The 57,671-nt window shown below is 70.1% G+C and carries 49 protein-coding genes and 1 riboswitch (2 of these 50 cut by a window edge); of the genes, 11 read left to right on the forward strand and 38 right to left on the reverse strand.

Annotated features, from left to right (window positions below):
- From ABZS61_RS03120 to ABZS61_RS03145, 6 genes are all read right to left on the reverse strand, one after another.
- Window positions 1-738: the 5' portion of an alcohol dehydrogenase catalytic domain-containing protein gene (locus ABZS61_RS03120; protein WP_356415283.1), read on the reverse strand. Its footprint begins 270 nt before the window's first position; the window shows 738 of its 1,008 coding nt (coding positions 1-738); it begins with the start codon at window positions 736-738; its stop codon lies off the left edge, out of view.
- 294 nt (window positions 739-1,032) lie between these two features.
- On the reverse strand, window positions 1,033-2,151 hold the full coding sequence (locus ABZS61_RS03125) for an aldose epimerase family protein (RefSeq protein ID WP_356415286.1): 1,119 nt from the start codon (window positions 2,149-2,151) through the stop codon (window positions 1,033-1,035).
- A 117-nt stretch (window positions 2,152-2,268) separates the two neighbouring features.
- On the reverse strand, window positions 2,269-3,294 hold the full coding sequence (gene yjfF, locus ABZS61_RS03130; protein ID WP_356415289.1) for a galactofuranose ABC transporter, permease protein YjfF: 1,026 nt from the start codon (window positions 3,292-3,294) through the stop codon (window positions 2,269-2,271).
- Window positions 3,291-4,394, reverse strand: a complete 1,104-nt coding sequence (locus ABZS61_RS03135; RefSeq protein WP_356415291.1) for an ABC transporter permease — start codon at window positions 4,392-4,394, stop codon at window positions 3,291-3,293. The genes yjfF and ABZS61_RS03135 overlap by 4 nt, the downstream gene beginning before the upstream one ends.
- Entirely contained in the window at window positions 4,391-5,950 is a 1,560-nt protein-coding gene (locus ABZS61_RS03140) for a sugar ABC transporter ATP-binding protein (RefSeq protein WP_356415294.1), read from the reverse strand. Before ABZS61_RS03140 ends, ABZS61_RS03135 begins: the two co-directional genes overlap by 4 nt.
- 76 nt (window positions 5,951-6,026) lie before the next feature.
- Window positions 6,027-7,025, reverse strand: a complete 999-nt coding sequence (locus ABZS61_RS03145; RefSeq protein WP_356415297.1) for an ABC transporter substrate-binding protein — start codon at window positions 7,023-7,025, stop codon at window positions 6,027-6,029.
- A gap of 588 nt (window positions 7,026-7,613) precedes the next feature.
- Here ABZS61_RS03145 and araB point away from each other — a divergent pair.
- The 3 genes from araB (at window position 7,614) to ABZS61_RS03160 (ending at window position 12,837) form a co-directional block, all read left to right on the forward strand.
- Window positions 7,614-9,248 (forward strand): ribulokinase, encoded by a 1,635-nt coding sequence (gene araB / locus ABZS61_RS03150; protein WP_356415300.1) that lies wholly within the window; start codon window positions 7,614-7,616, stop codon window positions 9,246-9,248.
- Between the two features lie 71 nt (window positions 9,249-9,319).
- Window positions 9,320-10,831, forward strand: a complete 1,512-nt coding sequence (gene araA / locus ABZS61_RS03155; RefSeq protein ID WP_356415303.1) for an L-arabinose isomerase — start codon at window positions 9,320-9,322, stop codon at window positions 10,829-10,831.
- A 605-nt stretch (window positions 10,832-11,436) separates the two neighbouring features.
- Entirely contained in the window at window positions 11,437-12,837 is a 1,401-nt protein-coding gene (locus tag ABZS61_RS03160) for a glycoside hydrolase family 43 protein (RefSeq protein ID WP_356415306.1), read from the forward strand.
- 304 nt (window positions 12,838-13,141) lie between these two features.
- Here the strand turns inward: ABZS61_RS03160 and ABZS61_RS03165 are convergent, their stop codons facing one another.
- Window positions 13,142-14,101 (reverse strand): DUF429 domain-containing protein, encoded by a 960-nt coding sequence (locus ABZS61_RS03165; RefSeq protein ID WP_356415309.1) that lies wholly within the window; start codon window positions 14,099-14,101, stop codon window positions 13,142-13,144.
- Window positions 14,102-14,414: 313 nt separating this feature from the next.
- Window positions 14,415-15,770, reverse strand: coding sequence for a peptidase C39 family protein (locus ABZS61_RS03170; protein WP_356415312.1), 1,356 nt, complete (start codon window positions 15,768-15,770; stop codon window positions 14,415-14,417).
- Between the two features lie 185 nt (window positions 15,771-15,955).
- On the opposite strand from ABZS61_RS03170, the gene ABZS61_RS03175 reads away from it, so the two are divergent.
- Window positions 15,956-16,570 (forward strand): hypothetical protein, encoded by a 615-nt coding sequence (locus ABZS61_RS03175; RefSeq protein WP_356415315.1) that lies wholly within the window; start codon window positions 15,956-15,958, stop codon window positions 16,568-16,570.
- A gap of 375 nt (window positions 16,571-16,945) precedes the next feature.
- Complete coding sequence (locus ABZS61_RS03180) at window positions 16,946-18,847, forward strand: AAA family ATPase (protein ID WP_356415319.1); 1,902 nt, start codon at window positions 16,946-16,948, stop codon at window positions 18,845-18,847.
- 69 nt (window positions 18,848-18,916) lie between these two features.
- On the opposite strand, the gene ABZS61_RS03185 is transcribed toward ABZS61_RS03180, so the two are convergent.
- From ABZS61_RS03185 to ABZS61_RS03235, 11 genes are all read right to left on the reverse strand, one after another.
- On the reverse strand, window positions 18,917-20,011 hold the full coding sequence (locus ABZS61_RS03185) for a hemolysin family protein (RefSeq protein WP_356415322.1): 1,095 nt from the start codon (window positions 20,009-20,011) through the stop codon (window positions 18,917-18,919).
- On the reverse strand, window positions 20,008-21,375 hold the full coding sequence (locus tag ABZS61_RS03190) for a hemolysin family protein (protein WP_356415325.1): 1,368 nt from the start codon (window positions 21,373-21,375) through the stop codon (window positions 20,008-20,010). Before ABZS61_RS03190 ends, ABZS61_RS03185 begins: the two co-directional genes overlap by 4 nt.
- 183 nt (window positions 21,376-21,558) lie before the next feature.
- The gene (locus ABZS61_RS03195) at window positions 21,559-22,035 is read right to left on the reverse strand and encodes a PH domain-containing protein (RefSeq protein WP_356415327.1); all 477 of its coding nucleotides are present in this window, start codon (window positions 22,033-22,035) and stop codon (window positions 21,559-21,561) included.
- Between the two features lie 41 nt (window positions 22,036-22,076).
- Window positions 22,077-22,925 (reverse strand): ATP phosphoribosyltransferase, encoded by an 849-nt coding sequence (hisG, locus tag ABZS61_RS03200; RefSeq protein WP_356415330.1) that lies wholly within the window; start codon window positions 22,923-22,925, stop codon window positions 22,077-22,079.
- Window positions 22,926-22,978: 53 nt separating this feature from the next.
- Window positions 22,979-23,251, reverse strand: coding sequence for a phosphoribosyl-ATP diphosphatase (locus ABZS61_RS03205; protein ID WP_056787177.1), 273 nt, complete (start codon window positions 23,249-23,251; stop codon window positions 22,979-22,981).
- Window positions 23,252-23,286: 35 nt separating this feature from the next.
- Complete coding sequence (gene ribH, locus ABZS61_RS03210; protein WP_307128077.1) at window positions 23,287-23,772, reverse strand: 6,7-dimethyl-8-ribityllumazine synthase; 486 nt, start codon at window positions 23,770-23,772, stop codon at window positions 23,287-23,289.
- 24 nt (window positions 23,773-23,796) lie between these two features.
- Window positions 23,797-25,086 (reverse strand): bifunctional 3,4-dihydroxy-2-butanone-4-phosphate synthase/GTP cyclohydrolase II, encoded by a 1,290-nt coding sequence (locus tag ABZS61_RS03215; protein WP_356415334.1) that lies wholly within the window; start codon window positions 25,084-25,086, stop codon window positions 23,797-23,799.
- Entirely contained in the window at window positions 25,083-25,727 is a 645-nt protein-coding gene (locus ABZS61_RS03220; RefSeq protein ID WP_351176146.1) for a nicotinamide mononucleotide transporter family protein, read from the reverse strand. Before ABZS61_RS03220 ends, ABZS61_RS03215 begins: the two co-directional genes overlap by 4 nt.
- A complete protein-coding gene (locus ABZS61_RS03225; RefSeq protein WP_356415337.1) occupies window positions 25,724-26,341 on the reverse strand; it encodes a riboflavin synthase in 618 nt (205 codons plus the stop codon). Before ABZS61_RS03225 ends, ABZS61_RS03220 begins: the two co-directional genes overlap by 4 nt.
- Entirely contained in the window at window positions 26,342-27,442 is a 1,101-nt protein-coding gene (gene ribD, locus ABZS61_RS03230) for a bifunctional diaminohydroxyphosphoribosylaminopyrimidine deaminase/5-amino-6-(5-phosphoribosylamino)uracil reductase RibD (protein WP_356415339.1), read from the reverse strand.
- A 160-nt stretch (window positions 27,443-27,602) separates the two neighbouring features.
- Window positions 27,603-27,733, reverse strand: a riboswitch (FMN riboswitch).
- Between the two features lie 77 nt (window positions 27,734-27,810).
- Window positions 27,811-29,016, reverse strand: coding sequence for an ROK family transcriptional regulator (locus ABZS61_RS03235; protein ID WP_356415342.1), 1,206 nt, complete (start codon window positions 29,014-29,016; stop codon window positions 27,811-27,813).
- A 137-nt stretch (window positions 29,017-29,153) separates the two neighbouring features.
- Between ABZS61_RS03235 and ABZS61_RS03240 the strand changes: the two genes are divergently transcribed.
- Entirely contained in the window at window positions 29,154-30,395 is a 1,242-nt protein-coding gene (locus ABZS61_RS03240) for an MFS transporter (RefSeq protein ID WP_356415344.1), read from the forward strand.
- 52 nt (window positions 30,396-30,447) lie between these two features.
- Here the strand turns inward: ABZS61_RS03240 and ABZS61_RS03245 are convergent, their stop codons facing one another.
- Window positions 30,448-31,743 (reverse strand): alginate lyase family protein, encoded by a 1,296-nt coding sequence (locus ABZS61_RS03245; RefSeq protein ID WP_356415347.1) that lies wholly within the window; start codon window positions 31,741-31,743, stop codon window positions 30,448-30,450.
- 236 nt (window positions 31,744-31,979) lie between these two features.
- Between ABZS61_RS03245 and ABZS61_RS03250 the strand changes: the two genes are divergently transcribed.
- Window positions 31,980-33,365: a solute carrier family 23 protein gene (locus ABZS61_RS03250; RefSeq protein WP_356415349.1), complete on the forward strand. Its 1,386-nt coding sequence runs from the start codon at window positions 31,980-31,982 to the stop codon at window positions 33,363-33,365.
- A gap of 3 nt (window positions 33,366-33,368) precedes the next feature.
- Here the strand turns inward: ABZS61_RS03250 and ABZS61_RS03255 are convergent, their stop codons facing one another.
- Entirely contained in the window at window positions 33,369-34,484 is a 1,116-nt protein-coding gene (locus ABZS61_RS03255; protein WP_356415352.1) for a glycoside hydrolase family 6 protein, read from the reverse strand.
- A gap of 166 nt (window positions 34,485-34,650) precedes the next feature.
- Between ABZS61_RS03255 and ABZS61_RS03260 the strand changes: the two genes are divergently transcribed.
- Both ABZS61_RS03260 and ABZS61_RS03265 read left to right on the forward strand, forming a co-directional pair.
- Window positions 34,651-35,376: a DUF5995 family protein gene (locus ABZS61_RS03260; RefSeq protein WP_356415355.1), complete on the forward strand. Its 726-nt coding sequence runs from the start codon at window positions 34,651-34,653 to the stop codon at window positions 35,374-35,376.
- Window positions 35,377-35,439: 63 nt separating this feature from the next.
- A complete protein-coding gene (locus ABZS61_RS03265) occupies window positions 35,440-36,453 on the forward strand; it encodes a hydroxyacid dehydrogenase (RefSeq protein ID WP_356415358.1) in 1,014 nt (337 codons plus the stop codon).
- A 73-nt stretch (window positions 36,454-36,526) separates the two neighbouring features.
- On the opposite strand, the gene ABZS61_RS03270 is transcribed toward ABZS61_RS03265, so the two are convergent.
- From ABZS61_RS03270 to ABZS61_RS03290, 5 genes are all read right to left on the reverse strand, one after another.
- The gene (locus tag ABZS61_RS03270) at window positions 36,527-38,218 is read right to left on the reverse strand and encodes an NAD(P)/FAD-dependent oxidoreductase (protein WP_356415360.1); all 1,692 of its coding nucleotides are present in this window, start codon (window positions 38,216-38,218) and stop codon (window positions 36,527-36,529) included.
- Between the two features lie 54 nt (window positions 38,219-38,272).
- Window positions 38,273-39,070, reverse strand: a complete 798-nt coding sequence (locus ABZS61_RS03275; protein ID WP_356415363.1) for a carbon-nitrogen hydrolase family protein — start codon at window positions 39,068-39,070, stop codon at window positions 38,273-38,275.
- A 211-nt stretch (window positions 39,071-39,281) separates the two neighbouring features.
- Window positions 39,282-39,737 (reverse strand): Lrp/AsnC family transcriptional regulator, encoded by a 456-nt coding sequence (locus ABZS61_RS03280; RefSeq protein WP_329212983.1) that lies wholly within the window; start codon window positions 39,735-39,737, stop codon window positions 39,282-39,284.
- Window positions 39,738-39,848: 111 nt separating this feature from the next.
- Window positions 39,849-41,306, reverse strand: coding sequence for an aldehyde dehydrogenase family protein (locus ABZS61_RS03285; RefSeq protein WP_356415366.1), 1,458 nt, complete (start codon window positions 41,304-41,306; stop codon window positions 39,849-39,851).
- Window positions 41,307-41,505: 199 nt separating this feature from the next.
- Window positions 41,506-42,972 (reverse strand): GuaB1 family IMP dehydrogenase-related protein, encoded by a 1,467-nt coding sequence (locus ABZS61_RS03290; protein WP_356415369.1) that lies wholly within the window; start codon window positions 42,970-42,972, stop codon window positions 41,506-41,508.
- A 297-nt stretch (window positions 42,973-43,269) separates the two neighbouring features.
- Here ABZS61_RS03290 and ABZS61_RS03295 point away from each other — a divergent pair, with 297 nt between their 5' ends.
- Window positions 43,270-44,331 carry a terpene cyclase gene (locus ABZS61_RS03295; RefSeq protein ID WP_356415372.1) on the forward strand — a complete coding sequence of 354 codons (1,062 nt, stop codon included), beginning with the start codon at window positions 43,270-43,272 and terminating at the stop codon, window positions 44,329-44,331.
- A 55-nt stretch (window positions 44,332-44,386) separates the two neighbouring features.
- Here the strand turns inward: ABZS61_RS03295 and ABZS61_RS03300 are convergent, their stop codons facing one another.
- From ABZS61_RS03300 to fmt, 4 genes are all read right to left on the reverse strand, one after another.
- The gene (locus ABZS61_RS03300) at window positions 44,387-45,373 is read right to left on the reverse strand and encodes a sugar-binding domain-containing protein (RefSeq protein WP_356416379.1); all 987 of its coding nucleotides are present in this window, start codon (window positions 45,371-45,373) and stop codon (window positions 44,387-44,389) included.
- 138 nt (window positions 45,374-45,511) lie between these two features.
- Window positions 45,512-46,195 (reverse strand): ribulose-phosphate 3-epimerase, encoded by a 684-nt coding sequence (gene rpe / locus ABZS61_RS03305; protein WP_356415374.1) that lies wholly within the window; start codon window positions 46,193-46,195, stop codon window positions 45,512-45,514.
- Window positions 46,196-46,309: 114 nt separating this feature from the next.
- Window positions 46,310-47,743 (reverse strand): transcription antitermination factor NusB, encoded by a 1,434-nt coding sequence (locus ABZS61_RS03310; RefSeq protein WP_356415376.1) that lies wholly within the window; start codon window positions 47,741-47,743, stop codon window positions 46,310-46,312.
- A 129-nt stretch (window positions 47,744-47,872) separates the two neighbouring features.
- Window positions 47,873-48,805, reverse strand: a complete 933-nt coding sequence (gene fmt, locus ABZS61_RS03315; RefSeq protein ID WP_356415379.1) for a methionyl-tRNA formyltransferase — start codon at window positions 48,803-48,805, stop codon at window positions 47,873-47,875.
- Window positions 48,806-49,089: 284 nt separating this feature from the next.
- Between fmt and ABZS61_RS03320 the strand changes: the two genes are divergently transcribed.
- Window positions 49,090-49,629: a hypothetical protein gene (locus ABZS61_RS03320; RefSeq protein ID WP_356415381.1), complete on the forward strand. Its 540-nt coding sequence runs from the start codon at window positions 49,090-49,092 to the stop codon at window positions 49,627-49,629.
- A gap of 76 nt (window positions 49,630-49,705) precedes the next feature.
- On the opposite strand, the gene ABZS61_RS03325 is transcribed toward ABZS61_RS03320, so the two are convergent.
- From ABZS61_RS03325 to ABZS61_RS03360, 8 genes are all read right to left on the reverse strand, one after another.
- A complete protein-coding gene (locus ABZS61_RS03325) occupies window positions 49,706-51,850 on the reverse strand; it encodes a primosomal protein N' (RefSeq protein ID WP_356415384.1) in 2,145 nt (714 codons plus the stop codon).
- Window positions 51,851-51,968: 118 nt separating this feature from the next.
- Window positions 51,969-53,177, reverse strand: coding sequence for a methionine adenosyltransferase (gene metK / locus ABZS61_RS03330; RefSeq protein ID WP_356415388.1), 1,209 nt, complete (start codon window positions 53,175-53,177; stop codon window positions 51,969-51,971).
- Window positions 53,178-53,418: 241 nt separating this feature from the next.
- Complete coding sequence (coaBC, locus tag ABZS61_RS03335) at window positions 53,419-54,621, reverse strand: bifunctional phosphopantothenoylcysteine decarboxylase/phosphopantothenate--cysteine ligase CoaBC (protein ID WP_356415391.1); 1,203 nt, start codon at window positions 54,619-54,621, stop codon at window positions 53,419-53,421.
- Window positions 54,622-54,803: 182 nt separating this feature from the next.
- Window positions 54,804-55,076, reverse strand: coding sequence for a DNA-directed RNA polymerase subunit omega (gene rpoZ / locus ABZS61_RS03340; protein WP_003970369.1), 273 nt, complete (start codon window positions 55,074-55,076; stop codon window positions 54,804-54,806).
- Window positions 55,077-55,169: 93 nt separating this feature from the next.
- Window positions 55,170-55,787: a guanylate kinase gene (gmk, locus tag ABZS61_RS03345; RefSeq protein ID WP_356415394.1), complete on the reverse strand. Its 618-nt coding sequence runs from the start codon at window positions 55,785-55,787 to the stop codon at window positions 55,170-55,172.
- Between the two features lie 38 nt (window positions 55,788-55,825).
- Entirely contained in the window at window positions 55,826-56,149 is a 324-nt protein-coding gene (locus ABZS61_RS03350) for an integration host factor (RefSeq protein ID WP_356415396.1), read from the reverse strand.
- A gap of 244 nt (window positions 56,150-56,393) precedes the next feature.
- On the reverse strand, window positions 56,394-57,233 hold the full coding sequence (gene pyrF / locus ABZS61_RS03355; protein ID WP_356415400.1) for an orotidine-5'-phosphate decarboxylase: 840 nt from the start codon (window positions 57,231-57,233) through the stop codon (window positions 56,394-56,396).
- On the reverse strand, window positions 57,230-57,671 hold the end of the coding sequence (locus ABZS61_RS03360) for a quinone-dependent dihydroorotate dehydrogenase (RefSeq protein ID WP_356415402.1). Its footprint extends 668 nt past the window's final position; only the last 442 of its 1,110 coding nucleotides appear in the window; the start codon falls outside the window, past its right edge; the stop codon is at window positions 57,230-57,232. The genes pyrF and ABZS61_RS03360 overlap by 4 nt, the downstream gene beginning before the upstream one ends.

Raw genomic sequence — 57,671 nt, forward strand, 5'->3', positions numbered from 1 at the left:
CTTCCGAAGTGTTCCGACTGCCTGCTGCGAGGTGGTGTGCGCATCGACGGTGTGGATGGCAACGTCGAATTCCCGCGGCAGAGACTCACCGAGAGCGATGTAGGCGTGTGCGCCGAGCGCCAGGGCCAGGCCCTCACGGCCCGCGCCGGAACCCACCACGGTCACCCGCTTCGCGCCGGTGGCCACGAGGAATTGGACGACCAGGAGACCGAATACCCCGTCGCCCAGCACTGCGATGCTCTCCAGAGGCAGGGGACGCGCCTTGAGCACGGCGGCCACCGCGCAGGCGGCCGGCTCGAGCAGGGCGGCTGCGGCAAGATCTGCGTCGTCGGGAAGCACATGCAGGTGCCGCGCGGGGATCACGAGCGTTTCGGCCATGCCACCGGGCTGGGTGAACCCCGTCTCCTCGTAACCCGATTCGCACAGCGTGCTCTCACCCAGGTGGCACCGCTCGCAGATCTGACATCCCCGGGCACTTTCGCCGACGACCTTCCGGCCGAGAAGCCCTGCAGGCACCCCACTGCCCACCCGCTCCACGGTTCCGGACCACTCATGGCCGGGCGTGAGTGGATACCGCACATAGCCGTCGGGTCTAGCGCCGCGGAGTATGTCGGTGTCGCTTCGGCAGATCCCGTTGCTGTGTACGCGGACCAGCGCTTCGGCCGGGCCGGGTGACGTGACCGGCTGCGATATCAGCTGGTGCGCTCCCGGCCCGGTCACCAGGATCGCGGCACTCATCGTTCACCGTCCAGGAAGTGGTGGTGCCGCAGAGCCTCTTCCGGTCGGCGCGGACTGCTGCCGTGCCGGAGTCCTTGTCTTGCGACGATCATCACCATGGCCCGATCTGTTCGGTATATCGAATGACGTTCGAGATGTTGGCGGTACGTTAGAGGCGGCGCCGAAACGAAGTCAATGGGCGTGCGCGCCGCTGCCCGGATCCGCGAGGACCGGGCCTTCGCCCTCGACTGCTCCCGTGAGGGGCGTGCCGACGACCCGGCCCTCATTCAGGGCCGGGCACAGCACGTTCTCCCGTCAGTCCGTCGTGAAGCTCAATACCGTGGTGGACCGGTACACCTCGCCGGGCCGCAACAGGGTGGTCGGATCACTCGCCCGATTGGGCGAATCCGGGAAGTGCTGGGTCTCCAGGGCAATTCCCGCATAGGCGCGGTACGGCCTGCCGCCCTTACCGGTGACTTCTCCGGAGAAGCCGTTTCCGGTGTACACCTGCATGCCTGGTTCCGTGGTCCGGACTTCGAGGCGCCGTCCCGATACCGGAGCGTGGAGAACGGCCGCCCTACGGAGCTGGGAAGGCCGCGCCGGGTAGAGGACCCAGTTGTGATCGAACCCGCCGCCCGCGGTGACGAGCTGTGCGTCGGTGTGGGTGAGCACGTCGGACAACCGCCGGGGACGGCGCAGGTCGAACGGAGTGTCGCTGACCGGCCGGTGAGGGCCTTCGGGGATGAGCTCGGCGTCGACCGGCGTGAACAGGGGTGCGTCGATCTGGAGATGGTGCGCCAGGATGTTGCCGCGGTCCTCTCCCTCGAGGTTCCAGAAGGCGTGGTTGCTGAGGTTGACGACTGTCGGGGCTTCGGCCTCGGCCCGGTAGGACATGGTCAGGTTGTCCTCCCGGTCAAGCGTGTAACTCACGCGGATGTTCACGGCGCCCGGGAACCCCTGGTCCCCGTCCGGGCTGTGCAGGAAGAGCCGGACGCCGGTGCGGTTGGCGGAGTGAAAGGGTTCGCAGCGCCAGGACCGCTGATCGAACCCGTCGGGCCCGCCGTGCAGGCTGTGACCGGTTTCCTGCGTGTCGAGGCGATGGGTGACCCCGTCGACGGTGAGCCGGCCGTGAGCGATGCGGTTCGCGTAACGGCCCACCGTCGCACCGAAGTAGCGGGCCCCGCCCTGGAGCGCCCCTGCGTCCCGGGGTGAGAGGACGACATCCGCGAGGCGGCCCCACCGGTCGGGCACGACGAGGGAGTGCAAGCGGGCGCCGCGCGTGTGGACTTCTGCGCGTGCCCGGCCGGGGAATCCGAAGACCCACCGGTCACCCGTCCCGGTGTCCGCCGATCGGAAGGGTCTACGGACCCGCCCGGAGGGCTCGCACGTCTTCGGCCGGGGCAGTCCGCCCACTGATTCCTGTGGATGTCCCATGGTCTGTGTTCCCTTGGACGTGTGGCGTACCCGGGTGCGGTACCGGGCAGAGGGCGGGCGGCCGCGGCGCGGGGTGCACGGGCGGGCCGACCGGTGGGAGGCGAGGCGTTCGAGGCGTCAGTCGGCGGCGGGGCGACGACCACTCATCAGGCGCTGCAGCACGATGAAGACGAGCAGCAGGGCCCCGATGACGATGCGGGTCCACCAGGAGCTGAGCGTGCCCTGGAAGTTGATGACCGTCTGGATCATGCCCAGGACGAGAACGCCCATGGCCGTGCCCAGGACGAACCCCGAACCTCCCGTCAGGAGGGTGCCGCCGATGACGGTGGCGGCTATGGCATCGAGCTCCAGACCCATGGCGTGCAGGGCGTAGCCGGAGAGCATGTAGAAGGTCAGCAGCACACCGCCGAGTGCGGAGCACAGACCGCTGATCGCATAGACGGCGACCTTTGTCGTGCCGACCGGCAGACCCATCAGACGGGCGGAGTTCTCGTTGCCGCCCAGGGCGTAGACGTTGCGGCCGAACCGGGTGTGGTGGAGGGTCACGAAGGCGACCACCACCACCACCAGCGCGATGACCACGGAGATGGAGACGAAGAGTCCCCCTGGTGCGTAGAGACGCGTCTGCGCGATCTGCACCGTCGTGGGGTCGCTGATCGAGATGGACTCGGTGCTGATGGTGTAGCACAGGCCCCGGGCGAGGAACATGCCGGCGAGGGTGACGATGAACGGCTGGATCTCGAATGTGTGGATGATCCAGCCCATCAGGGAGCCCCCTGCGCCTCCCACCAGCAGCACCAGAGGGATGACGGAGACCAGCGGCCACTGGTGCTGCTCGACCAGCCAGGCGGTGAGCATCGTCGACAGGGCGACCACCGAACCGACGGAGAGGTCGATGCCACCGGTGAGGATGACGAAGGTGACGCCGACGGCGACGACCAGGAGGAAGCCGTTGTCGATCAGGAGGTTGAGCACGACCTGGGTGGAGAAGAACCCGTCGTAGCGCACCGAGCCCACGGCGAACATCGCCACCAGCAGGACAGCGGTGACCATCAGGGGGATTCGGGCGCGACTGCGCGGTGAGGCAGTCGCGCGGAAGGGCCGGGTGAGGGTCGCGGCGGCGCCCGCGATGCCGGTGCTCATGCACGTACCTCCTGCTGCCGCGGGGCCTCGCCCGCCGTGGTGTGTGATCCGGGGGGCGCCGTTTTCCTACGGCGGTGCAGTGCCTTGGCCCGGAATACCGGGGACTGCACGAGGCAGACGACGATGACGACGACTGCCTTGAAGACGAGGGTGACCTCGGGGGGAACGCCCAGGGTGTACACGGTGGTCGACAGCGTCTGGATGATCAGTGCACCCAGGACGGTGCCGCCGATGGAGAAGCGCCCACCGGTGAGGGCCGTGCCTCCGACGACGACGGCGAGGATCGCGTCGAGTTCGATCCACAGTCCGGCGTTGTTGCCGTCGGCGCTGGAGACGTTGGAGCTGATCATCAGACCGGCGATGGCGGCGCACAGGGCGCTGAAGACGTAGACCACGGTGAGGACGCCGGCTGCGCGGATGCCCACCAGGCGGCTGGCTGTGGGATTGCCGCCCACCGACTCGATCAGCAGGCCCAGTGCGCTGCGCCGCGTGATGGCCGAGGTGAGCGCGACGACGGCCGCCGCGAGCAGCACGGCGAAGGGGAACATGAGCCAGTAGCCCCCGCCGATCATCTTGTAGGGGCTGCTGCTCACCGTGATGATCTGTCCGTCGGTGATCAGCTGGGCGACGCCGCGGCCGGCCACCATCAGGATGAGGGTGGCCACGATGGGCTGGACGCCGAGTCGTGAGACGAGCAGCCCGTTCGCCAGGCCGAGTACCGACGCCACACACAGCGCGATGACGACTGCCGTGGCCATGGTGCCGACGCTGCCGGGGTCCGCGGAGGTTGCTATGTGCTGGCAGGCGAGCGCGCCGGCGATGGCGACGGTGGAGCCGACGGAGAGGTCGATACCGCGAGTGGCGATGACGAGCGTCATGCCGAGCGACACCAGGATGAGTGGAGCGCCGAACTGCACGATGTCGATGAGGCTGCCGTAGAGGTGGTCGTTGCGTACGCGCACGGCGAGGAAGTCGTGCGTGAAGGCGAGGTTGCCGAGCAACAGGGCAAGCAGGATGAGCGAGGGCCACAGGAGTCGGTGGCCGGCCAGCCGCTTCCGGAGGCCGTCGGCCGCTGTGGCCTTGGCAGGCTGCGGGGTCATGAATGCGCTCCGGTGGCGATGGTGGCCAGAATGCGTTCGGGTGTGACGCTGTCGTCGTTCGTGAGGGTGGCGACCATGCGGTGGTCCCGCAGCACCGCGATGCGGTGGCTGAGGCGCAGGACCTCTTCGAGTTCCGCGGAGATGAACAGCACGGCGGTGCCCTCCGCCGCGAGCCGGGCCACGAGCTTCTGGATCTCGGCCTTGGCCCCGATGTCGATGCCCCGGGTGGGCTCGTCGAGGATCAGCAGTTTGGGGTCCGTCAGCAGCCAGCGAGCCAGCAGGACCTTCTGCTGGTTGCCTCCGCTGAGGTGGCGCACCTGGGCCTCGGGGGCGGCGGGCCGGATGTCCAGGGCGTCGATCCAGTGCCGCGCCAACTCGTCCTGCTTGGCCCGGGACAGAGGCTTGGTCCAGCCACGGGCGGCCTGCAGTGCGAGCACGATGTTCTCGCGGACGGTCAGTTCACCCACGAGCCCCTCGGACTTGCGGTTCTCCGAGCAGAACGCGATCCGGCGGGCGATGGCGTTGCGCGGAGTGCGGAACGAGACCGTCTCGCCTTCCACACTCAGCTCGCCTGCATCTGCGCTGTCCGCGCCGAACAGCAGGCGGGCGGCCTCGGTGCGACCGGAGCCGAGGAGCCCGGCCAGCCCGATGACCTCTCCGGGACGGATGTCCAGGTCGTACGGTTCGATGAATCCGGTGCGCGTCAACTGCCGCGCCCGGAGGAACGGCTCGCCACTGGCGCGTTCGGACGCTTCGCGGTGGGCTTCGTCCGAGAGCTGGTCGAGTGTGGCCAGCGCGCCGCCGATCATGCGCTGTACCAGGGAGACAGGGGTGAGTTCGGCTATGGGGTACTCACCCTCCAGTCGGCCGTTGCGCAGGATCGTGACGCGGTCGCAGATCTCGAAGACCTGATCGAGGAAGTGGGTGACGAACAGAATGGCCACGCCGCGGTCCCGCAGGCGGCCTACCAGCGTGAACAGTTGCGCGACTTCCTCGCGGTCAAGACTGGAGGTGGGTTCGTCCAGCACGAGGACCTTGGCCGATACGTCCACGGCCCGGACGATGGCGACCAGTTGCTGCACGGCGAGGGAGTGTGTGCTCAGCGGGCTGGTGACATCCAGGTCGAGGTCCAGTTCCGTCAGGAGTTCCCTCGCCCGCAGCCGCAGCGCCGACCAGTGGATGAGACCGAACCTGCGGGGTTCCCGGCCGATGAGGATGTTCTCCGCGACGGAGATGTTCGAGCAGAGGTTGACTTCCTGGTAGACGGTGCTGATGCCCGCACGCTGGGCCTGGAGGGGGTCGCCGAACTCCTGCGGCCGTCCGTCGACGAGAATGGTGCCGTCGTCGGCCGGGTGCACGCCGGTGAGAACCTTGATCAGAGTGGACTTCCCCGCGCCGTTCTCGCCCATCAAGGCGTGAACCTCACCGGGGTAGAGCCGCAGGGCTACCCCGTCCAGGGCGAGCACACCCGGGAACTGCTTGCGGATTCCGTGGGCTTCCAGTACCGGCCGTCGCTGGTCGGCTGTCTCTGCCTGGGGGGTGGGTGGGGCTGCCATCCGCCCTCCTCTCCTGAGGTGTGGCCGAAGGAGGCGCACCGAGTCGGGGCCTCCTCCGGTGCCGGTCGGACGTGCGTCAGTACTTACGGGTCGGCAGTGCGGCCTCTGCCTTGTCCTGCGGGAAGACTCCCTCTTCGGTCTCCACGCGGGCCGGCACGCTCTCCCCCGCTGCGACCTTCTTGGTCAGCTCCATCAGCTGGTCGCCGAGCAACGGGTTGCACTCGACGACGACGTTGATCTTGCCTGCAGCCATCGCGACGAAGGCGTCCTTGATCCCGTCCACAGAGATGATCTTGATGTCGGTGCCCGGCTTCTTGCCCGCTTCCTCGATCGCCTGGATCGCGCCGAGTGCCATGTCGTCGTTGTGGGCGTAGAGGACGTCGATGTCCTTCTGGGACTTCAGGAAGGCCTGCATGACCTCCTTGCCCTTGGCGCGGGTGAAGTCGCCGGTCTGCGAGGCGGTGATCTTGAACTTGTCGTCACCCTTGATGACATCGGCGAATCCGGCCTTGCGGTCGTTGGCCGGGGCCGAACCGGTGGTGCCCTGGAGTTCGACGATGTTGACCGGCGCGTCCTTGCCCTCGTACTCCGCCGTCAGCCACTCACCGGCGGACTTGCCCTCCTTGACGAAGTCCGAGCCCAGGAAGGACTTGTAGAGCGAAGTGTCCTCGCTGTCCACCGCACGGTCGGTGAGGATCACCGGGATGCCGGCGTCCTTGGCTTCCTTCAGGACGGTGTCCCAGCCGGACTCCACCACCGGCGAGAAGGCGATGACGTCGACCTTCTGCTGGATGAAGGTGCGGATCGCCTTGATCTGGTTCTCCTGCTTCTGCTGCGCGTCGGAGAACTTGAGGGTGATGCCGGCCTTCTTCGCCGCCTCCTGGACGGACTTGGTGTTGGCGGTACGCCACCCGCTCTCGGCGCCGACCTGGGCGAAGCCGAGCACGATCTTGCCGTCGGAGTCGCCCCCACCGGCGCCCGCGGATCCGGATGCGGGGTTCTCCGTGGAGCAGGCGGTCAGCGCCGAGGACGCGATGAGGGCGATGCTGACGGCCAAGGCAGCTCTGCGAGCCATGATGGGTGTCCTTTCGGGATACACGAGATTCACGTCGACGCGACCACGAGGCGGTCTCCGCAGGCGAGTTGAGCCCTGTTCGAGCGATGGAGCCGGCAGCGGGAACGAGCACTGACAGGCCCGCCGCGAAGGGTGGGTGCCGCAGCATTGTGAGCGCTAACAGCCCAACATCTCAATCCCTTGACGCGCGTTACTTTTCCGTTATCTTGCTACCTGCCTCAGGTCGGCCGACCCCTCTTCCGCCGGCAACCGCACCGCCACAGGGGTCGCCGTGACGCAAACGGGACGTGAAACGGGCGAATGGATCAGCATCAATTGCCCGCAACCAGACAAAATTCGATCCACGCATCAACCGGCGGCACACACGGTCACCTCTCACGCGAGGGGTGCAGACACGGCGCGACTCTTGATTTCGCGATTGTTAGCGCTCACACTCCGAGTGTCGAGCAAGCCCGCTCCCTGGGCCCACGCAAGCCGCCGCCCTCCTGCCGGCCGCTTGCTGTTGAACAACTTCCTCGAAAGGCACACCTGGTGACGTCACCCCCTCCCCCCGCGCCCCCCGTCCCTACGCGTTCCGAGCAGTACACCGTGGGAGTCGACTTCGGCACCCTGTCGGGCCGCGCCGTGGTGGTGCGCGTACGGGACGGGGCGGAGCTGGCCACCGCGGTACACGACTACCCGCACGGAGTGATCGAGCGGAATCTGCCCGGCACCGGCGCACCACTGCCGCCCGACTGGGCCCTGCAACACCCCCAGGACTGGGTCGGCGTGTTGCGCCACGCCGTTCCGGCGGCTGTCGCGACGGCAGGCATCGATCCCGTCTCGGTCATCGGCATCGCCACCGACTTCACTGCCTGCACCGTGCTTCCCACGCGTGCGGACGGGACCCCGTTGGCCGAGACGGAACTCGCCGACCGCCCTCACGCCTGGCCGAAGCTGTGGAAGCACCACGCCGCGCAGGGTCAGGCCGATCGCATCAACGCTCTCGCTCACGCACGGGGCGAGAAGTGGATCTCGCGGTACGGCGGCAAGATCTCGGCCGAATGGCAGTTCGCCAAGGCCCTGCAGGTCCTGGAAGAGGACCCGCAGGTGTACGACTCCTGTGCCCGCTGGATCGAAGCGGCGGACTGGATCGTGTGGCAGCTCACCGGTGCGGAGTCGCGGAACGCCTGCACCGCCGGGTACAAGGGCATCTACCAGGACGGCTCCTATCCCAGCGAGCAGTACCTGGCCGGCCTGGACCCACGCTTCTCGGACTTCGCCCGGACCCGGCTCGAGTTCCCTCTGTCCGCACTCGGCTCCCGCGTGGGATCGCTGTCCGCCCGGGCCGCCGACTGGACCGGCCTTCCTGCCGGTATCGCCGTCGCGGCCGGCAACGTCGACGCCCATGTGACCGCTGCGGCCGCCCAAGCCGTGGAGGACGGGCGTCTGCTGGCCATCATGGGCACCTCCACCTGCCATGTCATCAGTGCTCCTGTGCTGGCCGACGTCCCCGGGATCTGCGGTGTCGTCGCCGGAGGCATCGTGGAGGGCACCTACGGTTACGAGGCGGGGCAGAGCGCTGTCGGCGACATCTTCGCCTGGGCCCTGCGCCAGGGCGTCCCGGTGGAGTACCTCGAAGAGGCGGCGTCCTCGGGCGAGGATCTGCACACCCTGCTGACCCGCAAAGCGGCGCAGCAGCCTGTCGGGGGGCACGGGCTGGTCGCCCTGGACTGGATGAACGGCAACCGTTCCGTTCTGGTCGACCACCACCTCTCCGGTGTCATCGTGGGACTGACCCTGGCCACCCGGCCCGAGGACGTCTACCGCGCGCTCCTGGAAGCCACCGCCTTCGGCACCCGTGTCATCGTGGAGACGCTGGAGAGCGGCGGCGTCCCGGTGAACGAGTTCATCGTGGCCGGCGGCCTGGCCAAGAACCAGTTGCTCATGCAGATCTACTCCGACGTACTGCGCCGTCCTGTCTCCCTCGCGGCCTCGCAGCAGGGACCGGCACTCGGCTCGGCCATCCACGCCGCCGTCGCTGCGGGAGCGCACCCTGACGTGCGTACCGCGACGGCCGCCATGGGCAGCCTGAAACGCGACGCCTTCACGCCCGACTCCGCGCGCGCCGACGCCTACGACGCGCTCTTCGCCGAATACCGGCTGCTGCACGACCACTTCGGCACCGGCGACCTTCTGCACCGCCTGAGGAACGTACGCAACAACGCGATCGCTTCCCTCTGACACCGGCCACCACGCCCGCAATGCTCTGCGCGCGGCCCCACCACGTACATGACTACCCTTCAGGAGCGCCCGTGCCCAGCCCCGCATCATCCGTCCACGAGATCTGGTTCCTCACCGGAAGCCAGGGCCTCTACGGCGAGGAGACCCTGCACCAGGTGGCCGAGCAGTCCGGGCGGATCGCCGCTGCTCTCGCCGAGGCGAGCGACCTCCCGGCTCGCATCGTGTGGAAACCCGTTCTGACAGAGGCCTCCTCGATCCGGCGCATGTGTCTCGAGGCCAACAGTGACGATCGCTGCGTAGGCCTCATCGCCTGGATGCACACCTTCTCCCCCGCGAAGATGTGGATCTCCGGCCTGGACGCCCTGCGCAAGCCCCTGCTCCACCTCCACACCCAGTCGAACGTCGCCCTGCCCTGGGCCACCATCGACATGGACTTCATGAACCTCAACCAAGCCGCGCACGGCGACCGCGAGTTCGGGCACATCCAGTCCCGCCTCGGGGTGGCCCGCAAAACCGTGGCCGGCCATGTCACCGACCCCATGACGGTTGCCCGGGTCACCACCTGGGCCCGCGCCGCAGCCGCCCGCTCCGAACTCGCCATGCTCAAGGTCGCCCGCTTCGGTGACAACATGCGCGACGTGGCCGTCACCGAGGGCGACAAGGTCGAGGCGCAGCTCCGCTTCGGGGTGTCCGTCAACACCTACGGCGTCAACGACCTCGTCGCCGCGGTCGACAGCGCGGACGAGGCAGTGGTCAGCGCCCTGGTCAAGGAGTACGACGACACCTATCGCCTGGCACCGGAGCTGCGGGCCGGGGGCGAACGGCACGAGTCGCTCCGCTACGCGGCGCGGATCGAAGTGGGTCTGAACACCTTCCTCGACGACGGCGGGTTCAAAGCCTTCACCACCAACTTCGAGGACCTCGGCGGGTTGCGCCAGCTCCCCGGTCTCGCCGTGCAACGTCTCATGTCCCGGGGCTACGGCTTCGGAGGCGAGGGCGACTGGAAGACCGCCGTCCTGCTGCGCGCTCTCAAGGTCGCCGCCGCGGGCCTCCCCGGCGGGACCTCCTTCATGGAGGACTACACGTACGACCTCACGCCCGGCAACGAAGTCATCCTGGGCGCGCACATGCTCGAGGTCTGTCCCACGATCGCGACCGGCACTCCCAGTTGTGAGATCCATCCGCTGGGCATCGGCGGCCGCGAGGACCCTGTACGGCTGGTGTTCGACGCCGCCCCGGGCCCCGCCGTCGTTGTCGGCCTGGCCGACCTCGGGGACCGCTTCCGCCTGGTCGCCAACGACATCGACGTCGTGTCCCCGACTGAGCCCTTGCCCGCCCTTCCCGTGGCCCGCGCCGTCTGGCGGCCCCGCCCCGACCTGCGAACCTCCACCGAGTCATGGCTCACGGCAGGCGGCCCGCACCACACCGTGCTGAGCACCGCGCTGACCACGGAGCACCTGGACGATCTGGCCGAGATGCTCCGCATGGAACTCGCCGTCATCGACGGGGCGACGAACGTACGGCAGTTCACGCGCGAACTCCGCTGGAACCAGGCGTATCACCGCCTCGCTCTGGGGTTGTGACGCTGCCGGAGCCGCACTCCCGAGCAGGGACGACCTGATCAGGGCGTACATGGTGAACTGTTCGGTCAGGAGAGGGGCCTGGGCGGGTTCTGGACCCGTCCGGGCCCCCTCCTGCGTGCGCGTGCGCCTCCGTGCCCCGGTCGGCGTTCACGTTCCACTGCATACGCTCAAGACTTTCGGAACAACGCGGCCCTGTCTTGAACATCTCCTCACACGCGGGCCCGAATCAGAATACAGAAACGCCCGTTCCTACCTCTGTCCATTTCGTTCATCTGCCCGGGCAGATGAAGAGGGGCACGCGAGGTTCGGAATATCGAACGCGTGCCACGGTGTCGCCGGAACCATAATTTCCGGGCAATGCCGAGTCAACGCCCAGGACGCCTTTCGACGACTTGATGACCGAGCAGGCGCGGCGGGCTGTGGCAGGCGCAGGGAATTACGTCACAGGCATTGACGCCGCATCGGCAGACCTCTAATTTCTGACCGCCCCACCGAACTTGGTTCGAGATTACGAACGTAGGAACGACAATTCACCGCACACGTCGCACCTCCATGCCATCAGTCCGCCCCAGCGCCCGACCCCCAGCGAGAAACCCGGAGTTACGATGAGTTTTCCATCCCTCCCCCGAGCCCTGTCGCGCCGTTCATTCCTCGGCGCCGCCGCAGCCACTTCCGTGGCTCTGGCCACCGATATGTCCCTAGGGGCTCGAACAGCTCACGCCGCCGATTCGGCATACGTCATGGGCTATTTCACCGAGTCACCACTGAACAACGGCAACGACTACGGCCTCCACCTGGCCGTCAGCACGGACTCCCTGAATTGGATGCCTCTGAACCAGAACGCGCCGGTGGTCACTCCCACCGCGGGCGCCGAGGGCTTGCGCGACCCGTTCATTCTGCGTAAGCAGGACGGCACCTTCGTGGTTATCGCCACCGATCTGAAGGGAACGGACTGGGGCTACAACAGCCAGTACATCCATGTCTGGGACTCCGCCGACCTGCGCACCTTCACCAACTACCGTCGCCCCAAGCTGCACGACATGGCCACCCACAGCTGGGCCCCAGAAGCCTTCTGGGACGCCTCCCGGGGCCAGTACGCCCTCATCTACTCGTCGGTGAACTCGACCGGGCACAGCGTCATCATGGTCAACTACACGACGGATTTCCTGACGGTCTCCGCACCACAGGTCTTCTTCGACCCGGGATACGACGTCATCGACGGGGACATGGCGGTGGGAGTGAACGGCGTCAACTACCTGTTCTTCAAGAACAGCGCCACCGGCAGTCTGATCGGGGCCCGGTCCACATCACTGAACCCGGGAAGCTTCGTTCCCTTCGGCACCTCACTGGCCCACGGTGGCACCGAAGCACCCACTCTGGTGAAGTCCCTGACCTCGAACACCTGGTACCTGTGGGGCGACACGTACACGCCGAACGGCGTCCTCTACGCCTGGCAGACGAACGATCTCGCCGCCGGCAACTGGTCCCCCGTCGACCAGCGGCTCTACACCCACCCCCTCAACGCCAAACACTGCACCATCGCCGCCATCACCGCCGGCCAGCACAGCAATCTCGTGACGCGGTGGGGAGCACCCACCTGGAACCGGCTCAAGTCCTACAACTTCCCGGACCGGTACGTACGCCACGCCAACCTGATCGCACGGATCGACGCCTACCCGTTCGACCCGTACCCCGACTCGCAGTGGAAGCTGGTACCCGGCCTCGCCGACGCTTCCGGAGTGTCCTTCCAGTCGGTCAACTACCCCACCCGCTACCTGCGTCACTTCAACTACGCGCTGCGCCTGGACGAGGGTGACGGCACAGCCGGATTCGCCGCAGACGCGACCTTCCACCGGGTCGCCGGGCTCGCCGACGCGTCCTGGGCGTCCTTCCGCTCACACAACAACCCGACCCGATACATCCGGCACGCCGGCTACGCCCTGCGGATAGACCCTGTCGCGACAGCCACCGACAGGGCGGACGCCACTTTCTCGGTCGGCTACTGACCGAAGTCGGCACCCGACAGGCCGGTCGCCTCTCGCCGTAGAGCAGCGCGGAGCGGTTGCTTCGCCTGTACCGGGCTGAATCGCTTCTCGCGATGTGCCGTCGACGAGCCATGCGAACGTGCACCGAATTGCATCGGCTCGGGACACCGCTCGGTCGACGTCACGGTGGACCCGTACGGCCACCTCGCTCAGGACGGCCAGGAGCACTGCCGTCAGGTCGTCGAGGCGGCCGTAACGGGCGGCTCGGGAAGTCGTCGGGCCGGGTCGCCTGCAGACGGATCCCCGCCGGATGGGCGACGAAGGATCAGAGAGCCACTCCGTCCCTCACAGCGGTGAGCGGAACGTCCCGTCGAGGGAGGTGCATCCAGCCCTCGACCGCGGCCATGGCTTGCTCCTCGTCAGAGGTCGGCGAATGAGTCATTCCACACGCTGCGGCCCGCGCGACGACCGCCGAGATCAGGCCGTCCAGGTCGTGGTCGCTGCGCGTGCATCGGCCGCGCACGCGTTCGCTGATGTCGAGGCTCAAGCCGTCCGCGAGGCCGGCAAGGATCTCGGCCCTCGCGGTCGGGGCAGCGGGCTTGGCACCCTTGTAGCTGTCCTTGCCCGCAAGCCCCCACTGAATCAGCGCGAACGCCGGATAGACCTCGACGACCGAGCCTGAGCCGTCTCGGGGGACAGCGGTGCCTGCCTCGGCCAGACGTTCAAGGAGATCCACCGCGCGCATGGCCACGATGCCCAGCTTGTCGGCAGCGACCGAGAGAGGGCGCTGCTTCCCCGCCCCCGTGCGCTTCCATGCCACGTCGTCGGTCAGCCGATGGGTGAACCTGACCAGCCCGTCGCGACCACCCGAGTGCGGCACGTAGCGGGACCGTACGGGCAGCTTCGTGCCGGCCTGGTGGGCGGCAAGCAGGGACGTGAACGCCACCGGCCAGCCGATGGGCGAGTCCAGGCCCGTCTTGTCGGCGGTCCGCATGGCCGCCAGCAGGTCGTCGTCGCTCCTGGCATCGAGGACTTCGACGACCGGTCGCTCCGCCCAGGTGACGCGGCAGGCCCCGGTCGTGCCGGAGTAGCCGGCCAGGTCGATGCCGACCGTCACCATGGGCGGGTCCGCCACGGCGGTCTCAGCCCGCTCGTCCTCGGTCATGTCCTGCACCTGCCTCCTGGGGACCGTCTTCACCGGCCACCCGTCCACGTCGAAGTCCAGGCCCACGACCTGATCCACGAGGCCGCCCATCAGCGGATCAACAACGCTCTGGCCACGCACGACGTGACGCCGCCGACGTCGACGGCGCTCGCTCCCGTTTTACCGAAAGCCGGGCTCGGCTCCAGGATGAACGGCAGCCATGAAGAGCTCCAGGCCACCAACGTCCTGACCCTCATGAAGAAGCTGACCGAAGCAACGGGCGAGGACAGATTCCCGAACCCCACACGCGGCAGCCGTGCCTGCCCCTGCGGCCGCGGCAAGTGGTCCGCCTGCGGTTTTCGATCAGGGTCACGGTGGACCTGTACGGCCACCTCGCTCAGGACGGCCAGGAGCGCTGCCGTCAGGTCGTCGAGGCGGCCGTAGGGTTTCCCGCTCAGGCCAGGCCCAGCGACCTCAGAACCCGCCGCTGACTGGGTGTCGGGTCCGTCGGCCAGTAGACGTAGCAGACACCGCCCGTGCCGCTCCTGACCGCGCCGTTCGCGTCGTAGCGCTTCGTCCTCAGCCAGATGTTCTCCCACTCGCGCCGCAGGTAGACGCGCCGCACGGCCCCGTTGTCCGGCGAGGCGGGGTCATTGGCGATCACATCGCCGTCGGCCGTGAAGCCGATGACGGTCATCAGGTGGCCGGAGGTGCCGTAGCCCGCCCCGGTCAGCTCCGTCTTGAGGAACGACTGGGACGTTATGACCGGCACGCCCGCACCGACCAGCTTCTCCAGATCCTTCAGCGACCCGAGCCGGGTGACGACCGCGTTCATGTCGCTGTACGTGGCCGCGTAGGCGGCGTTGAAGGGCCAGTTGCCGCAGCCCTCGTACTGGTAGTCGAAGGTGTGGCGGGCTGCGTGGCAGACCTGGGGGTCGGCGAGGCCCGGCTTGACCCAGGACAGGTCGTCCGCGGTGGGCTTGCGCCCCCAGTACTCGATGATCATCTGTGAGGAGGTGGGGCTGCACCAGGCCTCACCACCGTTGTCGTACTCGGGGTACTGCCCCACGTGGACGTTCTGCGAGTAGCGGGGCACCGGCAGCTCGCGGGCGAGCCCCGGCGCGGCGGCGGGGACGGTGAAGCGGTCCGGGACGTCCGAGGCCATCGCGCCGACGCGGTGGACCGTGGGCGTGAGACGGCTGCCCGGGGTCCGGTGGAGGGTGAGCCGCAGCCGGTACGAGACCAGCCGCAGCCCGCTCGCGGCGTCGTCCACCGAGAAGGTGTCGGTCCAGACCGTGCTCCTGTCGTCGGTCTGGTCGTCGACGGAGGTCCGGCGGATGTCGGCGTCGCCGGAGGCCCAACGGCCCATCACGTACCAGGGGGTGTCGGTCCCGTCGGAGTAGCGGCCGCGCAGCTCGATCTGGATCCACGTACCGGCCGGGGTGCGGGCGTTCCAGGAGGCGATCACCTCGGTGGCCGGCACCGTGGAGCGGTGGACGGGCGAGGTCCAGGTCGCGTACTCCCAGGTGGTGGTCCTGCCGGTGTGCGGGTCGGCGTAGTCGGTGGTTCCGACGGGGGCCGAGATCACCAGACCCGGCCTGCGGCCGGCGACGGCGCGTGTGCCCTCGGAGGAACCGAAGCGCCAGTCGGTGTAGGTGTTCCAGAAACGGTTGTCGACGAGCGAGGTGACCGCCGGGGTGGGAGAGGTGCGGGCGGGAGCGGCTGCCGCGGAACCTGCGGCGGACACCGCACCTGCCCCGGCCGCGAGCGCGGCGGTCAGCACGGTTCTGCGTGAAGTCGGTCTGGTCATGGGCGAGACCCCCTGTCGTGAGCGGATATGGGGCTGCGGATGCCGATCGGTGCGCCAACTATCGCGGGTCCGGACCGGATCCGGCCAGCGATTCGCACCGCGTCGCATGATCAATATTGGTCTGGTCCACTGGCGTGACCTGCGAGGGCTCCGGCCGGATGCGCGGCGTCGCCTAGGCTGGAGACATGAACGACCTGGCGGACCACGCCCGCCGCCTGCGCTCCCTGGCCCCTTCCTGCGGGCCGGTGCGGCTGATCGCGGTCGACGGGCACGCGGGCTCGGGCAAGACGACCTTCGCGGGCCGGCTGGCCGCAGCTCTGGACGACGCCCCCGTGCTGCATCTGGACGACCTGGCCACCCATGACGAGCTCTTCGCCTGGACCGGCCGGCTGCGGGCGCAGGTCCTCGGCCCGCTCTCACGCGGAGAGACGGCACACTACGCCCCGTACGACTGGACGGGCCGGTGCTTCGGGCCGCCGCGGGCGCTGCCTCCCGCCCCGGTGATGCTGATCGAGGGGGTGGGCGCGGGCCGGAGCGCGGTGCGTCCGTTCCTTGCGGAGCTGCTGTGGCTCGAAGGGGACAGCGACAGGTCCTGGGATCGGGGCCGCCGTCGCGACGGCCCTGCGCTCTCGGAGTTCTGGGACGGATGGACCGTCGCGGAACTCGAGCATTTCGCCCACGATCCTTCGCACCCCTTCGCGGATGCGGTGATACGGCAGTTGCCCATGGGGTACGCGTGGCTGGAAGCGCCTCACGCGGCAGCGGGAACGAGTCACGCCATCACGCAGAGTGAAGGTTGAGGGTCGCCGTACCGAGCAGTCGGAATTCGCTTCTGACGTGCCCCAACTCGGCTTGACCGAGGGCCCGTACAGGTCTTACGTTCTCAATGTGCGGCTTTTCGGAGCCCTCGCAGACGCGGAGCCCCCGGTTGTTCCCCCGTGATCGGGGGCTTCGTTCTGCCCTCGGGCACCCTTTCCGGCCGCCCGGTGACGCGTTCCGCTCACGCTCGGTCACGACTGCGATGCGCCGGTAACGCCCTTCGCCGCTCACTCCCTGTACAGGTACGATGCACCTCGGTGCGGTCAATTCCCGTCCCCGACACAGTGATTCGGCACGCTCCGATGGGCATGCTGTGCGGGCGGGACATTCTGGGGGCACGGTTTGTGGGGGACCTGATGGACATCGGCACGCAGGGCTCACAAGCCCCCGCCGACCTTGCGTGGCTGCGCGGCGTGGACGCCTACACGATGGGCGCGTACCCGCAGGCCGAAGAGGAATTCAGAAGTGCGGTGCGCTTCGATCCCGGTATGGCGGACGGCTGGCTCGGCCTCCATGCGCTGCGGATCGACACCACCACCGCGCTCTTACGCATGTACCGCCATCGAGAACGGTTCGGTGAGCAACGGGCGCGCCATCGTCGCACGCTCAACTCCTGGTACTGGCTGGGCTGGTGGGTGCAACCGGTGCTGGAGAGCCCGCGCGACCTGCTTCTCGCGCACGCCTCGCACTGGCTGGACGGCCGTCATGTACCGGAGCTGGACCGGGCGTTGGCGGGCCTCCCCCCGATCGACACGGATGCGCATGTGCGGTTCCTCCACGCGTGCCGCGCCTACCTGGTCAAGGACTGGGAGCAGCTCGTACGCACCACGGAGCAGCTGGTCGACGATCCGCTGCTCGGCATCGAGGCCGGGCTCTTCGGCGGCATGGCTCGGGTACGCCTGGAGATGTACGGGCATGCGGAGCCACTGCTGTCCGCCGCCCTGATGCGCTGCCGCAGCGAGCAGCCGCAGCGCAAGGAGTTGCGCTACTGGCTGGCGAGGGCCCATGAGGGCACCGGGCGCAGCGCGGCGGCGCTTCCGCTGTACCGGGCGGTGCATCGCGTGGACCCGGCTTTCATGGACACCTCGGCCCGGCTCGCGGCGATCTCCGAGGGAGACGGGTACGACGAGGCGGCTGATCTGGCCGCGGTGTCGATGGCCGGCTTCGGACCGGACGGAACGGGCACGGAGGCCCAGGCCGACGGGGACTCCCTGCTGGGCACCGATCTGGTGGACGGGCGCGAACCCTGGCTCGGCGGGGACCCGCAGGACCTCCCCGGAACCGTTACGGCTCCGCGTGCCGACGGGGTGAGGGAGAAGTCTGCGGGACAGCCCGCGCCCGCCGCCTTCCCGTCGGGGCCGAGCGATCCGGCGCTGCTCGCCGAGGCCTTGGCGGAGCTGGAGCGCATGGTGGGGCTCGAACCCGTGAAGCGCCAGGTCAAGGCTCTGTCCGCGCAGCTCAACATGGCGCGGCTCCGCGCCGAGCAGGGTCTTCCGGTGCAGCCGCCCAAGCGTCACTTCGTCTTCTCCGGCCCGTCCGGGACGGGCAAGACCACGGTCGCCCGCATTCTCGGCCGGGTATTCTACGCGCTCGGGCTCCTGGGCGGGGACCACCTGGTGGAGGCCCAGCGGTCCGATCTCGTCGGTGAGTTCCTCGGCCAGACGGCCGTGAAGGCCAACGAGCTGATCGATTCGGCGCTCGGCGGCGTGCTCTTCGTGGATGAGGCGTACAGCCTCTCCAACTCCGGTTACAGCAAGGGTGACGCGTACGGCGACGAGGCCCTCCAGGTCCTGCTCAAGCGGGCCGAGGACAACAGGGACCATCTCGTGGTCATCCTCGCGGGCTATCCGGAGGGCATGGACCGGCTGCTCTCCACCAATCCGGGCCTCTCCTCACGATTCACGACCCGAGTGGACTTCCCCAGCTACCGCCCCCTGGAACTCACCGCGATCGGCGGGGTGCTGGCCGCCGAGAACGGCGACGTGTGGGACGAGGAGTCGCTGGACGAGCTGCGCAGCATCAGCGGGCATGTGGTCGACCAGGGCTGGATCGACGAGCTGGGCAACGGCCGCTTCCTCCGCACGCTGTACGAGAAGAGCTGCGCCTACCGCGATCTGCGGCTCTCCGGCTACGCGGTCGCCCCGACCCGGGACGATCTGGCCACACTCCGGCTGCCGGACCTGATGCAGGCGTACGGCGAAGTGCTCTCCGGGCGGGGTCCGGTGGACCGAGGGAAGCCGGAGCCCGGGGCGCTGTGAGAAGCCGGGCGCCGGGGGGTGTGTGCCCGCCCGGCGCCGAGCCGATCGTGTGCGGTGGTGAGTGACCCGTCAGCCCAGTGGGGCCATGGCCTTGTGCTCCGCCGGCACCTTCACCGTGCGGCGGGGCACCGAGACGCGGTGTGCCGGGTCCCGGACCTCGCCGACGAGCTTCTCCAGGACGTCCTCCATGGCGACCAGGCCGAGCACCTTGCCCGTGGCGTCGGCGACCTGGGCCAGATGCGTCGCTGCGCGGCGCATCACGGTCAGGGCGTCGTCCAGCGGGAGTTCCGCCCGCACGGTCGCCATGGGACGCCAGATGTGCTGCGGGACGGCCCGTTCGCCGTCCTCCAGCTCGAGGACGTCCTTGACGTGCAGATAGCCCATGAAGGGGCCGCCGCCCTCCGCACGGACAGGGAAGCGCGAGAAGCCGGTCCGTACGGTCAGCTCCTCCACCTGGCGCGGGGTGACGGACGGATCCACCGTCACCAGGGACGCCCGGTCGAGCAGCACGTCGGTGACGGGCCGGCTGCCCAGCTCCAGTGCGTCCCCGAGCCGTTCCTGCGCCTCGGGTTCGAGCAGTCCGGCCTGTCCGGAGTCCTCCACCAGGCGGTTGAGCTGTTCGCTGGTGAATACGGACTCGACCTCGTCCTTCGGCTCGACGTCGAAGAGCCGGAGCACGAGCCGGGCACACGCTCCGAGCGCCGAGGTGACGGGCCGGCAGAGCCGGGCGAAGCCGACCAGTCCGGGGCTGAGCCACATCGCGGTCTTCTCGGGAGCGGCCATCGCCAGGTTCTTCGGGACCATTTCGCCGATGACGAGGTGGAGGAAGATGACGGAGACGAGGGCCACGGCGTAGCCGAGGGGGTGGATGAGTCCCTCGGGCATGTGCGCCGCGTGGAAGACCGGCTCCAGGAGATGGGCGACGGTCGGCTCGGCGACGGCGCCGAGGGTGAGCGAGCAGACCGTGATGCCGAACTGCGCGGCGGCCATCATCTGCGGCAGGTTCTCCAGGCCGTACAGCACCTTCCCCGCCCTGCTCGACCCGTCGGCGGCCAGGGGTTCGATCTGACTGCGACGCACGGACACCAGGGCGAATTCGGCGCCGACGAAGAAGCCGTTCGCCAGCACCAGGAGCCCTGCGAAGATCAGGTGGAGGAGACTCATCGCACAGCCTCCGCCAGTGCACGAACGGGCTCATGCGCCGCCGGTTCCGCCACGCCCGTCAGCCGCACGAAGCGCACCTGCTCGGCGCGGTAGTGGCCGACCTGGCGGACGGAGATCCGCCAGCCGGGCAGCTCGGCCCGGTCACCGGGAGCGGGGATGCGTCCCAGCAGGTCGGCGACCAGTCCTGCCACGGTCTCGTACGGCCCTTCGGGCACGTCGAGGCCTATCCGCAGCAGGGTCAGTACCCGGCAGCTTCCCTCCACGTCCCAGCCGGGACGTCCGTCGTCGGTGACGACGGACGTCAGCTCGGGGCGGTCGGCGCCTTCGGCGTCGTGCTCGTCCCTCACCTCGCCGACGAGTTCCTCGATGATGTCCTCGAGGGTGACGACACCGGCGGTGCCCCCGTACTCGTCGACCACGACGGCGATCGGCTGCTCGTTGCGCAGCTGGCGGAGCAGCTGCTCGACGGGAAGCGTCTCCGGTACCAGGAGCGGCGGTACGGCGATCCGGCCCGCCGGGGTCCGGAGCCGGTCCTGGGCGGGAACGGCGAGGGCGTCCTTGAGGTGCACCATTCCCACGACCTCGTCGATGCGGTCCCGGTAGACGGGAAAGCGGGAGAGACCGGTGGCCCGGGTGAGGTTGAGAACGTCCGCGGCGGTCGCCGACGACTGCAGGGCGCTGACCTTCACCCGCGGGGTCATCACGTGCTGGGCGGTGAGACCGGCGAGTGACAGGGTCCGCACGAAGAGATCGGCGGTGTCCTGCTCCAGGGTGCCGGCCTGGGCCGAGTGACGGGCGAGTGAGACCAGTTCGCCGGGGGTGCGCGCGGAAGCCAGTTCGTCGGTGGGTTCGACGCCCAGCAGCCGCACCAGCCGGTTGGCGACGGTGTTCAGCACGGTGATCACCGGCCGCAGGAGGGTGGCGAACCTGTGCTGGGGACCGGCGACGAACCGGGCGACCTGGAGCGGCCGGGAGACCGCCCAGTTCTTCGGTACGAGCTCGCCGATGACCATCTGGATGGCGGAGGCGAGCAGCATGCCGATCACGACGCTCACTCCGGGGACGGCCCCTGCGGGCAGTCCGGTGGCGGTGAGCGGTCCGGCGAGGAGCTGGGCGAGTGCCGGTTCGGCGAGCATGCCGACGACCAGCGAGGTGATGGTGATGCCGAGCTGGGTGCCGGAGAGCTGGAAGGAGAGTTCGCGCAGGGCCGCGACGACGGTGCGGGCCCGGCGGTCGCCTTCGGCGGCGGCGCGTTCGGCGTCCGGCCGGTCCACCGTGACGAGCCCGAATTCGGCTGCCACGAAGAATCCGTTGGCGAGGATGAGAAGGAATGCCGCGCTGAGAAGCAGCAGGGGGGTTGTCATGCCGCCGCCTCCGGGGAGAGGGCGGCGCAGGTACTACCGGACGATCCGTCCATTGCTGGAGGGAGTCACTCCTTGGGTCGCAGGAATGCCCCGCAAGCCTGTGGGCCTCTGGTGCGGGGCGGGGCGCACAGGGCGCCGCCGTCCTCCAGAGTAATCAAGATGCGGCTCTTCGGGGCAGGGGGCTCAGACGTTCTCGGTTGCGTCGTCCGTTCCGGTGCCGTGGAATTCCACGAGCGCGCGGAGTGTCCGTGCGTCACGAATGGCCTGTTCCCTGGCGATTCCGGGCTGGATTCCGAGGGCGGGCATGCTGGTGCCGTCGCTCAGGTCGAGGAAGACCCAGGGGTCTCCCGCCCGCAGATTGACGCGCAGGATCTCCGCCCAGGCCAGTCGGCGGGTCCGGGTGATGTTGACCACCCTGATCCCGGCCTCGTCGGCGACGATCTTCGGCCTGCTGAGCAGGGCGAGCACACCGAGGAAGAGCAGCGCCACGAAGACGAAGCTGGTTCGCTCCCCTGCGCTCAGGTGTTCGAGGATCAGGGCGACGGCGGTGATGACGACGAACATGGCCACCCCCACGGTCAGCAGGACCACCCGGGTGAGGGTGGGCCTGAAGGTGACCGGGAGAGCGGGGAGTTCGGTCCGGGACGCGGGGGCGGACATGAGGCTGTCGTCCTTCGGTGTGCGCTGGTCGGTCCGGGCCGTCAGAGGCGGCAGGCGTGGATGGCCGTGGTGAGGATGGCGCGGGCGCCGAGCTCGTACAGGTCGTCCATGATCCGCTGCGCCTCCTTGGCGGCGACCATGGAGCGGACGGCCACCCAGCCCTCGTGGTGCAGCGGGGAGATGGTCGGCGACTCGAGGCCCGGGGTGAGGGCCACGGCGCGCTCCAGGTGCTCGACGCGGCAGTCGTAGTCCATCATCACGTAGCTGCGGGCGACCAGGACGCCCTGCAGGCGACGCAGGAACTGCTCCACCTTGGGCTCGTCGGCGGGGGCGCCCTTGCGACGGATCACGACCGCTTCCGACGACATGATCGGCTCGCCGATGACTTCGAGTCCGGCGTTGCGCAGGCTGGTGCCGGTCTCCACCACGTCGGCGATGATCTGGGCGACGCCGAGCTCGATGGCCGTCTCGACCGCGCCGTCGAGGTGCACGACCGAGGCCTTGACCCCCTCTTCGGCGAGGTGGTTGGCGACGATGCCCTCGTAGGAGGTGGCGATCGTCATGCCCTCGAAGTCCTGCGGGCCGGCGGCCGTGCCGGGCTTCGTGGCGTAACGGAAGGTGGAGCGGGCGAAGCCGAGCTGGAGGATCTCCTCGGCGTCGGCACCGGAGTCCAGGAGCAGGTCGCGGCCGGTGATGCCGATGTCCAGGCGGCCGGAGCTGACGTAGATCGCGATGTCGCGCGGCCTCAGGTAGAAGAACTCGACCTGGTTCGTGGGGTCGACAAGAACGAGTTCCTTCGACTCCTTGCGCTGCTGGTAGCCCGCCTCATGGAGCATCGCCATCGCAGGCCCGGAGATTGCACCCTTGTTGGGGACGGCGATGCGCAGCATGAGGTCAGGTTTCCTTTGTGCGGAGGGAGTTCCGGGAACGTGCGGGGGCGTGCTCAGAGGTGGGCGTAGACGTCGTCGAGGGAGATTCCGCGGGCGACCATCATCACCTGGACGTGGTACAGCAGCTGCGAGATCTCCTCGGCGGCGGCTTCCTTGCCCTCGTACTCGGCGGCCATCCAGACCTCGGCGGCCTCCTCGACGACCTTCTTGCCGATGGCATGCACACCCTTGTCCACCAGTTCGGCGGTGCGGGAGGTGGAGGGGTCGCCGTTGGCGGCCTTGAGCTGCAGCTCGGCGAAGAGCTCTTCGAAGGTTTTGTTCGCCATGATGGTCCTTAGAATACGGGGTCCCGGACCCTCTCTCAGCGCCAGGGTTCGCTTACGGTGCGCAGCGTGGCCGCGGTGGCAACGGCGGCGGTGACCGCTTCGTGCCCCTTGTCCTCGTTGGAACCCTCGAGTCCGGCCCGGTCCAGCGCCTGCTCCTCGGTGTCGCAGGTGAGGACGCCGAAGCCGACGGGGACGCCGGTGTCGACGGTGACCTGGGTGAGACCGTTGGTGACGCCCTGGGACACGTACTCGAAGTGGGGGGTGCCGCCGCGGATGATCACTCCGAGGGCGACGATCGCGTCGTAACCGCGTCCCGCGAGGACCTTGGCGACGACCGGGAGCTCGAAGCTGCCGGGGACCCGGAGCAGGGTCGGTTCGTCGATGCCCAGGTCGTGCAGGGCGCGCAGGGCCCCGTCGACGAGTCCGTCCATGACCTTCTCGTGCCACTGGGCAGCGATCACTGCCACGCGCAGGTCACCGCAGTTGCGTACGGACAGTTCGGGTGCGCCCTTGCCGCTCATGTCTCTCCTGGTGTTGGTCTGTGTTTACTGGTTCGCGCAGGTCGACGCGGTGGTGGCGTCGAGCCAGGGAAGGTCGTGCCCCATGCGGTCGCGCTTGGTGCGCAGGTACCGCAGATTGTGTTCGCCGGCCTGGACGGGCATGGGTTCGCGCCCGGTGATTCCGAGCCCGTGCCGCACGAGGGCGGCGGTCTTGTCGGGGTTGTTGGTCATCAGCCGGAGCGTGCGGACGCCGAGGTCCTCGAGGATCTGGGCACCCGCCGCGTAGTCCCTGGCATCGGCCGGCAGGCCGAGCTCGAGATTGGCGTCGAGGGTGTCGGAGCCCCGCTCCTGGAGTTCGTACGCGCGCAGCTTGGACAGCAGGCCGATGCCACGGCCCTCGTGACCGCGCAGGTAGACGACGATGCCGCGGCCCTCGGCCGTGATGCGCTCCATCGAGGCGTGCAGCTGAGGGCCGCAGTCGCAGCGCTGGGACTGGAAGATGTCCCCCGTCAGGCATTCGGAGTGGACCCGGACGAGGACGTCCTGGCCGTCGCCGATGTCCCCGTGGACGAGGGCCACGTGCTCGACGCCGTCGACGGTGGAGCGGTAGCCGAACGCGGTGAACGCGCCGAACGCGGTCGGCAGCCGGACCTCCGCCTCACGGCGGACGGTCGGTTCCGAGCTGCGCCGGTAGGCGATCAGGTCCTCGATGGAGATGATCGTCAGTCCGTGCTTGCGGGCGAACGGGACGAGCTCGGGCAGCCTGAGCATCACCCCGTCCTCACCGGCGATCTCGACGATGGCGCCTGCGGGGCGCAGCCCGGCGAGCCGGGCGAGGTCCACCGCGGCCTCGGTGTGGCCGTTGCGGACGAGGACGCCTCCGGAGCGGGCGCGCAGGGGGAAGATGTGGCCGGGCCGGACGAAGTCGCCGGGGCCCGCCCGTCCTCCCGCCAGCATCCGCAGCGTGGTGGCCCGGTCGGCGGCGGAGATCCCGGTGGTCACACCGTGAGCGGCGGAGGCGTCGACGGAGACGGTGAAGGCGGTCTTCATCGACTCGGTGTTGTTGTCGACCATCTGCGGGAGTTCGAGCCGTTCCAGCTCGTCGTTCTCCATGGGGGCGCAGATCAGCCCACGGCACTCGCTCATCATGAACGCGACGATCTCGGGGGTCGCCTTCTCGGCGGCGATGACGAGGTCGCCCTCGTTCTCGCGGTCCTCGTCGTCGACGACCACGACGGGCCGGCCGGCGGCGATGTCGCGGATCGCCTGCTCCACGGGGTCGAGGGACAGGTCCTCGGCCGTACGGTCGTGCAACCAGGTGGGCTGGGCAGTCATGCCGTGGCTCCTTCCAGAGCGGGTGACCGCGTACGCAGCCACCAGTCGCGCATGCCCCACAGGACGAGGGCGCCGTAGACGACGTAGATGAGACCGGAGAAGGCGAGTCCGCTGTGGAAGTTGAGCGGTACGCCGACGAGGTCGACGAGCAGCCACGCGAACCAGAACTCGACCATGCCGCGGGCCTGGGCCAGCATCGCGACCAGCGTGCCGGCGAAGATGTACGCGTCCGCCCACGGGCTCCAGGAGAGCGACGGGAAGGCGGTGAACAGGCCGCCGACCGCGAGGGTGCCGACCGCGGCGCCGCCCGCCAGGTACGCACGCTCGCGCCAGGTGGCGAAGCGCACGGCGATGGAACCGTCCTGGGCCTGCTGCCTGCCGCGGGTCCACTGCTGCCAGCCCCATACGGCGACGGCGACGACGATCAGTTGCTTGCCGACGCTGCCCGCCTGCTGCACGGAGACGTTGGCGGCGATCAGGACGACGCCGGACAGGAGCTGGGCGGGCCAGGTCCAGACCGAGCGGAGCCAGCCGAGGGCCAGCGCTATCAGACCGATCGTGTTGCCGATCAGGTCCGACCAGATGATGTGCTGGCCGAAGGCGGTGAACGCCTCCGAGTTCAGCCAGTCCAGGGCGCTCATGCGACCGGGCCTCCGGATTCCGGCGCGTTCCCGCCGAGCAGCCGCTCGACGTACTTCGCGATGACGTCCACTTCGAGGTTGACCGGGTCGCCGGGCTCCTTCACGCCCAGTGTGGTCAGCGCGAGGGTGGTGGGGATGAGGCTGATGGTGAAGTAGTCGGGGCCCGCGTCGACGACGGTCAGGCTCACGCCGTCGACCGTGATCGAGCCCTTCTCCACCACGTAGCGGGTGAGATCGGCGGGCAGGGAGATCTTCACGATCTCCCAGTTCTCGGAGATCTTGCGCTCGATGATGCGGCCCGTGCCGTCGACGTGGCCCTGGACGATGTGTCCGCCGAGCCGGCCGCCGAGCGCCATGGGGCGCTCCAGGTTGACCCGGGAGCCCGTCCCGAGCGCTCCGAGGCTGGAGCGGTTCAGCGTCTCGGCCATCACATCGGCGGTGAACTCGTGTTCGCCGAGGTCCACGACGGTGAGGCAGACGCCGTTGACGGCGATGGAGTCGCCGTGCTTGGCGCCTTCGGTGACGACGGGGCCGCGCAGTCGGAAGCGGGAGGCGTCGCCGAGTTTCTCGACGGCGGTGACCTCACCCAGTTCTTCGACAATTCCGGTGAACACTCAGTTTCCCTTCCGAGCAGGGACGGGGACGGCGGTGATGCGCAGATCGGGGCCGATACGGACGGTCTCGGTCACATCGAGGCGCAACGCCTGGGAGATGGTGGAGATTCCGGCGTCGGCGAGGGCTGCCGGGCCCGCGCCGAGGAGGACCGGAGCGAGATAGCCGACGACCTTGTCGACTGCTCCCGCGGCGACGAAGGACCCGGCGAGGACCGGTCCGCCTTCGAGGAGTACGGAGCGGATACCGCGCCCGTGCAGGGCCGTCAGCAGGGACGGGATGTCCAGTCCCGGACCGGTGGCGGCGCGGGGCAGCCGGAGCACGGTGTCTTCGGGGAGGTGCGCGGTGTCGGCGTCGCCGGCGACCGCGATCAGGGTGGGCGCCGTGCCGTCGAGCACCCGGGAGCCGGGCCGTACGGCTGTGGCGCCCGTGTCGACGACGACCCGGAGCGGCTGGTCGGCGCCCTCGATGCCACGTACCCCGAGCTGGGGGTCGTCGGTACGGGCCGTGCCGGAACCGACCACGACGGCGTCGGCCTCGGCGCGCAGCCGGTGGACGTCGGCGCGGGACTCGGCCGAGGTGATCCAGCGGCTCGTGGCGTCCGCGGCGGCGATCCGGCCGTCGAGGGTCGCCGCGTACTTCCACAGGACGTACGGGCGGCCGAGCCGCACGGAGGTCAGCCAGGCGGCGTTGCCCGCCTCGGCCTCGTCGGCGAGGAGGCCCTGTTCCACTGTGATCCCGGCGGCGCGCAGGGTGTCGGCGCCTCCGGTGGCCTGCGGGTTGGGGTCACCGACGGCGTACACCACCCGCTCGACACCGGCTGCCACGAGCGCCTGGGCGCAGGGTCCGGTGCGTCCGGTGTGGTTGCAGGGTTCGAGGGTGACGTAGGCGCTGCCGCCCCTGGCCTTCTCACCGGCCTCACGCAGGGCGTGGATCTCGGCGTGCGGCCCACCGGCGCGTCGGTGGAAGCCCTCACCGGCCGGCTGTCCGGCGGCGTCGAGAATCACGCACCCGACGACCGGGTTGGGGCTGGTGGAGCCGAGCCCGCGGGCCGCGAGCGTGATCGCTCGCCGCATGGCGGTGATATCGGCTGCGGTGGCCACCGGGTCCTCCTGCCTCTTCGGGCACGGACTCCGGGGCCTGTCGATGACGACAGATGAAGCGGAACGCAACAGGGGAACGCCGAACCGAGGGCACGGATGCTTCTCGTCCCGGAAGATCCCGGAACGCATCCGCCTACGGCGGCGTACCTGTGACGACCCGCCGCGCACTGCCTCCCATCCGGACTTTCACCGTCGGTCCAGGAATCTCACCTGGTCAACCGGCCGCTGGCTGCGGACGGGTCGCGGACTATAACCGCCGGTTCGGAATTACACCGACCCCGGAGTGCGCTGCTACTGGTACAGCACACATTCTGCCACGGCTGGACTTCGGCCATGCGGGTGCGCCGTGTGGGCTGGATCACAGACGGCTACCGGGCGCCACCCGGAGCGAACAGGACCTCCTGTGCGGCCTCACGGGCGGCGAGCAGCGCGCCGCGCAGGACGGCGCTGCCGCCCAGCGCCCCCGCCCTGACCTCTGTGGGCAGGGGCGACATGCGGGCGAGCCGTTCCTCGACCCGTGCGGCGAGCGTGTCGCCGCCCGCTCTGCCGACCTCACCGGCCAGGACGAGGCAGCCGGGGTCGAGCACCGAGACGACGGCTGCGGCGCCGAGCGCGATCCGGCCGGCGAGCGCCTCCAGGAACGCATCACCCTCCGGGCCGTCGGCGGCGAGCGCGGCACGGACGACGGACGCGGCGGCGAGGTACTGCTCCTGCTCCCCGTCGCCTGCGGGGCCCTGCGCCTTGATGCCGTGGTCGGCTGCCAGTTCGCAGACGGCGACGGAGCCGGTCAGCGAGTGGTACCCGCCGTCGCAGTTGAGTGCCGAGGGCACCCCGCCGGTGCCGGGTACCGGCAGGAATCCGATCTCGCCCGCCCCGCCGGACGCGCCGCGGCGCAGCTTCCCGTCCAGCATGACGGCGGCTCCGATGCCATGGCCGAGCCAGAGCAGGACGAAGGTGTCGCGGTCGCGTGCGGCGCCGATGCGGTGTTCGGCGACGGCGGCCAGATTGGTCTCGTTCTCCACGAGAACGGTCGCGGGCAGCCGCTGCTGGAGCACCTTGACCAGCCCGCGGTGCCAGGCGGGGAGCCCTGTCGTGTCGCGGAGTTCGCCGGAAACGGGGTCGATGAGGCCGGGGGCTCCGATGCCAACGCTGTGGAGTGGCGCCGTTCCCGCGGCGCGGGCGGTGTGCTCCAGCAGCGCGACGGCCTGTTCCACCGCGGGCTCGGTCGCGGTGTCGCTGCCGATCGGCAGGGTGGCCTCGGCGAGCGTGGCACCCAGCAGATCGGCCACGATCACGGCGACGCTGTCGGTGCGTACGTCGAGAGCGGCCAGGTGTGCGCGGTCGGCCACGATCCCGTACAGGCGGGCGTTGGGGCCGCGGCGGTCGGATCCGCTCTCGCCGACGACCCTGACCAGGCCGGCGTCCTGCAGTCGTTCGACCAGGTCGGCGACCGTGGGGCGGGACAGTCCGGTCAGGGTCTTGAGCTGAGTGGCCGTCAGCGGGCCGTCCTGCTGGAGCAGTCGCAGGGCGAGCCGGTCGTTGATGGCCCGGGCCGTGCTCGGGGATGCGGGCATGCCGGAATCCTTCCAGATCGCTGCCGGTCCGCTGCGGTGGGCTATTTATCAGGCAGGGTTCCTGATAGTTTACGGCCGCACCGCACGGACGGGCACCCACGTGGCCGGTCGGCGCATATTCTCCGGGGAGGGCACGTATGACGATGGATCCGACGGTCCGGGTTTTCGGCATGGAACAGGTCAGGCGGGCCAGGTACGCGGTCGCCTCGGTCTTCGCCGTGCACGGAGCGGTGACCGGCAGCTTCGCGACCCGGGTCCCCTGGATCCAGGACCATGCCTCGGTGAGCGCCGGACAGCTCGGCCTCGCCCTCGCGTTCCCGGCCATCGGAGCGTCACTGGCCATGCCGCTGGCCGGCCGGGTCAGCCACCGGTTCGGCGCACGGACGGCCCTGCGCGGGCTGCTGGCGCTCTGGACCCTGGCGCTGGTCCTTCCGGCCCTGGCCCCGAACCTCGTCACGCTCTGCGCGGCGCTCTTCGTGTACGGGGCGTCCGCCGGGATGTCGGACGTCGCCATGAACGCGCTCGGCGTGGAGGTGGAGAACCGGCTCGACAAGTCGATCATGTCCGGGCTGCACGGGTGGTGGAGCGTGGGCGCCCTGGTCGGTTCCGCGGCCGGCACGGTGGCCGCGCACATCGGCGCCGATGCCCGGATCCATCACATTCTGGCCGCGCTCGTGCTCACCGCGCTCGGCCTGCTCGCCTGCCGGCACGTGCTCGACCTGCACAGCGAACCGGACGAGGAGCCGCCGCCGCGCTTCACCCTCCCGCCGAAGTCCGCACTGGTCATCGGCGCGGTGGGCTTCTGCGCCGTGTTCGCCGAAGGGGCGAGCCTGGACTGGTCGGCGGTCTACCTCAAGGACATCATGGGCAGTTCCGCCGGGCTCGCGGCGGCATCGACGACGGCGTTCGCCCTGATGATGGCGATCGCCCGGATCGCCGGCGACCGGGTCGTCGACCGGTTCGGGGCGGTGCGGACCGTACGGGTCGGCGGCGTCCTGGCCACCGCCGGCGGGCTGCTCGTCGTCCTGGCGCCGAACGCGGCGCTGGCGCTGTGCGGCTTCGGCCTGCTGGGGCTGGGCGTCGCGGTCGTCGTACCGCTGGCGTTCGCGGCGGCCGGGCGCAGCGGGGACAACCCGAGTCGGGCCATCGCGGGCGTCGCCACCATCACGTACACCTCGGGGCTCATCGCCCCGTCCGCGATCGGCTCCCTGGCGGAGGCGACGTCACTGCTGGTGTCGTTCGGCCTCGTGACGGTGCTGGCCTTCGGACTCGTGCTGGGCGCCGGGGTGCTGAGGGCGGGCGATCGCAAGGTGGCGGAGGGCGGCGCGCCGGACGCGGCACCCGCCACCGCACCGTCCGGGAGCACCGCCGGCACGTGACACCGGTCGGCGTACGGGCGCCGCATACAGCGCGGAGCCCGTACGCCGCAGGTCAGCCGGCGATCGAGTCGAGCTGTTCGGCGGCGGGGCGCAGGGCCCACAGGTCACCGCCGGGGGGCGTTTCGAGGCGGGGAACCGCCGCCCCGGCCTGCCGGTCGCCCGCGTCGGCGGCCGCGTGCACGATGTCGCTCGCCGCGTACCGGTAGAACTCCAGCTCGGGGTGCGGCCAGGGGGCGGCCCCGGTCGCGGCGGGCAGCAGATAGCGCACGGCTTTGAACAGGCTCTGTCCCTGCGGCCCTTCGTAGTCCCACAGGTCCACCCCGACCTGCCTGCCGATGGCGGCGAGCCGGGTGTAGGCGACCAGATCGAAGGTCGAGTAGTGCCAGCTCCTGGTCCGCGCGAGCTCCTGGGGCTGACTGCCGTCCTCGCTGATCTGCGGGTCGATCCGCAGGGCACGCGCGTCGAGGACGGTTCTGCGGGCGAGCTCGCGGTTGCCGGTGGCGAGGGCCAGTCCGGCGATCTGCATGTCCTGGAAGGTGCCGTGGTTGTTCTTCGCGGCGGATTCCTGCTTCCCGAACTCCGAGTTCACCAGCCAGTCCAGGAAGTCGGTGTTCCAGGCCCGCATCGCGGCCCGGTCGCCCGTGGACCAGCCGGGTGCGCCGGTGTCGAGCAGGGCGACGGCGTCGAGCACGCTGGTGTACTGCTGCGAGAAGTCGATGATCCCGATGGCCCGGCCGTCGTACTTGCAGGGGATGAACTGCCCGTGGTCGAGGTTCGGGTTCATCCGGGTCGCCGGGTCGAGGAACCAGGTGCGCAGGATGTCCCCGGCGTGCTCGGCGTACCGCTCACGGCCCGTGTAGTACCAGGCGAGGCTGAGCGCGGTGACCGAGTTGAACACCTTGCCGACGTCGGGGCGGTCGGTGCCGGTGTCGACCTCCGGATTGCGCTCGCCGTCACGCTGGACGTACGGGCAGCCCCAGGGGTTCCCCTCGGTACGCGGCTGGGACGGCCACCAGTAGGGCGCCTGGCTCAGATAGTCGTGGACGTCCCCGCCGGGGGCCGGCTCGGGTTTGTCGACCACCGTCCACGGACCTTGGCCGAGCCAGCCGTCCGCCTGCGCGGTGAGTTTCTCGACGGCCCTCCCTAGCGCCGGATCGCCCCGGTGGAGCCGGTCCTTGGTCCGCTGCATGCGCTGACCGTCGATCACCACGGTCCTGGGCGGCGCGGCGTGCGGACGATCGCCCCGGGCGGTGCCCTCGGCCGGGGAGGCGGTGGGTACGAGTGCGGCGCCCAGCGCGGTCACCGTGGCGAGCAGCACACCGAGGCGTAGACGGCGTCTTCCGTTCATCGAGCACTCCTCGATTTCAGCTATATGAACACTGTTCATGAACAGGACCGTGTGAGCGTAGGCGTGACTGTTCGGGCTGACAATGCTTCGCGCACGATTCACGGATGGGACCCGTCGCGCCGTGGAGGGACCCGGGTGCCGGGACGGGCCGCCGCCGGTGACCGGGCGCGGCGGCACTAACATGACGCTGATCATCTCCGCGGGTGGACACCGCACACAGAAGACAGGGAGCGACCATGGGCCTCGGCGTGCGCTGGACCTTGCACGGCGACGGAAAGACCCCCGAACCGGGGGCCGTGGTCCGCCCCGACGAACGGCTCTCCTGGCCCCGGACCTTCGGACTCGGCGCCCAGCACGTGGTGGCCATGTTCGGTGCGTCGTTCGTCGCGCCCGTCCTGATGGGCCTGGACCCGAACCTCGCCATCATGATGTCCGGTGTCGCGACCGCGATCTTCCTGCTGGCCACACGCGGCAGGGTCCCCAGTTACCTGGGCTGCTCGCTTTCCTTCGTGGGGGTCGCCGCCACGATCCGGGCCGGCGGGGGCAGCAGTGCCACCGTCACCGGCGCGGTACTCGTGGTCGGCGCCGTGCTGTTCCTGGCGGGGCTCGCCGTGCAGCGGTTCGGCGCGCGGATCATCCACGCAGCCATGCCACCGGTGGTGACCGGCGCCGTCGTGATGCTGATCGGTTTCAACCTCGCCCCGGTCACCGCTTCGACGTACTGGCCGCAGGACCAGTGGACGGCTCTGCTCGTCATGCTGTTCACCGGACTGGCCGTGGTCTGTCTGCGCGGCTTCCTCTCCCGTATCGCGATCTTCCTCGGGCTCGTCTTCGGCTACGTCCTGTCCTGGGTGCTCGACCGGGTCTTCGGAAGGATCCACTCACCGGCCGGCGGCGCCGAGGCCGTCGACCACTGGCGGCTGAACCTGTCCGCGGTGGGCGACGCCGACTGGGTCGGGCTCCCGTCCTTCCACGCTCCGAGCTTCGAGTGGTCGGCGATCCTGGTCGCCCTGCCCGTCGTGATCGCCCTGATCGCCGAGAACGCGGGGCATGTGAAGGCCGTCGGCGAGATGACCGGCGAATCCCTCGACGACAAGCTGGGCACGGCGATCGCGGCCGACGGCGCCGCGTCCATGCTGTCCACCGCCGTGGGCGGCCCGCCGAACACCACGTACTCCGAGAACATCGGCGTGATGGCCGCGACCCGCGTCTACTCCACCGCCGCCTACTGGGCCGCCGCGTGCTTCGCGCTGCTCTTCGGCCTGTGCCCCAAGTTCGGGGCGGTCGTCGCCGCGATCCCCGGCGGTGTACTCGGCGGCATCACCGTCATCCTGTACGGCATGATCGGCCTCCTGGGTGCCCAGATCTGGACGAACGCCAAGGTCGATCTGCGCAATCCGCTGAACCTCGTGCCGGCCGCGGCGGGCATCATCATCGGCATCGGCGGGGTCAGCCTGAAGTTCTCCGACGACTTCGAACTGAGCGGCATCGCGCTCGGCACCATCGTCGTGATCACCGGTTACCACGTGCTGCGGGCCTTCGCCCCCGCCCACCTCAAGTCCCAGGAGCCCCTGCTGGACTCGGGCACCTCCGCGTACGACGAGGAATCGCCCAAGGCCTGAGGCTCAGCCGGTGGCCAGGGCGTAGGCGTAGTCCGGGGTGAAGGATCCGGCCGCGCCCTTGCAGCCGTCGGACTCCCCCGGCAGCTTCACCCACAGGAAGGCATCGATCCGGGCCTCGCCGGTCCTCGTCGTCGGGGTACGCCCGAGGGCCCTGCCCCCCGGGTCGCACCAGTCACCGGCCTGCGGCGCCCCGTTGCCGTTGCGGCTCGTGTCGATGACCGCGCCGAGACGGGCCGGGCCGCCGAGGGCGGCCAGTACCCGGCGGGCGTAGTCCGCTTCGTCCGCCGTGCTGTGGAAGTTCGACACATTGGTGAAGATGCCGTCCCCGCTGGTCGCGGCTCCGGCCTCCTTGAGCGCCGCTGCCTGCTTGGCGGCGGCGTGCCAGCCCGAGTGCCCACCGTCGAAGTAGACCCTGGCCCGCGGGTTCGCGGCGTGCAGGGTACGGCCCGCCCTGGCCAGCGACGCGAAACGGGCTGCCCGTTGCCCCGCCGAAAGGCAGTCCGAGAGCGCGATCGCATCCGGTTCCAGGATCACGATCACCGGTCCGCTGCCCAGCCCTGCGGCGAACTTCTCCATCCACGCGTCGTACGCCGCCAGTCCCGGCGCCCCTCCCTCGGAGGCCCCGCCGCAGTCCCGGTCGGGTATCGCGTAGGGCACGAGCACGGGGGTGCGGCCCGCGGCGGCGGCGCCCGACGTCACACCGCGCACCTGGGCGGTCACCGATGACGGGTTGTAGGCGGCGAACCAGACCGCGGCCGGCTGCGCCGCGATCCGGGACTCGATGAGCGGACGGCGCGGATCGTCCCGGTGGCCGCGGACCCAGTCCAGGACCTGCGACTCCGAGTGGCGGTAGAGCCCGGCGGCCGTGGCGGTGCGCTGCGAGGGCTTCTTCTCCGACGGCGACGGGGCGGCCTTCTTCCCGCCCGTCCGGGACGGACGAGGCGAAGGAGAGGGGGACACGGTGGCCGGTGACGCGGTGGGCACCGCGGGCAGCGGTGCCAGCAGCGGCGAAACGGTCGTGTCGGGGCGGGCGGTCGTCCGCTCGCCCTCCCCCGCGGCTGCGGTGATCACACCGGTCGCCGTACCGACGGCGACGACGGCCGATGCGGCGAAGGCCATGACGTGCCGACCTGCGGTACGCCTCCGCTGTCTGGCCTCGGTCCTGCGTTGTGCGCGTGCGCCCGACACTGTTCGTTCCTCTCCCCCGGCGCCCCGCGTTCGTCCGTTCCGATGAACCTACGGCCGGTCTGCGCCGTGGCGAGCCTACGGCTGGGACGCTGCCCGCATGGCCCAGTTCGAGCAGTTCGCAGACCCGGCCGGAGCATCCTGCCCACGAGTGGACGGGGCGGCGGCCGATGTGGGCACGGTGACCGAGCGGATGCGCATGTACCGCTCGCACTGGCCGCCGGGGGACGGCGTAGCCGTGTTCAACCAGGTCTATCTGACGGTCACGGAGGCCGTCAGGGGGCGGATCGAGGGCGGTTCCTTCCCGGACCGGGACACCGTGTCCGCCCTGGATGTGCGGTTAGCCGAGCACTATCTGACCGCCGTCGACACTGCCGCTGCGGGCGGTCGGCCGCCTGCCTGCTGGCGTCCGCTGTTCCAGTTCCGGCGCCATCCCGGCGTACGCCCGCTGCAGTTCGCACTCGCCGGTATCAATGCGCACATCGGTCACGATCTCGCGGTGGCCGTGGTGGACACCTGTCGTACCCTCGGCTGCGCTCCGGCGGACCTGGAGGAGGAGTTCGACCGGGTGGGAGATCTCCTCGTGATGCTGGAGGAACAGATCCGCGAAGAACTGATGCCGGGTCCCGATCTGCTGCAGGTCGCCGACCCCCTCACGCATCTGGCGGGTTCCTGGAGCCTGGAGAGGGCCCGAGAGGCCTCGTGGTCGGCGGCGCGGATGCTGTGGCGACTGCGTGGAGTACCGCTGCTGGCCGAGGAGTTCAGGGCGCGTACGGATGCGGGGATCGGTCTGGTGGGGCGGATCCTGCTCACCCCGAGCCGCTGATCCCGTTCACCCGGGGGCGGGTCATACCCTGGGGTACCCCTCGACTTCCCTGCGGAGCTCCTCATGTCCGATCCGGCCGGCCGCCCCCGCATGGTCGTCTCCGTACCCCCGCACCTGCGCGCCGAGTTCTTCACCGCCGAGGTCTGGCAGCAACTGGACACGGCGGCCGAGCTGACCGTTCTGGACGAGCACCGGGACCGTACGGCGCTGGCCTCGGCCCTCCCCGGTGCACGGGCACTCATCACCTCGTGGCGCAGTCCGCGCGTGGATGCCCGGCTCCTCGACTCCGCGGACCGGTTGGAACTCGTCGCGCACACGGGCTCGGCCGTGGCCCCGTACGTGGACGAGGAGGTGTTCCGGCGCGGCGTCCACGTCACGCAGGCGGGGCACGAGATGGCGCGGCCGGTGGCCGAGGTGGCCCTCGCGTTCACCCTGTCCCTGCTGCACCGCATCCACCGCTTCGATCATGCCCTGCACGGCGGCGCCCCGTGGGCGGAGGTCGTCGAGGCACCGCCGTCACACGAGATCCACGGCAGCGACATCGGGGTGATCGGCGCGTCCCGCACCGGCCGCGCGTACATCGCCATGGTGCGGGCGATGGGGGCGCGGGTCCGGGTCACCGACCCGTTCCTGTCCGACGCGGACGCGACGGCGCTCGGGGTGGAGTCCGTGCCGCTGGAGGTGCTGCTCACGCGGAGCAGGATCGTCGCCGTGCACGCCCCGGTGACCGAGCGGACGCACCGGATGCTCGGTGCCGCCCAGCTGGCGCTGATGCCGGACGGTGCGGGCCTGGTGAACACCGCCCGGGCCTGGCTGGTCGACGAGAAGGCACTGCTCGCGGAGCTGGCCTCGGGGCGGCTGGACGCGGCGATCGACGTGTTCGACGCGGAGCCGCTCCCGGCGGACCACCCCTTCCGCGCCCTGCCGAACGTGCTGCTGACCCCGCATCGGGCCGCGGGCAGCGTCGAGGGCAGGCAGCGTCTCGGGGCGAGCGCCGTCGGCGAGGTCCTGCGGTTGCTCGCCGGGCAGCCGCTGCTCCACACGGTGACCGCCGACGCCCTGGAACGCCTGCGCTGACAGTCCGACCGGCCGGTGCCGGAGCACGGCCCGGCCGGTGCCGGAGCAGACGGCCCGGCCGGTACGCGCGGGCTCAGTCCTCCGGAAGCTCGACCGGTGCGATCTCGTCAAAGACGTCGCCGGGGCCGGGGTTCGTCGCGTCGGTGGCACCGCCGAACTGGCTCATGACACCCCATACGGCGTTGAGCGCGGTCTGCACGGCGCCCTCGGCCCAGCCGGCCGTCCACGAGATGTCGTCGCCGGCCAGGAACAGGCCCCGCTTGTCCGAGGGCAGCCGGTCCTGCATGAAGTGGGTGAACAGGCGCCGCTGGTAGCGGTAGTGGCCCGGCAGGTTGGCCTTGAACGCGCCCATGAAGTAGGGCTCGTTCTCCCAGGAGACGGTGACCGGGTTGCCGATGATGTGCTTGCGGATGTCGACCTTGGGATAGATCTCGCCGAGCGACTTGAGCATGACGTCCATGCGCTCCTTCGGGGAGAGCGGCAGCCACTTCAGGCTGTCGTCGCACCACGTGTAGGAGAGGCAGATGACGGCCGGCTTGCCGGGCCCGTCGTCCAGGAGGTACGTGCCCCGGGTCATCCGGTCCGTGAGCGTCATCGACATGGAGTCCCGGCCGGTCGCTTCGTCCTTGTCCAGCCAGAACGGCCGGTCGACGGGCACGAACAGTTTGGACGACTCCATGTAGTGGGTGCGCTCCATCGCCGTCCAGTGGTCGATCGGGAAGAGCGCGTCGTCACAGGCGATCTTGGAGAGCAGCAGCCAGGACTGCCCGGTGAAGACCGCGGCCCGGTAGGAGCGGATGTCGCCGGTGGCGTCCGTGACCGTGATCCGGTTGCCTGCGGTGCGGTCCAGGCGGGTCACCGCGGGGCGCGGCTGCCCGTCGTGCAGGGAGGCCAGCGACGTGCCGAGCGGCCAGTGGAGGATCTTGCGCGGTTCGCGGTCCCACAGGCGCAGCGGCAGCTGCTGGCTGCCGCCGACGATCCCGCGGTGGTGGTCGTCGGCCTCGGTGTAGACGACGCGGAGGATCTCCAGGATGGAGTTGGGGAAGTCGGTGTCCCAGCCGCCGGTTCCGAAGCCGACCTGGCCGAAGATCTCGCGGTGCCGGAAGGACTTGAAGGCATCCGAGGCGCAGAGGAATCCGTAGAAGGTCTGGTTGTCGAGTTTCTCGACGAGCTTCGCCCAGATCTCCCGGATGCGCGGGACATCGCGCTCGCGCATGGCGCGGTTCATGTCGGAGAAGTCGGCGCCCTCTTCCAGGCACGTGTTCCAGGCGTCCATCACATCGCGGTAGACCTGCGGCAGATCGGCGATGGTCTCGGCGTAGTGGGACTCGCCCTTGAGGTCGACGACGGTCGACGGAGTGGCCGGGGAGAGCGGGTTGGGAAACGGCTCGGTCTCCAGGCCCACCAGGTCGATGTAGTGCTGCAGCGCCGTGGACGAGGGTGGGAAGCGCATGGCGCCCATCTCGGCGGTCAGCGAGGGGTCGCAGCCCTCGAAGCCGACCGTACGCAGCCGGCCGCCGATCTGGTCCGCTTCGTAGACGACGGGTCGCAGTCCCATCTTCATCAGTTCGTACGCGGCGATGATGCCGGAGAGGCCACCGCCGATGACGGCGACCTCGGATCCGTGCTCGGTCGCCGGTATCTGGCCGATGCCCGCCGGGTGCGCGAGGAAGTCGTCGTACGCGTAGGGGAAGTCCGGCCCGAACATGGTGATCGGCGGCTGCGCGTCGGTGTGCTGGACGGCATTGGGCACCGTGGACGTCATGGGGTACGGACTCCTTGCGCAGGTGAGAAGGGGGACGAAGGGGGAGGGCGCGGGTCAGACGAGGGAGCCGTACAGACCGGGACGGCGGTCCTCCAGGTACGGGTTGGCTGCCCGCGAGGCGTCGAGGAGCCCGGGGTCCACCTCACCGATGACGAGCTCCTCGCCGCGGCCGGCGCGGGTCCGCACGGTGCCGTCGGGGCCTGCCAGGCAGCTCAGCCCGACGAACTCGAACTCACCCTCAGGACCGGTCCTGTTGACGTACGCGACGTACATCTGGCTCTCGAAGGCACGGACCGGGACGACCGACTCGGCGACGAACTGGAAGGGGTGCATCTGCGCGGTCGGCACCAGCAGCAGACCGGTCCCGGCCAGGGCGTGCGCCCGGACGTTCTCCGGGAACTCGACGTCGTAGCAGATCAGCACGCCGATCCGGACACCGTCGAGGTCCGCCTGCACCACGGTCTGCTCGCCGGGGGTGAACCACTTCTGCTCGAAGCTGCCGAACAGGTGGGTCTTGCGGTAGTTCGCGAGGGCGCTGCCGTCCGGGCCGATGAGCTGCGCCGCGTTGAAGATCAGCTCACCGGCGCGCTCCGGGTAGCCGTACAGGACGGCGATGCCGTGCCGGACGCAGAGCTCGGCGACGGCCTGCGCTCCCGGTCCGTCCGCGGGTTCGGCGAGCGTGGGGACGGCGTCGCCGACGGCGTATCCGGTGAGGAAGAGTTCCGGGCAGACGAGCAGTCGGGAACCGGCTTCGGCGGCGCGTCCTGCGGCCTCGTCGAGCACCTTGATGTTCTCGTCCACGGAGCCGGGTCGTCCGGAGCTCTGGAGCAGGGCGGTACGCAGCGGCGGCATGGCTGACCTCGGGCGGTGCGGGCGGAGTACGGGGAGACGTATTGAAGGTACGGGGCGCCGATCACGCCGGACAAGGCGCGAGTGTTGCGCGCACACCATCGATTCATTGCGTCGTACAGGGCTGCCGCGGCGATTCGTTGCGTACGGCGTCCACGCAGGTCAGAAGGGTGATTTCGGTCTCGTACGAGCGGGGTCGGGGCCCCGCGCAGCCTCAGGCGGGCGAGCCCGAGGCGTACCGTCGCAGCAGCGGGGAGAGGACGAGCACCGACTTGGTGCGCTCCACGTACGGCTCGCCCGCGATGCGCTCGAGCACCTGCTCGAAGTGCCGCATATCGGCGGCGAAGACCTGCACGATCGCGTCGGCGTCTCCCGTCACGGTGGACGCGGACGCGATCTCCGGGTAGCGGGCGAGGCCCTGCTTGATCGCTTCCGGTGCGGTGTTGCGGCTGCAGTAGATCTCGATGAAGCCCTCGGTGTGCCAGCCGAGCGCCGCCGGGTCCACCCGCACGGTGAAGCCGGTGATGGCGCCCTCGGCGCGCAGCCGGTCCACGCGGCGTTTCACGGCGGGGGCGGACAGTCCGATGATGGCGCCGATGTCGGCGTAGCTGCGCCGGGCGTCTTCGGCGAGGGCGTGGACGATGCGTTCGTCGAGGTCGTTCAGGCGCACTTCAGAGGGATCACTTCTCTGCGACGGACGGATTTCGGGGGCGGCACGGGCCGCCCCCGAAGTAGACCATGCGCGCCCGCGCGGGGCGCGCTCACCGCAGAGGGCGGCCGGTCAGAAGGGGAACTGCGAGCGGCCGTGCTGCACGGAGATCCACTTCTGGGTGGTGAAGGCCTCGATCGTCGAGTCGCCGTTCAGCCGTCCCAAGCCCGAGGCCTTCTCGCCGCCGAAGGGGACGATGGGCTCGTCGTGAACCGTGCCGTCGTTGATGTGGATCATGCCGGTGCGGATGCGCTGCCCCACTCGCACCCCGCGCTCGATGTTTCCCGTGTGCACCGCGCCGCTCAGCCCGTACGGGGTGTCGTTGGCGATCCGGACCGCCTCGTCCTCGCCGTCGAAGGGCACGAGGAGGGCGACGGGCCCGAAGATCTCCTGCTGCAGAACGGGGGAATCGGCGGCTATCGCGGTCAGGACGGAGGGGCTCACCAGGTTGCCCTCGGCCCGGCCGTGCAGCAGTGCCGTCGCGCCGGCCTCCACGGTCTGGTCGACGATCTTGGTGACCGCTTCGGCCTGCGAGGAGTTGATCAGCGGGCCGATCTGGGTCGAGGGGTCGGCCGGGTCCCCGACGCGCAGGGAAGCGACCTTGGCGACGAACTTCTCGGTGAACTCCTTCTCGATCGCGCGGTCGATCAGGATCCGGTTGGCGGCCATGCAGACCTGGCCCTGGTGCACGTACCGGCTGAAGACGGCCGCGTCGACGGCGTAGTCCACATCGGCGTCGTCGAGGACGATCAGCGCGCTGTTCCCGCCGAGTTCGAGCACGGACTGCTTGAAGTTGGACGCGCACACCGTCGCGACGTGGCGGCCCACCTTGTCGGAACCGGTGAAGGAGATGAGCCTCGGAACGGGGTGCTCGAGCAGCGCGTCGCCGATCTCGGCGATGTCGGTGACGACGACGTTCAGCAGCCCGGCGGGCAGACCGGCGTCCTCGAACACCTTGGCCAGGAGCGTGCCACCGCAGATCGGCGTGTTCTGGTGGGGCTTGAGGACCACGGCGTTGCCGAGGGCCAGCGCGGGCGCGACCGACTTGAGCGACAGCAGGAAGGGGAAGTTGAAGGGGCTGATGACGCCCACGACGCCGACGGGCACGCGGTAGACACGGTTCTCCTTGCCCTCGGTCGGCGAGGGAAGGATCTGTCCGGAGGGCCGCAGCGCGAGCTGGACGGCCTCGCGCAGGAACTCCTTGGCGAGGTGCAGTTCGAACGCGGCCTTCAGCCGGGTGCCGCCGAGCTCCGCGACGATCGCATCGGCGATCTCGGGCTCCAGCTCCTCGACGATCCGCAGTGCCTTCTCCAGGACCGCCCGGCGGGTGTACGGGTTGGTGTCCGCCCATTCCTGCTGGGCCCGCTCGGCCGCGCGGTACGCCTGGTCGACCTCGGCCGCCGTGGCGACGGTGATGGCTGCGAGCTTGTCACCGTTGTACGGGTTGAAGTCGATGATGTCCCAGGATCCCTTCCCCGGCCTCCACTCGCCGTCGATGTACTGGTGGGCCAGGTCAGTGAAGAAGGACATGAGATCCCTTACCGCAGAGAGGCGGGCAGCTGATTGCGACTCATATTACTTACAATGCAACAGAGTTGAAGATGGTCAATAGTGCCCGACAGTCGACTAGAAGCGGTCGTATTCAGTCATATGACGATGCCTGGACACACAGATGCCCCTCCCGGCACGAACACCCGGGAGGGGCACCTGTGATGCGTGGACCGCTCGGTCAACTCCAGCTGGCGTGCAGCGGCTTGCCCTCCGCGTAACCGGCGGCGCTCTGCACACCCACGATGGCCTTCTCCGCGAACTCCTCGAGCGAGGCCGCACCCGCGTAGGTGCAGGACGAGCGGACGCCGGCGATGATCGAGTCGATCAGGTCCTCCACACCGGGGCGCGCCGGGTCCAGGAACATCCGCGAGGTGGAGATGCCCTCCTCGAACAGACCCTTGCGAGCCCGGTCGTAGGCGGACTCCTCCGACGTGCGGTTCTTCACCGCGCGCGCGGAGGCCATCCCGAAGGACTCCTTGTAGTAGCGGCCGTCCGCGGACTGCTGGAGGTCACCGGGCGACTCGTACGTGCCGGCGAACCAGGAGCCGATCATCACGTTGGACGCGCCGGCCGCGAGTGCCATGGCGACGTCGCGCGGGTGGCGGACGCCTCCGTCCGCCCAGACGTGCTTGCCGTGCTTGCGGGCCTCGGCCGCGCACTCGAGCACGGCGGAGAACTGGGGCCTGCCCACACCGGTCATCATCCGGGTGGTGCACATGGCGCCGGGGCCGACCCCGACCTTGATGATGTCCGCGCCGGCCTCGATGAGGTCGCGCACACCTTCGGCCGCGACGACGTTGCCCGCCACGATCGGAACGTGCGGGTCGAGCGCCCGCACCGCGGCGACCGCGCTGATCATGGATTCCTGGTGGCCGTGCGCGGTGTCGACGACGAGCGTGTCGACACCCGCGTCGAGGAGCTGCTTGACCTTGCCGGCGACGTCGCCGTTGATTCCGACGGCCGCCGCGATGCGCAGCCTGCCCTCGGAGTCCGTCGCCGGGGTGTACAGCGTCGCGCGCAGCGCGGCCTTGCGGGTGAGGATGCCGACGAGCCTGCCGTCCGCGTCGACCGCGGGGGCGAGCTTGCGGTTGGCGCCGTCGAGCTTGCCGAAGGCGTCGCGCGGGTCGATGTCGGCGTCGAGCAGCACCAGGTCCTTGGACATGACCTCGGACAGCTGCGTGAAGCGGTCGACACCGGTCAGGTCGTGGTCGGTGACGACACCGACCGGCCTGCGCTCCGCGTCGACGACGACGCCCGCTCCGTGGGCCCGCTTGTGCAGCAGGGACAGGGCGTCCGCGACGGTCTGGCCCGGAGACAGCTCGATGGGCGTGTCGAGCACGAGGTGGCGTGTCTTGACCCAGCTGATCACCTCGGTGACCACCTCGATCGGGATGTCCTGGGGGATGACGACCAGCCCACCGCGGCGGGCGATCGTCTCCGCCATCCGGCGCCCCGCGATCGCGGTCATGTTCGCGACGACGAGCGGGATGGTGGTGCCGGTGCCGTCGGGCGAGGAGAGGTCCACGGCCTGCCGGGAACCGACCGCGGAGCGGCCGGGAACCATGAAGACATCGTCGTACGTGAGGTCGTAGGGGACCGAGGGGGACGCCGTGTAGCGACCGGTGCCGGGCTCAAGAAAACGCATAACACTCATTTTTTCATACGAAACGGTGCAGGTCGTTTCCACGAAGACACAGCAATGGACCCCCGCGTTCGTGAGTTCCTCCAAAGAGGTGCTCCGGGGGGCCTGGCAAGTGGAACCTGCCTTACTCGAAGACCCTACCCGAACGCCTTTCAACCATTCGTGATCACGATCCCTGGACCGGGTGACAGGGGGTCAGGTAGCTTCAAATCCGCAGGTCTCGGGGGTGACCGCACCACCGCGCACGAGCGCGCGGAGAAACCCGTCACGTCTTTGGCCGGAGAGGATTCGGATCCGTCTGTGGAGAGCGAACTGCCGGACATCTACTGCCCGTTCCCTCAGCGGACGAACCCGCACGTAGGGCACACACGCGAGCACATCGACGCGTGGACGCGCCGCACCGGTCTGGTGCACCGGGAGTCCGCGAGACGCCGTTTCGAGCAGGCCGACTTCGGCGCGTTCGTCGGCATGGTCTACCCGACGGCGGGCAGTGAGCACCTCGACCTGGTCGCCGACTGGTTCGTCTGGCTCTTCCTCGTCGACGACCAGCTGGACGACGGCCATCTCGGCCGCAGCCCCGAACGGGTACGCGACGTGGTGGCACGAATGCGTTCCGTCGTGGAGGGAACGGCTCCCGGCCCACTGCCGGGCGAGGAGCCGCCCGCGGCCGTCGTAGCCCTGGCCGATCTGTGGGAACGTACGATCCCGCAGGCCGCCCCGCACTGGCGCACACGATTCGCCTGGCACCTCATGACGTACCTGATGACCGCCACGACCTGGGAGGCCGGGAACCGGGCCGACGGCGTCGTGCCGGCCGAGGAGGCCTACGTGGCCCAGCGGCGGCACACCGGGGCGATCCATGTGTGCATGGACCTGATAGAGATCGTGGCGGGCATCGAAGCGCCCGAATCGGTCCACAACGACCCCCGGTTCATCACGGCCCTGGAAGCCTCGTGCAACGTCGTGTGCTGGGCCAACGACGTGTACTCCTTCGAGAAGGAGCAGGTGCTCGGCGAGATCCACAATCTCGTTCACCTGGTACGTCACCACCGGGGTTACGGGGAGCAGCAGGCACTCGACCACGTGTGCGCCGAGATAGCCACCGAGACCGAGCGCTTCCTCACCGCCGAGGACGAGCTGCTCGACATGTATCCGCAGCTGTCCGGGCTGCTCGTCCCCTATCTCGACGGGATGCGGAGCTGGATGCGCGGCAATCTGGACTGGTCCCGGCAGACCCCCCGCTACAACCCGGCGGACGTCAGCCAGTACGCGGAGCCGGCGGAGTACCTGGAGGAGACCGTGCTCGGCGTGGCCGCGGACCCGGCGGGATCGAGCGCGTCCGACGGGCGGCGGAGCCGGTAGACGACGGAGGCCGGGCACCTGTGCGGTGCCCGGCCTCCGTCGTGTTCCATGACTGTCACTCGTCCGGGTCGGCGCGCTCCAGGGCGGGGCGCTGTCCGGCGGCGGATTCCGTCAGCAGGTAGTCGGCCGCGGCCGTGTCCGTCACCAGGCTGGTGACCAGGCCCGAGCGGAGCACCGCACCGATCGCCGCCGCCTTGCGCTGGCCGCCGGCGATGGCGACCACCTCGGGGATCCGGCGCAGCCGGTCCGCCTCCACGGTGATGCAGCGCTCGCCCAGGTCCCGGCCGACGCGTCGGCCGTCGGAGTCGAAGAGGTGCGCGGACATCTCGGCCGCGACCCCGAGCGAGGCATAGTGTGCCCGCTCCTCGTCCGAGAGCATGTCGTGGACGGTGGAGATGCCCGGCTCCCAGGAACCGATGGAGACCGCGGCGACCGTCACCTTGTCGAAGTACTCGAAGGCGCGGGCGATACCCGTCTGGTGGCGCAGGGCCGCCGCCGTCGCCGGATCGGGCAGGAGCATGGGCGCGTAGATCGGATGCGCCTCGCCGCCGGACACCTGGGCCGCGCGGCGGACCGCCTCGACCGACCCGCGCTCGGCCGTCCCCGCGTCGTAGACCCCGGTCAGCTGCACGACCGTGCAGGGCGGCAGCCGGTCGAGCGCCGCGGCCATGTGGATCGTGGAGCGGCCCCAGGCCAGGCCCAGCACATCGCCCTCGTTCACCAGCTCGCCGAGCAATTCGGCCGCGACCTCGCCCAGGTTCTCCGGGTCGGCCGCGTCGTCCTGCTCGTCCGCAGGGGACTCGACGACGACCGCGTGGCGCAACCCGTAGCGGGCCCGGAGCGCGTCGGAGCGCTCCGCGTCCAGCTCGGCCGGTACCCGGATCTCGATCCGTACGAGATCACGCTCGAGGGCCGTCTCCAGAACCCGGGCCACCTTGAAGCGGCTCACGCCGAACTCCTCGGCGATCTGGATCTTCGACTTTCCCTCGAGGTAGAACCGACGGGCCATGGCCGCCGCCTGAACCAGCTCCGCAGGTCCCATCCGCATGGCTGACCGACCCGCCGAGATGCCAGACACCGCGATCTCCTCACTGCAGTTCACACGCCCGATACACCGTCATCCTGTCAGATCCGGCGATCCTTGATCCGGCCCGTCGGGCCGCGTTCATCTGCCCTTTGTTCAGTGGCCGCACGCCCAGGGTGCCGCGGCGGTGGCTGCGTCCGCCTGCTCGCGCAGGGCGCGCACGGCCCGGGCCGGGTCCTGCGCCCCGTAGACCGCGGATCCGGCGACGAAGACATCGGCTCCGGCCTCCGCGCAGCGCTCGATGGTGGTGGCGGAGACGCCGCCGTCGACCTGGAGCCAGAGCTCGAGGCCGTGCTTGGAGATCAGGTCACGGGTACGCCGGATCTTCGGCAGCATGATGTCCAGGAAGGACTGGCCCCCGAAGCCCGGCTCCACCGTCATGATCAGCAGCATGTCGAGTTCGGGGAGCAGGTCCTCGTACGGCTCGATCGGGGTCGCGGGCTTGAGTGCCATCGAGGCACGCGCCCCCTTGGCCCTGATCTCCCGTGCCAGCCGTACCGGCGCCGCCGCCGCCTCCGCGTGGAAGGTGACGGAGCCTGCGCCCGCCTCGACGTACTGCGGTGCCCAGCGGTCCGCGTCCTCGATCATCAGATGGCAGTCCAGCGGAGTGTCCGTGGCCTTGCTCAGCGCCTCCACGATCGGCACGCCGAGCGTCAGATTGGGCACAAAGTGGTTGTCCATCACATCGACATGGAGCCAGTCGGCGCCGTCGACGGCCTTCGCCTCCTCGGCGAGTCGCGCGAAGTCGGCGGACAGGATGCTGGGGTTGATCTGGGCCATGCACCAAGCCTGCCATGTTCCGCGCCACTTCCCCGCCTCGGTGCCCCCCAAAGCCTCACGGGATCATTACGGTTCGCACAATCCCGGCTTTTCGCCCGGCCTGTGTGCCCGGGGTCAGCCCGTACGTCGCAGCAGCGCCAGATACATCGCGTCGGTGCCGTGCAGATGCGGCCACAGCTGGACGTCGGGACCGTCGCCCAGCGCCGGTACTCCTGGCATCAGGGGGCGGGCATCCACCCACTCCGCCTCGACCGGCGCTCCGCCGCGCCCCTTGAGGACGTCCTCGACGACGACGCGGGTCTCGGCCAGATGCGGCGAGCAGGTCGCGTAGCCGACGACCCCACCGATCCGTACGGCCTTCAACGCCTCGCGCAGCAGGCCCCGTTGGAGCGGTGCGAAGGACTCGAGGTCCTCCGCTCGGCGACGCCACCGGGCTTCCGGGCGGCGGCGCAGCGCCCCGAGGCCCGAGCACGGTACGTCCATCAGGATCCGGTCGAAGGTGCCCGGCTGCCAGGGCGGGCGGGTGCCGTCCGTGGTGACCACCTGGTACGGGCCCGGGTTGCCGGCCAGCGCCCGCTCGACGAGCCGGGAGCGGTGCGGCTGCTTCTCGGCGGCGAGCAGTGCCGCGCCGCGTCCGGCAGCGAGGGCGGCCAGCAGGGCCGCCTTGCCGCCAGGTCCGGCGCAGCCGTCGAGCCACCGTGTGTCGCTGCCCTCCACGGGCGCGTTGGCGAGGGCGGTGGCGACGAGCTGGCTGCCCTCGTCCTGCACACCCGCGCTGCCGTCCTGCACCGCGGTCAGCGCACCCGGCTCGCCGCCCTCGGCCATCCGTACGGCGTAGGGGGACCAGCGGCCCGGCAGTCCGCTCTCCTCGCCCAGGGCGGCCAGCAGCTCGTCGGTGGTGGAGCGGCCGGGGCGGGCGACGAGCGTCACCTCGGGGCGCTCGTTGTCGGCTTCGAGGAGGTCCTCGATCCCGGCACGGCCACCGCCCAGGGCGTCCCACAGCGCGGAGACGATCCACCGCGGATGGGAGTGGACGACCGACAGGTGCTGCTCGGCATCCTCGTCGTACGACGGCGCGACGCGCTCCACCCAGGTGTCGAGATCGTGCGCCGAGACCTTGCGCAGCACGGCGTTGACGAACTTGGCACGCCCTTCACCCAGCACGACGCGGGCCAGCTCCACACTGGCGGAGACGGCCGCGTGGGTCGGGATGCGGGTGCCGAGCAGCTGGTGCACACCCATGTTGAGCACGTCCAGCACGGGCGGGTCGACCTCGCGCAGCGGCCGGTCGATGCAGGCGGCGACGATCGCGTCGTACGTGCCCTGGCGGCGCAGGGTCCCGTAGACCAGCTCGGTCGCGAGCGCCGCGTCCCGTCCGTCGAAGTCACCCTTGGCCCGTGCCTTCTTCAGCAGCGGGGGAAGGACGAGGTTGGCGTACGCGTCGCGTTCGTCGACGGCCCTGAGCGCTTCGAAGGCGAGGAACCGGACAGGGTCCTTCTGCGGGCGGCGATGCGGCTTGGCGGGTCGGCGACGCTGCTGGTCGTTCACGTGAAAGGTGCTCCGCTGATGGTGAGAGTGGCGAACCCACCCAGCGTACGTCGCCGCCCGGGCACCAGGCGCGGGCCCCGAAGCCGCGGGCTGCTGCCGGGCCCCGGGGACGCGGGCGGCGGCCCGTCGTCAGAGTCCCAGGAGTTCGCCCGGGACGATGCGCACACCGCGCGCCCAGTCGGCGGCCTTCATCGGCTTCTTGCCCTGCGGCTGGACCCAGAGGAGCTCCACGGCGTGCGACCCGGTGCCCACGTACACGTTGTTCTTGCCCGCGGACAGCTCGCCCGGCGCCAGGTCGGCGCGGTCCAGGACGGGCGCCGCCTGGACCAGCTTGAGACGCTCGCCCCGGAAGAGGGTCCACGCTCCGGGGGCCGGGGTGCAGCCGCGCACGATGCGGTCGACCCGCAGTGCGGGGGCGGACCACTGCACTTGGGCGTCCTCGACGGTGATCTTGGGCGCAAGGGTGATGCCTTCGGCGGGCTGCGGTACGGCGTGCAGGGTGCCGTCCTCGATGCCGTCCATGGTCGCGGCGAGCAGCCCCGCGCCGGCGAAGGCCAGCCGGGTGAGCAGGTCGCCGCTGGTGTCCGTGGGCCGCACCTCCTCGGTCAGGACGCCGTACACGGGGCCGGAGTCCAGGCCCTCCTCGATGAGGAAGGTCGACGCGCCTGTCACCTCGTCCCCGGCCATCACCGCGTGCTGCACCGGTGCGGCGCCACGCCAGGCGGGCAGGAGCGAGAAGTGCAGGTTGACCCAGCCGCGGGCGGGCACGTCGAGGGCCGTCTTGGGCAGCAGCGCACCGTAGGCCACCACGGGGCAGCAGTCCGGGGCGATCTCCCGCAGCCGCGCCAGGAAGGCCTCGTCGCGCGGGCGTACCGGCTTGAGCACCTCGATCCCGGCTTCCTCGGCGCGTTCGGCCACCGGGCTGGCGACGAGGCGGCGGCCTCGCCCGGCGGGTGCGTCGGGACGGGTGACGACGGCGGCCACCTCATGGCGGCCGGAGGCGATCAGGGCGTCCAGGGCGGGGACAGCAACCTCGGGGGTGCCTGCGAAGACGAGCTTCATGGGTGGCGGACTGCCTCTCGGGCCGGAACGTACGGTGTGGCGAGCAGCACACCAGTCTAAGGGCTGCCCCGTCGTCCCCGGCAGGCGCACACCCGGGACGACGGGACGGCCCCGGACCCGGCCACCGGGGGGCGTACGCACGCCCGTGCGCCCCGCGCATATGCGCATACGCCCCTGATGCGTGACCACATGGCCGGGTGAGGCGTTGGTCAAGAGAGATTGACCGAAGTGGGCCGCCGCGGTGCGGTCCGATCCCTTTCAACGCCGGTTCGAGAGGCTTGTTCATGGCCGACCACGCAACCCACGACGCCCAGGCGCGTGCCAGTCTGCACCTGCTGGTGCGGGACATCGAGCGGGTCCGGCGGCAGGTGGACGCGCTGCGCACCCTCACTGCGCAGCTGGGCAACGTCTACCGTCCGCGCCGCTCCGGCCCGTCCGCGGGCTTCGTCGTCTACGGCAGGGCCCCGGCGCCCACCGTCCGGCTGGCGCAGGAACTGCGGGACAGCGTCGAGACGCTGGTCACGGCGGCGGTGGACTTCGACCGCTCGCTCGGCTTCTCGTGGGACGCGGTGGGCTCGGCCCTCGGGGTCACCAAGCAGGCGGTTCACCGCCGTTACGGTGCCCGGCGGAACACCCCTCAGCCGGGTACCGCCGAGGTCACCGCCGAGTCCGCACCCCGTCCGCTGCCCGCGCCGCCCGGTTCCTCCCCCGTGCTGCCCGTGGTGCCTGCGGCCCGTTCCATGCCTCCGCAGCCGTCGGCGGACCACCCCGCCCCGCGCGAGGAGCTGCGCCCCGGCGCCTTCCCCGGCCCCCGCAACGGCTGACCGGAGCGCCTCTTCCGCCCTCACCGCGTCCGCACGGCGAGGGCGGCGGCAGTGGCGGCGGGGCCGTAGCGCCTCGTCAGCCGATGTCCGGCGGGTCGATCCTGATCCGTACCGGATCTCCGGTCCCACGGGCTGTCCGCGCCGCCTGAGCCGCCTTCAAGGCGGCCGCGAGCGCCGCCCCGCGCCCCGGCGGCACCCTGACAAGCGCCCGCTCCCAGGTCTCGCCCGGCGGCGCGTCCCCCTGCCTCCGGGGCCTGCCGGAGACGGCACCCGGCAGCGGTACCGGTCCGAGGATCTCCGCTTCCGGCGGCAGTTCCACGGTGGCCAGGTACGCGGCGATCGCCTCCGGCGGCCCGGTCACCGAAGCCATCCGGGACACCGGCGGGAAGCCGAGCTCTGCCCGTTCCGCGAGTTCGCGGCGGGCATGACCGACGGGGTCCCAGCGCACCAGGGCCTGGACGGGCCGCAGGGTCGGCTCGGCAACGATCACCACCGTGCCGCCCTCAGGCTGTCCCCGCACCAGTGAGGCTGCGGCCGTCCAGCGCCGCAGCGCCTCCTCGCCGGCCCGCAGGTCCGGCCGGCCGACCATCGCCCAGCCGTCCAGCAGCAGCGCGGCCGCGTAGCCGCCCTCCGCCACGGGTTCGGCCCCGGGCGTGCTGACCACCAGAGCGGGCTGGTCCGGTACGGAGTCCAGCACGTGGTCCCGGCCCGACGTACGCACCGGGACGGCGGGAAACGCCCGGCCCAGCTCCTCGGCGGTCCGCCGGGCACCGACGATCTGGGCCCGAAGCCGCCGTCCGCCACAGGCGGCGCAGCTCCAGGCCGTTTCGGCGCGTCCGCACCAGGCGCAGTTGAGATCCCGCTGGTCCGGGGCCTCCAGCGGCCCCGCGCAGTGCCCGCACCGCGCGGGTTCGCGGCAGCGTTCGCAGGCCAGCCGGGGTGCGTACCCCCGGCGGGGCACCTGGATCAGCACGGGACCGCTGCGCAGCCCGTCCCGTACGGTCTGCCAGGCGAGGCTGGGCAGCCGGGCGGATCGCGCCGCCCCGTCCCTCGCGAGCTCACCGTCGCCGACGGTACGCACCAGGGGCGCCGCGATCCGCAGCTGCTCCCGGTCCGCGCGCAGCGGCAGCGCCCAGCCGCTCTCGACCAGCTGGGCGGCCTCCACGGTGCAGTTGGTCCCGCCCAGGAGGAACGCGCACCGGCCGTGCGCCGCCCTCAGCTCGAGGACTTCCCGGACGTGGGGGAAGGGGGCGTTGTCGTCGCTGTGACTGGAGTCCCCGTCGTCCCAGACGGCCACCAGGCCGAGATCGGCGACGGGGGCGAACATGGCGGCCCTGGTCCCGACCACCGCGCGCACCGAACCGCGCCGGACGGCGAGCCACTCCCGGTAGCGCTTCTCAGGCCCCGAGTCGGCGGTCAGCAACGCGTGGCGCCCCTCCCCCATCACCTCGGTGAGTGCGGCGTCCACCCTCCCCGCCGCCCTCCCGTCGGGTACGACGACGAGTGCGCCCCGTCCCGAGGCCAGCGTGGCGGCGACGGCCCTGGCGATCTCCGCGGGCCAGTGCGGCCCGGGCAGTGCGGTCCAGACGGCTCTGGGCGCTCCGCCCTCGGCCAGTGCGCCGAGGAACGCGGGCCCCTGTGCGTACCGCTCCCAGGTCCCGGGGGCCGGTGCCGGGGGCGGTGGCAGCGGCGCGGGTGACGCCTTGGACTCCGCCCGGCCGTTCCTGGGTGGCACGGCGAGCTGCAGCACATCGGCGAGGCTGCCCGCGTACCGGTCGGCGACGGCCCGCGAGAGCGCGAGCAGCTCGGGCCCGAGCACCGGCTCGGGCGAGACGACGTAGGCGAGCGCCGCCAGGGCGCCCTGGTAGTCCGACTCGGCACGCCGCTCGATCAGGAATCCGTCGATCAGCCCACCGCCCTCCCGCCGCCCGCCGCGGACCTGGCGCCCCCCGGCCCCGAACCGCACCCGTACCCGGACACCGGGCTGTGCCTCGGCGTCGAGCTCCTCCGGGACCGCGTAATCGAAGTACTGATCGAGGTGGAGCGCGCCCTTGTTGACCAGGACCCGGGCGACCGGCAGCTCCCCGGCGAGCGTCGCACCCCGCCAGGTGCGGGGCTTGGCCCGCGGCACCTTGGCCTTGCGCACGGTCTCCCGGATGAGCGCAAGCTGCTCCGGTGCCCCGCCATCGGGCTCGTCGGGCCGCTCGTCGTCGCTGCTCACAGCCAAATTCCTACCAGACGCCACTGACACCGGTTGCGGCTCCCGCAGCGCACGCACCGGGGCCCGGACACCGTGTACGGCATCCGGGCCCCGGAGTACGGGCTGACGTCGGCGGGCTCTAGAGCCCCGCCGCCGTACGCAGCGCGTCCACGCGGTCGGTGCGCTCCCAGGTGAAGTCGGGCAGCTCACGGCCGAAGTGGCCGTACGCGGCGGTCTGGGCGTAGATCGGGCGGAGCAGGTCGAGGTCGCGGATGATCGCGGCCGGGCGAAGGTCGAAGACCTCGCCGATCGCGTGCTCGATCTTCTCCGTCTCGACGGTGGCGGTGCCGAACGTCTCGACGAACAGACCCACCGGCTCGGCCTTGCCGATCGCGTACGCGACCTGGACCTCGCAGCGGGCGGCCAGACCGGCCGCGACGACGTTCTTGGCGACCCAGCGCATGGCGTACGCCGCCGAGCGGTCGACCTTCGACGGGTCCTTGCCGGAGAAGGCACCGCCGCCGTGGCGGGCCATGCCGCCGTAGGTGTCGATGATGATCTTGCGGCCGGTCAGACCGGCGTCACCCATCGGACCGCCGATCTCGAAGCGGCCGGTCGGGTTCACCAGGAGCCGGTAGCCCTCGGTGTCCAGCTTGATGCCGTCCTCGATGAGCTGCGCCAGGACGTGCTCGACGACGAACTCACGGATGTCGGGCGCGAGGAGCGAGTCGAGGTCGATGTCCGACGCGTGCTGCGAGGAGACGACGACCGTGTCGAGGCGGACGGCCTTGTCACCGTCGTACTCGATGGTGACCTGGGTCTTGCCGTCGGGACGCAGGTACGGGATGGTCCCGTTCTTGCGGACCTCGGACAGCCGGCGGGAGAGCCGGTGCGCCACGTGGATCGGGAGCGGCATCAGCTCGGGCGTCTCGTCGCAGGCGTAGCCGAACATGAGGCCCTGGTCGCCGGCGCCCTGCTTGTCGAGCTCGTCCTCGTCGCCCTCGACGCGCTTCTCGTACGCCGTGTCGACACCCTGGGCGATGTCCGGGGACTGCGCTCCGATGGACACCGACACGCCGCAGGAGGCTCCGTCGAAGCCCTTCTTGGAGGAGTCGTAGCCGATCTCCAGCACCTTGTTGCGCACGAGGTTGGGGATGTCGGCGTAGGCCTTGGTCGTGACCTCACCCGCGACATGCACCAGACCAGTGGTGATCAAGGTCTCGACGGCGACGCGCGAGGAAGGGTCGTCACGCAGGAGCGCATCGAGAATCGTGTCGCTGATCTGGTCAGCGATCTTGTCGGGGTGGCCCTCGGTAACGGACTCCGAGGTGAAGAGACGGCGGGACACATCGCTCCCTGGGGTTGCAGCGGCTGCTGGCTGATCATTGATGGACCGCCGGGAGCTGCGCCCGGCACGTTCCGTCGACCAGTTTATCGGTCGCTTCCGGTGAATGGGCCACGCGTCTCGCCCCTTGGGAGCTCTGTGACCTGCGGCACTGTTGACGGCAGTACGACAATCGCTCCTTCCGGGTGTGAGAAATGACCGAATTTCTTGAGCTTCCATCCCGCCGGAGCGGCAACTACGCAATCTAGCCGAAGCGTGCCGCCACCAGGTCCCAGACCGTGTCGGCGAGTGCTTCTTTCGGCCCGTACGGCACAGCGGTCTCAACGCCGTCGGCCGAGAGCACCACCGCTTCGTTCTCCTCGGACCCGAAGGTCTTGCGCTCCCCCACCTCGTTGACCACGAGCAGGTCGCAGCCCTTGCGGCGGAGCTTCTCGCGGCCGTTGGCGAGGACGTTGTCGGTCTCCGCGGCGAAACCGACGACGACCTGGCCGGGGCGGGCACGGTCCGCGGAGACCTCGGCGAGGATGTCGGGATTGCGGACGAGGACCAAGGGCGCCGGCTCCTGGCCGTCCTTCTTCTTGATCTTGCCCGCGGCGTAGTCCGCGGGACGGAAGTCGGCGACCGCCGCGGCCATCACCACCACATCGGCGTCGGCCGCCGCCTTCAGTACGGCCTCGCGCAGCTGTACGGCCGTTCCGGCGCGCAGGACGTCGGCGCCCGCGGGGTCGGGCAGTCCGGTGTTTGCCTCGATCAGCGTCACCCGGGCACCGCGGGCGACGGCAGTGCGCGCCAGCGCGTAGCCCTGCTTTCCGGAGGAGCGGTTGCCGAGGTAGCGGACCGGGTCGAGGGGCTCCCGGGTGCCGCCGGCGCTGATGACCACGTGCCGGCCCGCGAGATCGGGTTCGGCCGGGCCGCGGGTCAGGACGCGGCGGCAGACCTCGAAGATTTCCCCCGGGTCCGGCAGCCGGCCCTTGCCGGTGTCGACGCCGGTGAGGCGGCCGACAGCGGGCTCGATGACGACGGCGCCGCGGCGGCGCAGTGTGGCCACGTTCCCCTGGGTGGCCGGGTGCTCCCACATCTCGGTGTGCATCGCCGGTGCGAAGACGACCGGACAGCGGGCGGTGAGGAGCGTGTTGGTGAGGAGGTCGTCGGCGAGGCCGTGGGCGGCCTTGGCGAGCATGTCGGCGGTGGCGGGTGCGACCACGACGAGGTCGGCCGCCTGCCCGATCCGCACGTGCGGCACCTCGTGCACGCTGTCCCAGACCTCGCTCGACACGGGGTTGCCGGAGAGCGCCGACCAGGTGGCGGCCCCGACGAAGTTCAGCGACGCCTCGGTCGGCACGACCCTGACGTCATGACCGGACTCGGTCAGCCGGCGCAGCAGCTCGCACGCCTTGTAGGCGGCGATGCCACCGCTGACCCCCAGGACGACCTTCGGCTTGTCCACTGCGTCTCCCCGCACTCGTTTCTCCGCGCAACCGATGCGCACCCCGGCTGCCCGCAGCCGGGGGACGTACGCACTCCATGCTGCCTCACCGCACGGGGCGGTCCTCGGCGGGCCCGGCCCCGGACACACCACAGGCCCGGCGGTGGTGACCGCCGGGCCTGTGGTGAAGGTGCGTCTCCTGCTTACTGCGCGGGGCCCTCGATGGCCTCGGAGGTCAGCAGGCCCGCGTTGATCTCGCGGAGCGCGATCGAGAGCGGCTTCTCGTGCACGTGGGTGTCGACGAGCGGACCGACGTACTCGAGGAGACCTTCACCGAGCTGCGAGTAGTACGCGTTGATCTGGCGCGCACGCTTGGCCGCGTAGATCACGAGGCTGTACTTCGAGTCGGTGGCCTCGAGGAGCTCATCAATCGGCGGGTTGATGATGCCCTCGGGCGTGGTGATGGAAGAGGACACTCTCTGCCTTCCGAAGGGGATAGTGATCAAAGAGATCTTTGATCATGCTGGTTCCGCAGTGGTGATGCTCTGCGTCCGCGGGGGCCGACGAGGTCAGTCGTCGATGCCGCGGAGGCCGGAAGCCTGCAGCATCAACGTTAGCAGCTCACGCGCGACGTCCTCGACCGAGGTGTTGACAAGTGTCGTATCGAACTCGGCTTCGGCGGCCAGCTCGACCTTCGCCGCCGCGAGCCGGCGCTCGATCACGTCGGGCGACTCCGTCCCGCGGCCCGTGAGCCGGCGGACCAGCTCGTCCCAGCTCGGCGGGGCCAGGAAGACCAGCTGCGCGTCGGGCATCGACTGACGGACCAGCCGGGCGCCCTGCAGGTCGATCTCCAGCAGCACCGGTTCGCCCGCTTCCAGGCGCTCCAGCACGGCCCGGCGCGGGGTGCCGTAGCGGTTGCCCGCGAACTCCGCCCACTCCAGCAGCTCGCCGTTGGCGATCAGCTTGTCGAACTCCTCGGTGTCCACGAAGAAGTAGTGGACACCGTTGCGTTCGCCGGGGCGCGGTTTGCGGGTCGTGGCCGACACCGAGAGCCAGACCTCGGGGTGAACCTTGCGCATATGAGCGACGACCGTGCTCTTACCGACCCCGGAGGGGCCGGAGAGCACGGTCAGCCGCGGACGTACGTCCGGGGGTACGGGGGAGTTCCCCCGGGATGTTGCAGCCATGGAGCGATTATCCCGCTTCTCAGGAGTGCCTGAGAACGTCAGGCGGTACTGCCGCCGAACTCACGCTCCAAAGATGCGATCTGGTTGGAGCCGAGACCCCGGACCCGGCGGCTCTCGGAGATGCCGAGCCGCTCCATGATCTGCTTGGCGCGGACCTTGCCCACGCCCGGCAGGGACTCCAGCAGGGCGGAGACCTTCATCTTGCCGATGACGTCGTTCTCCTGGCCCGTCTTGATGACCTCGTGGAGGGAGGCGCCGGAGTGCTTGAGTCGATTCTTGACCTCGGCCCGCTCCCGGCGAGCCGCGGCGGCCTTTTCGAGCGCGGCTGCGCGCTGTTCAGGGGTAAGGGGCGGAAGAGCCACGCCTACGTCACCTCGGATGTCGATCTGTCGGATACGGACCGGTGAGGAACGTGAAAGCCCCACAGCCGGTGAGCAACGAACAACCTGTGCTCGTTGGCTCTCGACGGAGACTAGCGGCCACGGCCGCCTGAGTCAGCGAGAACAGACGAAAAGTCCTGGTCAGCCTTAGCCGACCGGGACATTTCCGTCATAACAACCCGGATTTCTGGTCAGGATTCCGTCAACGCGCTGTTACGTGGCATGGTCAGCCATCCGAGACGGCTGCGCGGACCTCGTCCGCGAACCGACCGGCGGCTTCGCGCAGCCCTGACGCGTCCGGACCGTGGCGCAGCACGCCCCGGCTCACGCTCGGCACCACATTGCCCACCGAGGCGCCGAACACACCGGGCAGATCCGCGGGAGTGGCGCCCTGGGCGCCGATGCCGGGAGCGAGCAGCGGACCGTTGATCGCCAGATTCACACCCGCGTCCCCGAGCGTGGCGCCGACGACCGCCCCGACGGAGCCGAGCGGAGCCGCGCCCTCGTTCTCGGCGGCCATGTGGTCGAGCATCAGCTGGGCCAGCGGCCTGCCGTCGGCGGCGGTGGCACGCTGGACCTCGGCGCCCTCCGGGTTGGAGGTGAGGGCGAGGACGAAGACGCCCGAGCCCGAGATCGCGGCCGCGTCGAGCGCCGGGCGCAGCGAGCCGAAGCCGAGGTACGGCGAGACGGTGACGGCGTCCGAGAACAGCGGCGAGTCCTTGTCGAGGTACGTGGCCGCGTAGGCGCCCATGGTGGAGCCGATGTCCCCGCGCTTGGCGTCCATGAGCACCAGGGCCCCGGCGGCTCGCGCCTCTTCGACGGCCTTCTCCAGGACGGCGATGCCGCGCGAGCCGAAGCGCTCGAAGAACGCCGACTGCGGCTTGAGCACGGCGACCCGGTCGGCCAGAGCCTCGACGACCGTACGGGTGAAGCGCTCCAGGCCCGCGATGTCGTCGTTCAGGCCCCAGGAGGTGAGGAGCGAGGCGTGCGGGTCGATGCCCACGCAGAGCGGCCCGCGGGTGTCCATGGCGCGGCGCAGGCGGGCGCCGAAGGGTTCGAGGGTCACTGCATGACCTTCCGTGTCGAGGCGCCGACGGCTTCGGCGAGGGTGGGGTACGGGGAGGCGGCCAGGCGGGCGGCCAGGCCCTTGTGGATCGAGCGGGCGTAGAACGGGCCCTCGTAGATGAAGGCGCTGTAGCCCTGGACGAGCGTGGCACCGGCGAGGATGCGCTGCCAGGCGTCCTCGGCGTTCTCGACGCCCCCGACACCGACGAGGGTGATCCGGGTCCCCACACGGGCGTACAGGCGGCTCAGAACCTCCAGGGAGCGCTCCTTGAGGGGTGCGCCGGAGAGTCCGCCGGTCTCCTTGGCCAGCGACGCCGGGGACTTCAGGCCGAGGCTGTCGCGGGCGATGGTGGTGTTGGTGGCGATGATGCCGTCCAGGCCGAGCTCGACGGCGAGGTCCGCGACCGCGTCGACGTCGTCGTCGGCGAGGTCTGGGGCG

It is taken from the genome of Streptomyces sp. NPDC005566, from assembly GCF_040605575.1.
GTDB lineage: Bacteria > Actinomycetota > Actinomycetes > Streptomycetales > Streptomycetaceae > Streptomyces.

Bases quoted from the DNA above. Each gene is read 5' to 3' on its own strand.
- fmt (WP_356415379.1), bottom strand. From the start codon at position 48,805: ATGAAGCTCGTCTTCGCAGGCACCCCCGAGGTTGCTGTCCCCGCCCTG.
- ABZS61_RS03240 (WP_356415344.1), top strand. From the start codon at position 29,154: ATGACGATGGATCCGACGGTCCGGGTTTTCGGCATGGAACAGGTCAGG.
- ABZS61_RS03190 (WP_356415325.1), bottom strand. From the start codon at position 21,375: ATGACAACCCCCCTGCTGCTTCTCAGCGCGGCATTCCTTCTCATCCTC.
- ABZS61_RS03170 (WP_356415312.1), bottom strand. From the start codon at position 15,770: ATGACCAGACCGACTTCACGCAGAACCGTGCTGACCGCCGCGCTCGCG.
- ABZS61_RS03185 (WP_356415322.1), bottom strand. From the start codon at position 20,011: ATGAGTCTCCTCCACCTGATCTTCGCAGGGCTCCTGGTGCTGGCGAAC.
- ABZS61_RS03300 (WP_356416379.1), bottom strand. From the start codon at position 45,373: ATGGGACCTGCGGAGCTGGTTCAGGCGGCGGCCATGGCCCGTCGGTTC.
- ABZS61_RS03145 (WP_356415297.1), bottom strand. From the start codon at position 7,025: ATGGCTCGCAGAGCTGCCTTGGCCGTCAGCATCGCCCTCATCGCGTCC.
- ABZS61_RS03195 (WP_356415327.1), bottom strand. From the start codon at position 22,035: ATGTCCGCCCCCGCGTCCCGGACCGAACTCCCCGCTCTCCCGGTCACC.
- ABZS61_RS03135 (WP_356415291.1), bottom strand. From the start codon at position 4,394: ATGACCCCGCAGCCTGCCAAGGCCACAGCGGCCGACGGCCTCCGGAAG.
- ABZS61_RS03270 (WP_356415360.1), bottom strand. From the start codon at position 38,218: ATGACGTCCACGGTGCCCAATGCCGTCCAGCACACCGACGCGCAGCCG.
- ABZS61_RS03260 (WP_356415355.1), top strand. From the start codon at position 34,651: ATGGCCCAGTTCGAGCAGTTCGCAGACCCGGCCGGAGCATCCTGCCCA.
- rpe (WP_356415374.1), bottom strand. From the start codon at position 46,195: ATGGCCCAGATCAACCCCAGCATCCTGTCCGCCGACTTCGCGCGACTC.
- yjfF (WP_356415289.1), bottom strand. From the start codon at position 3,294: ATGAGCACCGGCATCGCGGGCGCCGCCGCGACCCTCACCCGGCCCTTC.
- ABZS61_RS03125 (WP_356415286.1), bottom strand. From the start codon at position 2,151: ATGGGACATCCACAGGAATCAGTGGGCGGACTGCCCCGGCCGAAGACG.
- hisG (WP_356415330.1), bottom strand. From the start codon at position 22,925: ATGCTGCGCATCGCCGTCCCCAACAAGGGTGCAATCTCCGGGCCTGCG.
- ABZS61_RS03265 (WP_356415358.1), top strand. From the start codon at position 35,440: ATGTCCGATCCGGCCGGCCGCCCCCGCATGGTCGTCTCCGTACCCCCG.
- ABZS61_RS03245 (WP_356415347.1), bottom strand. From the start codon at position 31,743: ATGAACGGAAGACGCCGTCTACGCCTCGGTGTGCTGCTCGCCACGGTG.
- ABZS61_RS03180 (WP_356415319.1), top strand. From the start codon at position 16,946: ATGGACATCGGCACGCAGGGCTCACAAGCCCCCGCCGACCTTGCGTGG.
- gmk (WP_356415394.1), bottom strand. From the start codon at position 55,787: ATGGCTGCAACATCCCGGGGGAACTCCCCCGTACCCCCGGACGTACGT.
- ABZS61_RS03285 (WP_356415366.1), bottom strand. From the start codon at position 41,306: ATGTCCTTCTTCACTGACCTGGCCCACCAGTACATCGACGGCGAGTGG.
- ABZS61_RS03175 (WP_356415315.1), top strand. From the start codon at position 15,956: ATGAACGACCTGGCGGACCACGCCCGCCGCCTGCGCTCCCTGGCCCCT.
- ABZS61_RS03205 (WP_056787177.1), bottom strand. From the start codon at position 23,251: ATGGCGAACAAAACCTTCGAAGAGCTCTTCGCCGAGCTGCAGCTCAAG.
- ABZS61_RS03235 (WP_356415342.1), bottom strand. From the start codon at position 29,016: ATGCCCGCATCCCCGAGCACGGCCCGGGCCATCAACGACCGGCTCGCC.
- ribH (WP_307128077.1), bottom strand. From the start codon at position 23,772: ATGAGCGGCAAGGGCGCACCCGAACTGTCCGTACGCAACTGCGGTGAC.
- ABZS61_RS03250 (WP_356415349.1), top strand. From the start codon at position 31,980: ATGGGCCTCGGCGTGCGCTGGACCTTGCACGGCGACGGAAAGACCCCC.
- ABZS61_RS03275 (WP_356415363.1), bottom strand. From the start codon at position 39,070: ATGCCGCCGCTGCGTACCGCCCTGCTCCAGAGCTCCGGACGACCCGGC.
- ABZS61_RS03220 (WP_351176146.1), bottom strand. From the start codon at position 25,727: ATGAGCGCCCTGGACTGGCTGAACTCGGAGGCGTTCACCGCCTTCGGC.
- ABZS61_RS03215 (WP_356415334.1), bottom strand. From the start codon at position 25,086: ATGACTGCCCAGCCCACCTGGTTGCACGACCGTACGGCCGAGGACCTG.
- ABZS61_RS03160 (WP_356415306.1), top strand. From the start codon at position 11,437: ATGAGTTTTCCATCCCTCCCCCGAGCCCTGTCGCGCCGTTCATTCCTC.
- ABZS61_RS03255 (WP_356415352.1), bottom strand. From the start codon at position 34,484: ATGGCCTTCGCCGCATCGGCCGTCGTCGCCGTCGGTACGGCGACCGGT.
- ABZS61_RS03320 (WP_356415381.1), top strand. From the start codon at position 49,090: ATGGCCGACCACGCAACCCACGACGCCCAGGCGCGTGCCAGTCTGCAC.
- ABZS61_RS03140 (WP_356415294.1), bottom strand. From the start codon at position 5,950: ATGGCAGCCCCACCCACCCCCCAGGCAGAGACAGCCGACCAGCGACGG.
- ABZS61_RS03290 (WP_356415369.1), bottom strand. From the start codon at position 42,972: ATGCGTTTTCTTGAGCCCGGCACCGGTCGCTACACGGCGTCCCCCTCG.